This is a genomic window from Streptomyces coeruleofuscus (assembly GCF_039532725.1).
Taxonomy (GTDB): Bacteria; Actinomycetota; Actinomycetes; order Streptomycetales; family Streptomycetaceae; genus Streptomyces; species Streptomyces coeruleofuscus.
This window is the reverse complement of record NZ_BAAASE010000001.1, coordinates 458,875-513,926: the sequence shown is the minus strand read 5'-3', so window position 1 is coordinate 513,926 and position 55,052 is coordinate 458,875. Positions and strand designations below refer to the sequence as shown.

General features: G+C 72.5%; 53 protein-coding genes and 1 pseudogene (2 of these 54 only partly in view). 27 read left to right on the top strand and 27 right to left on the bottom strand.

The window, feature by feature from the left end:
- Both ABFX81_RS02195 and ABFX81_RS02190 read right to left on the bottom strand, forming a co-directional pair.
- On the bottom strand, window positions 1-391 hold the 5' portion of the coding sequence (locus ABFX81_RS02195; protein ID WP_086854576.1) for a helix-turn-helix domain-containing protein. Its footprint begins 299 nt before the window's first position; only the first 391 of its 690 coding nucleotides appear in the window; the start codon lies at window positions 389-391; the stop codon falls past the left edge of the window.
- A 95-nt stretch (window positions 392-486) separates the two neighbouring features.
- Window positions 487-1,422, bottom strand: a complete 936-nt coding sequence (locus ABFX81_RS02190) for an AraC family transcriptional regulator (protein ID WP_346137539.1) — start codon at window positions 1,420-1,422, stop codon at window positions 487-489.
- 81 nt (window positions 1,423-1,503) lie between these two features.
- Between ABFX81_RS02190 and ABFX81_RS02185 the strand changes: the two genes are divergently transcribed.
- Window positions 1,504-2,349 (top strand): NmrA family NAD(P)-binding protein, encoded by an 846-nt coding sequence (locus tag ABFX81_RS02185; RefSeq protein WP_086854415.1) that lies wholly within the window; start codon window positions 1,504-1,506, stop codon window positions 2,347-2,349.
- 227 nt (window positions 2,350-2,576) lie between these two features.
- On the opposite strand, the gene ABFX81_RS02180 is transcribed toward ABFX81_RS02185, so the two are convergent.
- Window positions 2,577-3,749 carry a YhjD/YihY/BrkB family envelope integrity protein gene (locus ABFX81_RS02180; RefSeq protein WP_086854416.1) on the bottom strand — a complete coding sequence of 391 codons (1,173 nt, stop codon included), beginning with the start codon at window positions 3,747-3,749 and terminating at the stop codon, window positions 2,577-2,579.
- Window positions 3,750-3,858: 109 nt separating this feature from the next.
- On the opposite strand from ABFX81_RS02180, the gene ABFX81_RS02175 reads away from it, so the two are divergent.
- The 15 genes from ABFX81_RS02175 to ABFX81_RS02105 all read left to right on the top strand — a co-directional run bounded on the left by ABFX81_RS02175 (window position 3,859) and on the right by ABFX81_RS02105 (window position 18,682).
- Window positions 3,859-5,493, top strand: coding sequence for an acyl-CoA dehydrogenase family protein (locus tag ABFX81_RS02175; RefSeq protein WP_346137538.1), 1,635 nt, complete (start codon window positions 3,859-3,861; stop codon window positions 5,491-5,493).
- A gap of 260 nt (window positions 5,494-5,753) precedes the next feature.
- Window positions 5,754-7,031: a GAF domain-containing protein gene (locus ABFX81_RS02170; protein WP_086851618.1), complete on the top strand. Its 1,278-nt coding sequence runs from the start codon at window positions 5,754-5,756 to the stop codon at window positions 7,029-7,031.
- Window positions 7,032-7,203: 172 nt separating this feature from the next.
- Window positions 7,204-8,532: a hypothetical protein gene (locus tag ABFX81_RS02165; protein ID WP_086851620.1), complete on the top strand. Its 1,329-nt coding sequence runs from the start codon at window positions 7,204-7,206 to the stop codon at window positions 8,530-8,532.
- Window positions 8,533-8,574: 42 nt separating this feature from the next.
- Window positions 8,575-9,147: a GNAT family N-acetyltransferase gene (locus ABFX81_RS02160; RefSeq protein ID WP_086851622.1), complete on the top strand. Its 573-nt coding sequence runs from the start codon at window positions 8,575-8,577 to the stop codon at window positions 9,145-9,147.
- A 126-nt stretch (window positions 9,148-9,273) separates the two neighbouring features.
- Window positions 9,274-9,357 (top strand): putative leader peptide, encoded by an 84-nt coding sequence (locus ABFX81_RS02155; RefSeq protein ID WP_310887545.1) that lies wholly within the window; start codon window positions 9,274-9,276, stop codon window positions 9,355-9,357.
- Window positions 9,358-9,485: 128 nt separating this feature from the next.
- Entirely contained in the window at window positions 9,486-11,183 is a 1,698-nt protein-coding gene (locus ABFX81_RS02150; protein ID WP_086851624.1) for a nitrite/sulfite reductase, read from the top strand.
- Window positions 11,180-11,359, top strand: coding sequence for a hypothetical protein (locus ABFX81_RS02145; RefSeq protein WP_086851626.1), 180 nt, complete (start codon window positions 11,180-11,182; stop codon window positions 11,357-11,359). The genes ABFX81_RS02150 and ABFX81_RS02145 overlap by 4 nt, the downstream gene beginning before the upstream one ends.
- Window positions 11,356-12,066 (top strand): phosphoadenylyl-sulfate reductase, encoded by a 711-nt coding sequence (locus ABFX81_RS02140; RefSeq protein WP_086851628.1) that lies wholly within the window; start codon window positions 11,356-11,358, stop codon window positions 12,064-12,066. The genes ABFX81_RS02145 and ABFX81_RS02140 overlap by 4 nt, the downstream gene beginning before the upstream one ends.
- A 35-nt stretch (window positions 12,067-12,101) precedes the next feature.
- The gene (gene cysC, locus ABFX81_RS02135; RefSeq protein ID WP_086851630.1) at window positions 12,102-12,638 is read left to right on the top strand and encodes an adenylyl-sulfate kinase; all 537 of its coding nucleotides are present in this window, start codon (window positions 12,102-12,104) and stop codon (window positions 12,636-12,638) included.
- Window positions 12,635-13,570 (top strand): sulfate adenylyltransferase subunit CysD, encoded by a 936-nt coding sequence (gene cysD, locus ABFX81_RS02130; RefSeq protein WP_086851632.1) that lies wholly within the window; start codon window positions 12,635-12,637, stop codon window positions 13,568-13,570. Before cysC ends, cysD begins: the two co-directional genes overlap by 4 nt.
- Before the next feature lie 2 nt (window positions 13,571-13,572).
- Window positions 13,573-14,907: a sulfate adenylyltransferase subunit 1 gene (locus ABFX81_RS02125; protein ID WP_086851634.1), complete on the top strand. Its 1,335-nt coding sequence runs from the start codon at window positions 13,573-13,575 to the stop codon at window positions 14,905-14,907.
- A 216-nt stretch (window positions 14,908-15,123) separates the two neighbouring features.
- Window positions 15,124-16,227 (top strand): aliphatic sulfonate ABC transporter substrate-binding protein, encoded by a 1,104-nt coding sequence (locus tag ABFX81_RS02120; RefSeq protein WP_086851638.1) that lies wholly within the window; start codon window positions 15,124-15,126, stop codon window positions 16,225-16,227.
- A 36-nt stretch (window positions 16,228-16,263) separates the two neighbouring features.
- Window positions 16,264-17,052: an ATP-binding cassette domain-containing protein gene (locus tag ABFX81_RS02115; RefSeq protein WP_086851641.1), complete on the top strand. Its 789-nt coding sequence runs from the start codon at window positions 16,264-16,266 to the stop codon at window positions 17,050-17,052.
- A complete protein-coding gene (locus ABFX81_RS02110; protein ID WP_086851643.1) occupies window positions 17,039-17,935 on the top strand; it encodes an ABC transporter permease subunit in 897 nt (298 codons plus the stop codon). The genes ABFX81_RS02115 and ABFX81_RS02110 overlap by 14 nt, the downstream gene beginning before the upstream one ends.
- Before the next feature lie 6 nt (window positions 17,936-17,941).
- Window positions 17,942-18,682 (top strand): CbiX/SirB N-terminal domain-containing protein, encoded by a 741-nt coding sequence (locus ABFX81_RS02105; RefSeq protein WP_086851646.1) that lies wholly within the window; start codon window positions 17,942-17,944, stop codon window positions 18,680-18,682.
- Between the two features lie 17 nt (window positions 18,683-18,699).
- Here ABFX81_RS02105 and ABFX81_RS02100 read toward each other — a convergent pair whose 3' ends face one another.
- From ABFX81_RS02100 to ABFX81_RS02070, 7 genes are all read right to left on the bottom strand, one after another.
- The gene (locus tag ABFX81_RS02100; protein ID WP_086851648.1) at window positions 18,700-19,983 is read right to left on the bottom strand and encodes an MFS transporter; all 1,284 of its coding nucleotides are present in this window, start codon (window positions 19,981-19,983) and stop codon (window positions 18,700-18,702) included.
- Window positions 19,983-20,825: a GvpL/GvpF family gas vesicle protein gene (locus ABFX81_RS02095; protein WP_086851650.1), complete on the bottom strand. Its 843-nt coding sequence runs from the start codon at window positions 20,823-20,825 to the stop codon at window positions 19,983-19,985. The genes ABFX81_RS02100 and ABFX81_RS02095 overlap by 1 nt, the downstream gene beginning before the upstream one ends.
- Window positions 20,822-21,184 (bottom strand): gas vesicle protein GvpJ, encoded by a 363-nt coding sequence (locus ABFX81_RS02090; RefSeq protein WP_086851652.1) that lies wholly within the window; start codon window positions 21,182-21,184, stop codon window positions 20,822-20,824. Before ABFX81_RS02090 ends, ABFX81_RS02095 begins: the two co-directional genes overlap by 4 nt.
- Window positions 21,181-21,432: a gas vesicle protein GvpG gene (locus ABFX81_RS02085; RefSeq protein ID WP_010034286.1), complete on the bottom strand. Its 252-nt coding sequence runs from the start codon at window positions 21,430-21,432 to the stop codon at window positions 21,181-21,183. The genes ABFX81_RS02090 and ABFX81_RS02085 overlap by 4 nt, the downstream gene beginning before the upstream one ends.
- Before the next feature lie 2 nt (window positions 21,433-21,434).
- Window positions 21,435-22,154, bottom strand: a complete 720-nt coding sequence (locus ABFX81_RS02080; protein ID WP_086851655.1) for a GvpL/GvpF family gas vesicle protein — start codon at window positions 22,152-22,154, stop codon at window positions 21,435-21,437.
- A complete protein-coding gene (gene gvpJ / locus ABFX81_RS02075) occupies window positions 22,151-22,537 on the bottom strand; it encodes a gas vesicle protein GvpJ (protein ID WP_279541651.1) in 387 nt (128 codons plus the stop codon). Before gvpJ ends, ABFX81_RS02080 begins: the two co-directional genes overlap by 4 nt.
- 122 nt (window positions 22,538-22,659) lie before the next feature.
- A complete protein-coding gene (locus ABFX81_RS02070; RefSeq protein WP_086851657.1) occupies window positions 22,660-22,956 on the bottom strand; it encodes a gas vesicle protein GvpO in 297 nt (98 codons plus the stop codon).
- A gap of 100 nt (window positions 22,957-23,056) precedes the next feature.
- On the opposite strand from ABFX81_RS02070, the gene ABFX81_RS02065 reads away from it, so the two are divergent.
- Window positions 23,057-23,896 (top strand): transglutaminase domain-containing protein, encoded by an 840-nt coding sequence (locus ABFX81_RS02065; RefSeq protein WP_086851659.1) that lies wholly within the window; start codon window positions 23,057-23,059, stop codon window positions 23,894-23,896.
- On the opposite strand, the gene ABFX81_RS02060 is transcribed toward ABFX81_RS02065, so the two are convergent.
- Together ABFX81_RS02060 and ABFX81_RS02055 are read right to left on the bottom strand one after the other, a co-directional pair.
- A complete protein-coding gene (locus ABFX81_RS02060) occupies window positions 23,893-24,456 on the bottom strand; it encodes a DUF1697 domain-containing protein (RefSeq protein WP_086851661.1) in 564 nt (187 codons plus the stop codon). The two genes, ABFX81_RS02065 and ABFX81_RS02060, sit on opposite strands and share 4 nt — an antisense overlap.
- 213 nt (window positions 24,457-24,669) lie before the next feature.
- The gene (locus ABFX81_RS02055) at window positions 24,670-24,990 is read right to left on the bottom strand and encodes a hypothetical protein (RefSeq protein ID WP_086851663.1); all 321 of its coding nucleotides are present in this window, start codon (window positions 24,988-24,990) and stop codon (window positions 24,670-24,672) included.
- Between the two features lie 198 nt (window positions 24,991-25,188).
- On the opposite strand from ABFX81_RS02055, the gene ABFX81_RS02050 reads away from it, so the two are divergent.
- Complete coding sequence (locus ABFX81_RS02050) at window positions 25,189-26,139, top strand: M43 family zinc metalloprotease (protein ID WP_086851665.1); 951 nt, start codon at window positions 25,189-25,191, stop codon at window positions 26,137-26,139.
- 27 nt (window positions 26,140-26,166) lie between these two features.
- Here ABFX81_RS02050 and ABFX81_RS02045 read toward each other — a convergent pair whose 3' ends face one another.
- The 5 genes from ABFX81_RS02045 to ABFX81_RS02025 form a co-directional block, all read right to left on the bottom strand.
- Window positions 26,167-27,369, bottom strand: a complete 1,203-nt coding sequence (locus ABFX81_RS02045; protein ID WP_086851667.1) for a macrolide-inactivating glycosyltransferase — start codon at window positions 27,367-27,369, stop codon at window positions 26,167-26,169.
- 46 nt (window positions 27,370-27,415) lie between these two features.
- Entirely contained in the window at window positions 27,416-28,195 is a 780-nt protein-coding gene (gene erm(O) / locus ABFX81_RS02040; protein WP_086851669.1) for a 23S rRNA (adenine(2058)-N(6))-methyltransferase Erm(O), read from the bottom strand.
- Between the two features lie 264 nt (window positions 28,196-28,459).
- A complete protein-coding gene (locus ABFX81_RS02035) occupies window positions 28,460-29,734 on the bottom strand; it encodes an extracellular solute-binding protein (RefSeq protein WP_086851671.1) in 1,275 nt (424 codons plus the stop codon).
- On the bottom strand, window positions 29,734-30,567 hold the full coding sequence (locus ABFX81_RS02030) for an ABC transporter permease subunit (RefSeq protein WP_086851674.1): 834 nt from the start codon (window positions 30,565-30,567) through the stop codon (window positions 29,734-29,736). The genes ABFX81_RS02035 and ABFX81_RS02030 overlap by 1 nt, the downstream gene beginning before the upstream one ends.
- Window positions 30,564-31,508 carry an ABC transporter permease subunit gene (locus tag ABFX81_RS02025; RefSeq protein WP_086851676.1) on the bottom strand — a complete coding sequence of 315 codons (945 nt, stop codon included), beginning with the start codon at window positions 31,506-31,508 and terminating at the stop codon, window positions 30,564-30,566. The genes ABFX81_RS02030 and ABFX81_RS02025 overlap by 4 nt, the downstream gene beginning before the upstream one ends.
- Window positions 31,509-31,684: 176 nt before the next feature.
- On the opposite strand from ABFX81_RS02025, the gene ABFX81_RS02020 reads away from it, so the two are divergent.
- Window positions 31,685-32,548: a phosphotransferase gene (locus tag ABFX81_RS02020; RefSeq protein WP_086851678.1), complete on the top strand. Its 864-nt coding sequence runs from the start codon at window positions 31,685-31,687 to the stop codon at window positions 32,546-32,548.
- 4 nt (window positions 32,549-32,552) lie between these two features.
- Here ABFX81_RS02020 and ABFX81_RS02015 read toward each other — a convergent pair whose 3' ends face one another.
- Window positions 32,553-33,458 (bottom strand): LysR substrate-binding domain-containing protein, encoded by a 906-nt coding sequence (locus ABFX81_RS02015; RefSeq protein ID WP_086851679.1) that lies wholly within the window; start codon window positions 33,456-33,458, stop codon window positions 32,553-32,555.
- A 91-nt stretch (window positions 33,459-33,549) separates the two neighbouring features.
- Between ABFX81_RS02015 and ABFX81_RS02010 the strand changes: the two genes are divergently transcribed.
- Together ABFX81_RS02010 and ABFX81_RS02005 are read left to right on the top strand one after the other, a co-directional pair.
- A complete protein-coding gene (locus ABFX81_RS02010) occupies window positions 33,550-34,593 on the top strand; it encodes an EamA family transporter (protein WP_086851682.1) in 1,044 nt (347 codons plus the stop codon).
- Entirely contained in the window at window positions 34,479-35,060 is a 582-nt protein-coding gene (locus ABFX81_RS02005) for a YbaK/EbsC family protein (protein ID WP_086851684.1), read from the top strand. The genes ABFX81_RS02010 and ABFX81_RS02005 overlap by 115 nt, the downstream gene beginning before the upstream one ends.
- Window positions 35,061-35,099: 39 nt before the next feature.
- Here ABFX81_RS02005 and ABFX81_RS02000 read toward each other — a convergent pair whose 3' ends face one another.
- Both ABFX81_RS02000 and ABFX81_RS01995 read right to left on the bottom strand, forming a co-directional pair.
- Window positions 35,100-35,816, bottom strand: a complete 717-nt coding sequence (locus ABFX81_RS02000) for an exonuclease domain-containing protein (RefSeq protein WP_086851686.1) — start codon at window positions 35,814-35,816, stop codon at window positions 35,100-35,102.
- Between the two features lie 139 nt (window positions 35,817-35,955).
- A complete protein-coding gene (locus ABFX81_RS01995) occupies window positions 35,956-37,227 on the bottom strand; it encodes an SAV2148 family HEPN domain-containing protein (RefSeq protein WP_346137760.1) in 1,272 nt (423 codons plus the stop codon).
- Window positions 37,228-37,678: 451 nt separating this feature from the next.
- On the opposite strand from ABFX81_RS01995, the gene glgX reads away from it, so the two are divergent.
- Both glgX and treY read left to right on the top strand, forming a co-directional pair.
- On the top strand, window positions 37,679-39,811 hold the full coding sequence (glgX, locus tag ABFX81_RS01990) for a glycogen debranching protein GlgX (RefSeq protein WP_346137536.1): 2,133 nt from the start codon (window positions 37,679-37,681) through the stop codon (window positions 39,809-39,811).
- A 139-nt stretch (window positions 39,812-39,950) separates the two neighbouring features.
- Complete coding sequence (gene treY, locus ABFX81_RS01985; protein WP_346137535.1) at window positions 39,951-42,320, top strand: malto-oligosyltrehalose synthase; 2,370 nt, start codon at window positions 39,951-39,953, stop codon at window positions 42,318-42,320.
- 26 nt (window positions 42,321-42,346) lie between these two features.
- On the opposite strand, the gene ABFX81_RS01980 is transcribed toward treY, so the two are convergent.
- A complete protein-coding gene (locus ABFX81_RS01980; RefSeq protein WP_086854032.1) occupies window positions 42,347-43,297 on the bottom strand; it encodes a LysR substrate-binding domain-containing protein in 951 nt (316 codons plus the stop codon).
- 87 nt (window positions 43,298-43,384) lie between these two features.
- Here ABFX81_RS01980 and lpdA point away from each other — a divergent pair, with 87 nt between their 5' ends.
- A complete protein-coding gene (gene lpdA, locus ABFX81_RS01975; protein WP_086854030.1) occupies window positions 43,385-44,824 on the top strand; it encodes a dihydrolipoyl dehydrogenase in 1,440 nt (479 codons plus the stop codon).
- A gap of 174 nt (window positions 44,825-44,998) precedes the next feature.
- Window positions 44,999-46,249 carry a M14 family zinc carboxypeptidase gene (locus ABFX81_RS01970; RefSeq protein WP_086854028.1) on the top strand — a complete coding sequence of 417 codons (1,251 nt, stop codon included), beginning with the start codon at window positions 44,999-45,001 and terminating at the stop codon, window positions 46,247-46,249.
- Window positions 46,250-46,319: 70 nt separating this feature from the next.
- On the opposite strand, the pseudogene ABFX81_RS01965 reads toward ABFX81_RS01970, so the two are convergent.
- Together ABFX81_RS01965 and ABFX81_RS01960 are read right to left on the bottom strand one after the other, a co-directional pair.
- A pseudogene (locus ABFX81_RS01965) lies at window positions 46,320-47,688 on the bottom strand (M14 family zinc carboxypeptidase).
- Window positions 47,689-47,849: 161 nt separating this feature from the next.
- The gene (locus tag ABFX81_RS01960; protein ID WP_086854025.1) at window positions 47,850-48,401 is read right to left on the bottom strand and encodes an FHA domain-containing protein; all 552 of its coding nucleotides are present in this window, start codon (window positions 48,399-48,401) and stop codon (window positions 47,850-47,852) included.
- A 173-nt stretch (window positions 48,402-48,574) separates the two neighbouring features.
- On the opposite strand from ABFX81_RS01960, the gene treZ reads away from it, so the two are divergent.
- Window positions 48,575-50,320 (top strand): malto-oligosyltrehalose trehalohydrolase, encoded by a 1,746-nt coding sequence (treZ, locus tag ABFX81_RS01955; protein ID WP_086854023.1) that lies wholly within the window; start codon window positions 48,575-48,577, stop codon window positions 50,318-50,320.
- A 23-nt stretch (window positions 50,321-50,343) separates the two neighbouring features.
- Here the strand turns inward: treZ and ABFX81_RS01950 are convergent, their stop codons facing one another.
- Both ABFX81_RS01950 and ABFX81_RS01945 read right to left on the bottom strand, forming a co-directional pair.
- Window positions 50,344-51,372, bottom strand: coding sequence for a phosphotransferase (locus ABFX81_RS01950; protein WP_086854036.1), 1,029 nt, complete (start codon window positions 51,370-51,372; stop codon window positions 50,344-50,346).
- Window positions 51,373-51,419: 47 nt separating this feature from the next.
- Window positions 51,420-52,547 (bottom strand): M24 family metallopeptidase, encoded by a 1,128-nt coding sequence (locus ABFX81_RS01945; RefSeq protein ID WP_086854021.1) that lies wholly within the window; start codon window positions 52,545-52,547, stop codon window positions 51,420-51,422.
- Between the two features lie 184 nt (window positions 52,548-52,731).
- On the opposite strand from ABFX81_RS01945, the gene ABFX81_RS01940 reads away from it, so the two are divergent.
- The gene (locus ABFX81_RS01940) at window positions 52,732-53,487 is read left to right on the top strand and encodes a phosphodiesterase (RefSeq protein ID WP_346137534.1); all 756 of its coding nucleotides are present in this window, start codon (window positions 52,732-52,734) and stop codon (window positions 53,485-53,487) included.
- Between the two features lie 25 nt (window positions 53,488-53,512).
- Here ABFX81_RS01940 and ABFX81_RS01935 read toward each other — a convergent pair whose 3' ends face one another.
- Entirely contained in the window at window positions 53,513-54,070 is a 558-nt protein-coding gene (locus ABFX81_RS01935) for a PDZ domain-containing protein (protein ID WP_086854017.1), read from the bottom strand.
- A 214-nt stretch (window positions 54,071-54,284) separates the two neighbouring features.
- A protein-coding gene (gene phsA, locus ABFX81_RS01930) for an O-aminophenol oxidase PhsA (RefSeq protein ID WP_086854034.1) crosses the window boundary here: on the bottom strand, window positions 54,285-55,052 show its 3' portion. It continues 1,083 nt past the right edge of the window; 768 of the gene's 1,851 nt are visible here — the last part of the coding sequence; the start codon falls outside the window, past its right edge; it ends in the stop codon at window positions 54,285-54,287.

Genomic DNA, 55,052 nt, shown 5'->3' with positions numbered 1-55,052 from the left:
GATCCGGCGGACCGGCGCCGGCGGCCTGCCGCAGGGCGAGGTCCTCCAGTCCGCTCGCCGGGTCGGGGGCCGCGTTCACCCGGGCCGCCAGTCGCCGTACCTCCGCGGCCGGCCACAGATCCGCGAGCTCGACACGACGGTCGCGCAGCTCGTGCGCCGGTACACCCAGCAGGGCCGGGGCCGTGCCCGGGTAGAAGCGGACACCGGCCCAGGCGCCGTTCTCGCCGTCCGTGACATGGGCGTGGGTATCGGGCCCGGCGACCAGCAGCCGCCCCTCGTACCACAGCAGATCCATGCACCCGTCGGGCAGCACACGCGCCGCCCGGTCCCGCTCCGGGACATTGCTCCACACGACCGCTCCGGCCAGCCGCGACGCCCGCTCCACGTACACGTGAGCCAGGCTACGCCGCGCGGCGAGGCTGCCGCGAGCCTCCCGGATCGGACTCGCCACCGCCGCTGACCAGGGCACCGCGGCGCTCCCCCGCCCTACGCCACCCGCCCCCGGTACTCCACCGGGCTCACCCCGTGCACCCGCTTGAACGCCGTCGACAAGGCGAACGCGCTGCCGTACCCCACCCGGCGGGCCACCGCGTCGAGCGTGTCCTCGGTGTCGCGCAGGCGGTCGGCGGCGAGAGCGAGGCGCCAGCCGGTGAGGTACGTCATCGGGGGCTCGCCGACCAGGGCGGTGAAGCGGCGGGCGAGCGCGGCGCGGGACACACCCACTTTGGCGGCGAGCGCGGCGACGGTCCACGGGTGGGCGGGATCGTCCTGGAGCAGGCGCAGAACACCGCCGACGACCGGGTCGGCGAGGGCCCGGTACCAGGCGGGCGCCTCCGCCTCCGGGCGGGCGAACCAGGCGCGCAGCGCGGCGATGACCAGCAGGTCCAGCAGCCGGTCCAGGACCACCTCCTGACCGGGCTCGTCCCGCACGATCTCCTCGGAGACGTACGGCGTGAGCGGGCAGTCCCACACGTCGGACGTGAGGGCGAGCAGCGGCGGCAGCGCGTCCAGCAGCCGGCCGCTGATCTCGCCCTGCATCGGGTAGGTGCCGATCAGCAGCACCGTGGCGCCGTCGAGCCGGTCGCCCCAGGTGCGCACGCCCAGGTCCATGGAGCCGTTGAGGGGGCGTCCGTCGGGGTGGCGGCACTCCTGGCCGGGCAGGATCAGCGCCTGCGGAGCCGTGCCGGGGGCGTCTGCGCAGGTGTACGGGTCAGGGCCGCGGGCGATGGCCAGGTCCCCGGCCCGCAGCCGGGCCGGCTCGCCCCGGTCGGGCAGGACCCAGGCCTCGCCGCGCGCGACGAGCATCACGGTGAGCGGCGCCCGGTCCTCCACGCGTACCGCCCAGGGCGGGTCGAAGCACGCCCTGATCATGAACGCGCCCCTGGCACGCGGGCCCTCCAGCAACCCTGAGAGTGCGTCCATGGGGTCAGCGTAGACGCGGACGTATGGGAATGAGCCGTTCAGCGATGGTTCCGTGCGGTGTACGGCAGTTGACTCGACGGCATGACGAACACGACACGGGACTCGCAGAACATGACGGTTGTGGTGACGGGCGCCTCGGGCCGTACGGGGAGCCGGGTGACGCGGGCGGCGCAGGCCGCCGGGCTCACGGTACGGGCGGTGTCGCGGGCGACCGGCTTCGACTGGTGGGACCGCTCGACCTGGGCGGACGCCCTGCGCGGCGCCGACGCGGCCTACCTCGTGTACCCCTCGGACGTCGGCGCGCCGGGGGCCGCCGAGGCGGTCGGGGAGCTCGCACGGGAGGCGGTCGGGCTCGGAGTGCGGCGGCTGGTGCTGCTGTCCGGGCGCGGCGAGGATCAGGCCCTGCCCACGGAGGAGGCGCTGCATGCGTCGGGGGCGGACTGGACGGTCCTGCGGGCCGCGTGGTTCGCGCAGAACTTCAGCGAGGGGCCGCTGGTGGCGGAGCTGCGGGAGCGCGGGGAGCTGGTGTTCCCGGCCGGCGAGGTGCGCGAGCCGTTCCTCGACCTACGGGACGTCGCGGACGTGACGGTGACCGCGCTGACGTCCGGCGACCGGTTCGTGGCCCGGACGATCACCCTCTCCGGCCCGCGCCTGCTGACGTTCGGTGAGGCGGTGGCGGAAATCGCCCGGGCGACGGGCCGCCCGCTCACCTACCGGGCCGTGTCGACACAGGACTACGGCAAGAGGCTTCTCGGCTTCGGCGTACCACCGCAGGAGGTCACAGCCCTGAGCGACATCTTCGACACCCTCCTCGACGGCCGCAACGCACACCTCTCAACCGGCGTACGGGAGGTCCTGGGCCGCGCGCCCAGGGACTTCACGGACTTCGTACGGGAGGAGACGGCGGCGGGGACGTGGAGAGGCTGACGACAGCGGTCCGCCTGCCGAGCGGGCGGTGCGCGCCGTGGGCGGACCACGGCCGGACCGGAACCGGCGGCGATGCGGCGGGCCACAGCCCGCGGGCCCGCCCGGAGGGCCCGCGGACGCGGCGGGTGCGCGGCCCCTCCGGGCACGACGGAGCGGGGCCGGCACAGAGAAGTCGGGCCGGTGCGGGCCCCGTTGCGGGGTCGGTGGGTGCCGTGATGTGTGGCCGGTTACTTGTCCGCGGGCGGTGGTGGTTCCGCGTCGGACTGGTCGCCGGGGCCCTTCGTGTGGGTGCTCTTCACGTGGGTGCTCTTCACGTGCGTGCGCAGCCGAGCCGTGACGTCCTCCGGGGGCAGGAAGCGGGACCAGCGTTCCGGGAACTCGGAGGGCATGTCGGGGTCGGACTCTCCCACGGCGGCGGCGCGGGCCACGTACTCGGCGACCTGCGCCTGCCGCAGCCGCTCGTTGGCCTCGCGGGCCGCGGCCGTCGCGGCGGCCGGCCAGACCCGGTCGATCGCGGCGTTGACCGCGGCCCCGACGAGCACGGCGAACGCGGCCACACCGATCCACAGCAGCACGGCGACCGGCGCGGCCAGCGAGCCGTAGATCGTCGGGCCCTCGACCGTGCTGGTCAGGTAGATCCGCAGCAGGAAGCTGCCGAGGACCCACATGCCGAGGGCGACGAGCGCGCCGGGCACGTCCTCGATCCACGGGGAGCGGACGGGGACGGACACGTGGTAGAGCGTGGTCAGGAAGGCGATGGACAGGAGGATGACGACCGGCCAGTACAGGACCTGCACGACCGTCGTCGACCACGGCACGATCCGCACCACCGCGTCCGGCCCGGCCACCATCAGCGGCAGCGCGACCGAGCCGATCAGCAGGGCGACGATGAACAGCGCGAAGGCCATCAGGCGGGTCTTGACGATGCCCCGGACGCCGTCGAGGCCGTACATGACGGTGATGGTGTCTATGAAGACGTTCACGGCGCGGGAGCCGGACCACAGGGCGAACAGGAAGCCGATGGAGATGACATCGGGCCGGCCGCCCTTCATCACGTCGTGCAGGATCGGCTCGGCGATCTGCCGCACGCCCCGGTCGGACAGCACCGTGCGGGCGGCCTCCAGGATGTTGGCCTGGAGGCTCTCGATGGTGTCGGCGCCGGTCCAGGCGTCGACGTAGCCGAGCAGTCCGATCATGCTCAGCAGCAGCGGCGGCACCGACAGCAGCGTGAAGAACGCTGCCTCAGCGGCGAGGCCCAGGATGCGGTACTCGATGCAGGAGTTGACGGTGTCCTTGAGCAACAGCCAGGCGGTCCTGCGCTTGGAGACGTTCCGGTAGAGAGCCCGCGCCCGGTGGAGGCGCCCGGAGGGTGTGTCGGGGGTTTCACTTGCTGGCTGCACCCCCTAACGGTATCCGTCGCGCCCGGCCGTACTCACCCACAGGTGGGGCTCCGGCGCCCGGGTCCCGCCCCTTGGTGACCAAGGGGCCGCCCCGGGGTACTTTCGCAGCATGGCTGGCAGCACGCACTCCGTGAACAACCAGGTCCCGCCGCTGGTCGGGTACGACGTCTTCTCGGCCGACCGGGCCCTCACGGCGGCGGTCGAACGGCACCTCGATCCCGGCCTGCGCGACGAGGTGCTCGGCGAACTGTCGGCGCTCGGGCGGACCTCCGGCTCGGCCCAGGTGCAGGAGTGGGGGGCGCAGGCCAACGAGAACCCGCCCCGGCTGCGCACCCACGACCGGTACGGCCACCGCGTCGACGAGGTCGAGTTCCACCCGTCCTGGCACCGGCTGCTCGGCAAGGGCGTCTCCGCGGGGCTGACCGCGGCCTGGGACCGGCCGGCCGGGCATCTGCGGCGGGCCGCCGCCTTCCTGGTGTGGACGCAGGTCGAGGCCGGCAACGGCTGCCCGCTGTCGATGACGCACGCGGCGGTGCCCGCCCTGCGCACGGACCCGGACCTGGCCGCCGAGTGGGAGCCGCGGCTGACGTCCATGGTCTACGACCGTGAGCTCAGGCCCGCGCACCTCAAGGCCGGGGCGCTGTTCGGGATGGGCATGACGGAGAAGCAGGGCGGCAGCGACGTACGGGCCAACACGACGTCGGCGCGGCCGCTCGCGGAGGACGGGACGTACGAACTGACCGGGCACAAGTGGTTCTGCTCGGCGCCGATGTCCGACGGTTTCCTGGTGCTGGCGCAGGCGCCCGGCGGACTCACCTGCTTCCTGGTGCCGCGGGTGCTGGCGGACGGCACGCGCAACGTGTTCCTGCTCCAGCGGCTCAAGGACAAGCTCGGCAACCGGTCGAACGCCTCGGCGGAGGTCGAGTTCGACGGGACCTGGGCCCGCCGGGTCGGCGAGGAGGGGCGGGGGGTGCGCACCATCATCGAGATGGTGGCGGCGACCCGGCTCGACTGTGTGCTGGGCTCGGCGGGACTGATGCGGCAGGCGGTGGCGCAGGCGGTGCACCACTGCGCGTACCGGGAGGTGTTCGGCGGGAAGCTCGTCGACAAGCCGCTGATGCGCAACGTCCTCGCGGATCTCGCCATCGAGTCGGAGGCGGCGACGACGCTGGCGCTGCGGCTCGCGGCGGCCTGCGACGACGGCGGCGAGCGGGAGCGGGCGCTGCTGCGGATCGCGGTGCCGGCGGCCAAGTACTGGGTGACCAAGCGGTGCCCGCCGGTGGCGGTGGAGGCGGCCGAGTGCCTGGGCGGCAACGGCTACGTCGAGGAGTCCGGGCTGCCCCGGCTGGTGCGCGAGTCGCCGCTCAACTCGATCTGGGAGGGCGCGGGCAACGTCCAGGCCCTCGACGTGCTGCGGGCGTTGCAGCGGGAACCGGGGGCGTTCGACGCGTATCTGCGGGAGGTCGGGCAGGCGCGCGGCGCCGATCACCGGCTCGACGCGGCCATCAAGAACCTGCTGACCGAACTCGCCGATCTGGAGGGCGTGGAGGGGCGGGCGCGGCGGCTGGCGGAGCGGCTGGCGCTGGTGCTCCAGGGGTCGCTGCTGGTCCGTTTCGCGCCACCGCAGGTCGCCGACGCGTTCTGCGCGGCGCGGCTGGGCGGCGACGGGGGCGCGGCGTTCGGGACGCTGCCGCCCAGTCTCGATCTGGCGGCGGTGGTGGAGCGGGCCCGGCCGGTGACCTGAGCCGGGTACCCGAAGCGGAGGTGGTGCTGCGCCGACACGGCACCACCCCCGCCGCACTGGCCCGTTCGAGCCACTGAACGCCGCTCGGGACGGCGCCGCTCAAGTCTCGGACACGGCCGGGCTGTCCACCAGGGTTGCAAGGGGTTGCAACTTGCTGCTGACTGTGTGCGGACTGTGCGCGTCCGCTCTGGGGCGGACGGCACCATGAGACGGACAGTATGAGACGGACAGTCAGAGAAGACTCCGGGGGTCCCACGTCTATGGACGTCACGCAGCTCGCCGCCGTGGACACCTCGCGTGCGGCCCGGGTGCTCAGCGAGGTCCGTTCCGCCCGGCTGTCCGGGCAGCCCGCGCCCGTGCCGCCGCGCCGGGTGATCGAGCAGTCCTGGGAGCGCATGCTGCGCGGTGGTGTCGATCCGGACCACGACTTCCGGGCGGATCCGCTGTCCCGTGAGGAGGTGCAGCGGCGGCGCGAGACGTCGGTGCTGCGCCATGTGCTGCCTGTGTTGCGGGAGGGGCTGCTGGGGTTCGCGGACGTCGCCCACCACATCATGGTGGTCGCCGACGAGGAGGGCCGGGTGCTGTGGCGGGAGGGCAGCGCGCCGGTGCTGCGCAAGGCCGACGGGCTCGGCCTCGAACTCGGCGCGGACTGGCGTGAGGACGTCGTCGGCACGAACGGTCTGGGCACCCCGGCGGTGGTGCGCCGGCCCGTGCAGGTCTTCGCCTCCGAGCATTTCGTGCGCTCCCAGGCCGTCTGGACCTGTGCCGGCGCTCCGCTGACGGATCCGCGGGACGGCCGGCTGCTCGGCGTGGTGGACGTGAGCGGTCCGCTGGAGACGATGCATCCGGCCACGCTCGCCTGGGTCGACTCGGTGGCCAAACTCGCCGAGGCCCGGCTGCGGGAGCGGCACCTGGAGTCGCTGGAGCGGCTGCGCGCGGTGGCGGCGCCGGTGCTGGCCCGGCTCGGCGGGCGTGCCCTGGTCGTCGACCGGGACGGCTGGACCGCCGCGGTCAGCGGGATGCCGTACACGCGGCGCGTGGCCCTGCCCAAGTCCCTGTCGCCGGGTTCGAAGTGGGTGCCGGCGCTCGGGCTGTGCTCGGTGGAGCCGCTGGCCGGGGGCTGGCTGCTGCGGGCGGCCGCCGACGAGCCGGTGCCGCGCGGAGCGGCCGGCATCGTGCTGGACCTGAGACAGGCCCGCGGCTGGACGGTGACGGTCTCCGGCGGCGCGGGCTCCTGGACGCGCGAACTGAGCCCCCGGCATGCCGAGTTGCTGTACCTCCTCGCCGTCCACCGCACCGGCCGCAGCGCCTCGGACCTGGCCGGCGACGTCTTCGGTGACCCGGCCCGCACGGTGACGGTACGCGCCGAGATGTCGCGGGTACGGCGTTACCTCGGCGCGTTCCTGGAACACCGGCCGTACCGCTTCGCCGAGGACGCCGAGGTCGAGGTGCTCCTCCCGGACGACCCGCACGACGTGCTGCCGCACTCGACGGCACCGGCGGTGGGGCGGCTGCGCGCCCGCGCACCGGCCCCCTGAGGTTCACGGGACGTGCCGTCCGGCCGTTCCCAAGGGTGCATCTTGCGCATATTTGCAAGGTCTTCGTCCCTGACCCGCCCACCTGCCGTAGCATCCTCTACGGGCCACCCCACCTGCTCCTCCGTCAACGTACGGACCACAAGGCGCAGTTGGCCCGCCTCGGGAGGACGTTATGAAGCAACGCGGCAGACACCGGCGGCGCAGGCGGGGCAGGGCACTGCGTGGGGCCCTGGCCGGGACGGCTCTCGCACTCACCGCCGCCGCCACCCTGATCAGCGCCTCGCAGGCCACGGTCGCCGACGCGCCCGGGGCCCTGAAGCCCCTCTCCGTGTCCGCCGGGGCCGGTCGGCTGCCGCTGGCCGAGCACCGGGTGCCCGGGCGGTGGCTCGACCGGCTCGCCTCGAAGATGGGCCGGCCGGTCGGTGTGGGCACGGTGCTGGACAGCGCCGACCGCACGCTGCGGAACGCGGGCGACTGCCCGGCCGCCGAGAAGCACGCCCTGCCGGTGGAACCGGCGGCCACGCGCGCGTACTGCTTCGGCGGCGCCGACACCCGGGGCTGGCGGCCCGGCGCGGTCACCACGTCGGGCGACGCGGACGACGACGGCCGCTGGGGCGGCAACCGCGTGATCCTCTCGGGCTGGACCCGCGGCGGCACCGAGGGCGGCTCCATGGACGGCCCGGCACCCGAGCAGGGCCTGGCCAAGGTCGCCTTCGTCGACGCGGACGACCCGGACCGGCTCCGCTACACCTGGGCGCTGCTGGCCGTCCCGGTGGACGGCGGACGGGACTACCGGGGGCTGGTCTCCCCGCTGTCCGGCATGGTCTGGTACCAGGACAAGCTGCTGGTGACGACCCGGGAGGGCGACCGGGACGCGCTGTACGTGTACGACATGGACCGCATCCAGCGCGCCACCATCGACTCCGGCGCGGTCGGCCGGGTGCGGGGCGGCTGGGCGGCGTACGGCCACCGGTACGTGCTGCCCGCGGTCGCCTCGTACACCCTGCCCGGCGGGGACGACGTGCCGCACCCGGCCGCCGTCTCCCTCGACCGCAGCACCTCCCCCGACAGTCTGGTGGCGAGCGAGTGGGTGCCGGCGGACGGCGACCGGCGCACCCGGCTGTGGCGCTACGCGCTGAGCCGGGACCCGGCCCGGTCCGGCCTGTTCGCCACGGACTCCTCGGGGCACGCGGACCCGGTCGAGGCGTACGAGTCGAAGACGACCGACGTGCGGGGCGTGCTGTCGTACCGCACGCACTGGTACCTCGACCGCGCGGCGGGCGCGCCCGGCGGGCACGGGACGCTGTGGCGCCAGGACACCGACGGCGCCCGGGCGACGGAGTGCGCGACGGACGAGACACGGCACTGCTGGAGCGGCCGGTCGGGTTCCCTGTCCTACTGGGAGGAGACCGGCGAGCTCTGGTCCCAGTCGGGGCGGATGCTGTTCGCGCTGCCGCTGGCGTCGGTGGACAGGGCGCTGGGCCGGTCGGCAGAGCAGTAGACCGATCGACAGACCAGTAGGTCAGATGATTTTCTGGCCCGCATGACCACCATCGCCGTGACCACCTGGTCCCTGGAGCAGACCGCCCCGACCGACCTGCTGCCGGCCGCCCCGCCGGACGGGGACGTCCGGGTCGTCCGTTCCGAGGTGCCCTCGCCCGAGTTCAGCCGGTTCCTGTACGCCTCGGTCGGCGGCGACATCCTGTGGACGGACCGGCTGAGCTGGTCGTACGCGCGGTGGCGGGAGCACCTGGAGCGGCCCGGCGTGGAGACGTGGGTGGCGTACGACCGGGGCACGCCCGCGGGGTACGTGGAGCTGGAGGCCCAGGACGACGCGGTGGTGGAGATCGTCTACTTCGGCCTGCTCCCCGCTTTCCGCGGCCGGCGCATCGGCGGGCACCTGCTGTCGTACGGCGTGGCCCGTGCCTGGGACCTCGCGGACCGCTGGGCGGGACTGACGCCGACGAAGCGGGTCTGGCTGCACACCTGCAGCAAGGACGGCGAGCACGCGATGGACAACTACCAGCGCCGCGGCTTCAAGCTGTTCGACACCAAGGTCGAGGAGGAACCGGAGGTCACCGCTCCGGGACCGTGGCCAGGGGCGTTCCCTGCCTGACCTGGCCGGACACCTCGGGACGGCCCGATGTGACCAAGGACACGCATGTCTTGCATTTCGAGACAGGAGTGTCCGAATCTTGGACGAAGCTGGACTCTGTCCAGATCGCCGTGACACGCTTCCGTCATGCCTGGAACTGGGATTGCCTTGGTGAGTCGACGCCACGTCGACCTCGGCCGCATGTCCAGCGCCATCTGTCCGGCGCGCTGAGAGCACTCACGCAGCCCGACATCCCCCTTTCTCGTCTCATCCCCGCGCAATGACGCGCACGTATGCCCATGCGCCCGCACGCGCAGGTCAGAGCCGCTTTCACGCCTGTCCCGAAGGACGTATCAACCATGGCCGCCACCCCGCAGAAGCCTGCCGCCGCGACTCCCCGCCGCAAGGTGAGCCGTCACCGCGGTGAGGGTCAGTGGGCCGCGGGGCACCACACCCCGCTCAACGGCAACGAGCAGTTCAAGAAGGACGACGACGGTCTCAATGTGCGGACACGCATTGAGACGATCTACTCCAAGCGGGGCTTCGACTCGATCGACCCGAACGACCTGCGCGGCCGGATGCGCTGGTGGGGCCTGTACACCCAGCGCCGTCCCGGGATCGACGGCGGCAAGACGGCGGTCCTGGAGCCGGAGGAGCTGGACGACGAGTACTTCATGCTGCGCGTCCGCATCGACGGCGGGGCGCTGACCACCCGGCAGCTGAGGGTCATCGGCGAGATCTCGCAGGAGTTCGCCCGCGGCACCGCCGACATCACCGACCGGCAGAACGTGCAGTACCACTGGATCCGGATCGAGGACGTGCCCGAGATCTGGAACCGGCTGGAGGGCGTCGGGCTGTCCACGGTCACCGCCTGCGGCGACACCCCGCGCGTGATGATCGGCTCGCCCGTCGCCGGCATCGCCGAGGACGAGATCATCGACGGCACCCCGGCGCTGGAGGAGATGAAGCGCCGGGTGCTGAACAACAAGGCGTACTCGAACCTCCCGCGGAAGTTCAAGACGGCCATCTCCGGCTCGCCGGTACTGGACGTCGTGCACGAGATCAACGACGTCGCGTTCGTCGGCGTCGTGCACCCCGAGCACGGCCCGGGCTTCGACGTGTGGGTCGGCGGCGGACTGTCCACCAACCCCAAGCTGGGCGTGCGGCTGGGCGCCTGGGTGCCCGGCGACGAGGTCCCGGACGTCTACGAGGGCGTCATCTCGATCTTCCGTGACTACGGTTACCGGCGGCTGCGCACCCGGGCCCGCCTGAAGTTCCTCGTCGCCGACTGGGGCGCGGAGAAGTTCCGGCAGGTCCTGGAGGACGAGTACCTGGGGCGCAAGCTGGTCGACGGCCCCGCTCCCGAGCAGCCGGTCCAGCAGTGGCGCGACCACATCGGCGTGCACCGGCAGAAGGACGGCCGCTTCTACGTCGGCTTCGCCCCGCGCGTGGGACGCGTCGACGGCGCGACGCTCACGAAGATCGCCGACCTCGCGGAGGCCCACGGCTCGGGCCGGGTGCGCACCACCGTCGAGCAGAAGATGATCGTCCTCGATGTCGAGGAGGACAAGGTCGAGTCGCTCGTCGAGGGCCTGGAGGCGCTCGACCTGACCGCCCGGCCGTCCTCGTTCCGGCGCGGCACCATGGCCTGCACCGGCATCGAGTTCTGCAAGCTGGCCATCGTCGAGACCAAGCAGCGCGGCTCGCAGCTCATCGACGAGCTGGAGCGCCGTCTGCCGGACTTCGAAGAGCCGATCACCATCAACCTCAACGGCTGCCCGAACGCCTGCGCCCGTATCCAGGTGGCGGACATCGGTCTCAAGGGCCAGCTGGTCGTCAACGACAAGGGCGAGCAGGTCGAGGGCTACCAGGTGCACCTGGGCGGCGCGCTCGGCCTGGAGGCGGGCTTCGGCCGCAAGGTGCGCGGCCTGAAGGTCACCTCCGAAGAGCTGCCCGACTACGTCGAGCGCGTCCTGAAGCGGTTCCAGGCGGAGCGCGAGGACGGCGAGCGGTTCGCCACGTGGGCGGCCCGGGCCAGCGAGGAGGCCCTGTCGTGAGCGAACGCGCGGCCCCCTTCTACTGCCCCTACTGCGGTGACGAGGACCTGCGTCCGCACGAGGAGGGCCACGGCGCGTGGGAATGCGCGGCGTGCAACCGAGCCTTTCAGCTGAAGTTCCTCGGGCTCCTGGCCCAGGGACTGAAGCGATCCGACACCGGAGGGGCGAAGACATGACCACGGTTCAGGAACAGCGCACGGCAGAGGAGCTCAAGGCCCTCGCCGAGCAGGCGGGCCGCGACCTGGAGGACGCCTCCGCGCTGGAGATCCTCCAGTGGGCGGCCGAGACGTTCGGCAAGCGCTTCTGCGTGACGTCCTCCATGGAGGACGCGGTCGTCGCCCACCTGGCCTCCCGCGCGATGCCCGGCGTCGACGTCGTCTTCCTCGACACCGGCTACCACTTCGAGGAGACCATCGGCACCCGCGACGCGGTCGACGCCGTGATGGACGTCAACGTCATCACGCTCACGCCGCGCCAGACGGTCGCCGAGCAGGACGCGGAGTTCGGCCCGAAGCTGCACGACCGCAACCCCGACCTGTGCTGCGCCATGCGCAAGGTGGAGCCCTTGGAGCGAGGCCTGAAGGACTACCAGGCCTGGGCGACCGGTCTGCGCCGCGACGAGTCCCCGACCCGGGCGAACACCCCGGTGGTCGGCTGGGACGACAAGCGCCAGAAGGTCAAGATCTCCCCGATCGCCCGCTGGACCCAGGACGACGTGGACGCCTACGTCACCGAACACGGCGTCCTGACGAACCCGCTGCTGATGGACGGCTACGCCTCCGTCGGCTGCGCCCCCTGCACCCGCCGCGTCCTGGAGGGCGAGGACGCGCGCGCCGGCCGCTGGGCCGGCCGCAGCAAGACCGAGTGCGGACTGCACGGATGACGACGCCTCAGACTCAGACGATTCAGGAGACCGACGTGACGACCGGAGCCACCGTCTGGCTCACGGGTCTGCCGAGTGCCGGCAAGACCACCATCGCCCACGAGCTGGCCGGCCGGCTCCGCGCCGAGGGCCACCGCGTCGAGGTGCTCGACGGCGACGAGATCCGCGAGTTCCTCTCCGCGGGCCTCGGCTTCAGCCGCGAGGACCGGCACACCAACGTGCAGCGCATCGGCTTCGTCGCCGAACTGCTCGCCCGCAACGGCGTGCTCGCCCTCGTCCCGGTGATCGCGCCGTACCAGGACAGCCGCGAGGCGGTGCGCAAGCGGCACCAGGCGAACGGCACCGCGTACGTGGAGATCCACGTGGCGACCCCGGTCGAGGTGTGCAGCGAGCGGGACGTGAAGGGCCTGTACGCCAAGCAGGCCGCGGGCGAGCTCACGGGGCTCACCGGGGTCGACGACCCGTACGAGGCACCCGAGTCGCCCGATCTGCGCATCGAGTCGCAGAACCAGACCGTGCAGGAGTCCGCGGCGTCCGTGTACGCCCTGCTGAGCGAAAGGGGACTGGCATGACGACCGCCGCGACGGTTTCCGAGGAGACCGACAGCCCGTACGCGCTCTCCCACCTCGACGCTCTCGAGTCCGAGGCGGTGCACATCTTCCGTGAGGTGGCGGGTGAGTTCGAGCGGCCGGTGATTCTCTTCTCCGGCGGCAAGGACTCGATCGTCATGCTGCATCTGGCGCTGAAGGCCTTCCGGCCGGCGTCGGTGCCGTTCTCACTGCTGCATGTGGACACCGGGCACAACTTCCCCGAGGTCATCGACTACCGGGACCGCACGGTGGCCCGGCACGGACTGCGGCTGCACGTCGCCTCGGTGCAGGACTACATCGACCGGGGTGTGCTCAAGGAGCGCCCGGACGGCACCCGCAACCCGCTCCAGACGGTGCCGCTGACGGAGAAGATCCAGCAGGAGCGTTTCGACGCCGTCTTCGGCGGCGGCCGCCGGGACGAGGAGAAGGCCCGGGCCAAGGAGCGGGTGTTCTCCCTGCGGGACGAGTTCTCGCAGTGGGACCCGCGCCGGCAGCGCCCGGAGCTGTGGAACCTCTACAACGGCCGGCACGCCCCGGGCGAGCACGTCCGCGTCTTCCCGCTGTCCAACTGGACCGAGCTGGACGTGTGGCAGTACATCGCCCGCGAGGGCATCGAGCTGCCGGAGATCTACTACGCGCACGAGCGTGAGGTGTTCCAGCGCGCCGGCATGTGGCTGACGGCCGGTGACTGGGGCGGGCCGAAGGACGGCGAGACCGTGGAGAAGCGCCTGGTGCGCTACCGCACGGTCGGTGACATGTCGTGCACCGGCGCCGTCGACTCCGACGCCGACACGATCGAGAAGGTGATCGTGGAGATCGCCGCTTCCCGGCTGACCGAGCGCGGCGCCACCCGCGCCGACGACAAGATGTCCGAGGCCGCGATGGAAGACCGCAAGCGCGAGGGGTACTTCTAGAGATGAGCACGATCACGACCGAGGAGCTCTCGGCCACCACGCTGCTGCGGTTCGCCACCGCCGGTTCCGTCGACGACGGCAAGTCCACCCTCGTCGGGCGGCTGCTGCACGACTCCAAGTCGGTCCTCACCGACCAGCTGGAAGCCGTGGAGCGCGTCTCCGCCAGCCGGGGCCAGGAGGCGCCGGACCTCGCGCTGCTGACGGACGGTCTGCGGGCCGAGCGGGAGCAGGGCATCACCATCGACGTGGCGTACCGTTACTTCGCCACGCCCCGGCGCCGGTTCATCCTCGCCGACACCCCCGGCCACGTGCAGTACACCCGCAACATGGTCACCGGCGCCTCGACGGCCGAGCTGACGGTCATCCTCGTCGACGCCCGCAACGGGGTGGTCGAGCAGACCCGCCGGCACGCCGCGATCGCCGCCCTGCTGCGTGTCCCGCACGCGGTCCTGGCGGTGAACAAGATGGACCTCGTCGGCTACGACGAGAAGGTGTTCGCTGCGATCGCCGAGGAGTTCACGGCGTACGCGACCGAGCTGGGCGTCCCCGAGGTCACCGCGATCCCGATCTCCGCGCTCGTCGGCGACAACGTCGTGGAGCCTTCCGCGAACATGGACTGGTACGGCGGCCCGACCGTGCTGGAGCACCTGGAGACGGTCCCGGTCGCGCACGACCTGAGCCACTGCCACGCCCGGCTGCCCGTGCAGTACGTGATCCGGCCGCAGAGCGCCGACCACCCCGACTACCGGGGTTACGCCGGGCAGATCGCGGCCGGTTCCTTCCACGTCGGCGAGGCCGTCACCGTGCTGCCGTCGGGCCGCAGCTCGAAGATCTCCGGCATCGACCTGCTGGGCGAGCCGGTCGACGTGGCCTGGACGACGCAGTCGGTGACCCTCCTGCTGGAGGACGACATCGACATCTCGCGCGGCGACCTGATCGTGCCGTCCAAGGACGCGCCCCCGACCACGCAGGACATCGAGGCCACCGTCTGCCACGTCGCCGACGCCCCGCTGACCCTCGGCCACCGGGTCCTGCTGAAGCACGGCACCCGCACGGTCAAGGCGATCGTGAAGGACATCCCGTCCCGTCTCACGCTCGACGACCTGTCCCTGCACCCGCACCCGGGACAGCTCGTCGCCAACGACATCGGCCGGGTGAAGATCCGTACCGCCGAGCCGCTTCCGGTCGACTCCTACGCGGACTCGCGGCGCACCGGCTCGTTCATCCTGATCGACCCCAACGACGGCACGACGCTGACCGCGGGCATGGTCGGCGAGTCCTTCGCCGCCCCCGATCCGGTGAAGGACGAGTCCGAGGACGACGGGTGGGACTTCTGACATGAACTCCCCCGACTTCTACTCCATGTTCGCGAAGGAGGGCGGCCGCGTCGGCAGCGGTGATCTCGGCAGCGGGCAGGGCGGAGTCGCGCGATGTGTGCGCTGACGTACGCGCACCGCTCGCGCGCCCTCACCCCCCACCGCCGTAGACCTGCCGACCTCCCGGCCACGACCTGAGAGACCGTGACCGCCGGGCCTCCGAGAGGAAACCCTCCCGTGCCTGCATCATCCGCTCTGCGCCGATCCTTCGCGGTGCTGGCCGCGCTGCCCCTGCTCACGCTGGCCGCCTGCGGCTACGGCTCCCAGGCCAAGGACGACGGGGCCGCCAAGGTCGCCGCCGGGGCGAAGAAGATCGAGGGTCTCGACACCGTCAAGATCGGTTACTTCGGCAATCTGACCCACGGCACCGCGCTCGTGGGCATGCAGAAGGGCTTCTTCCAGAAGGCGCTCGGCGCCACCAAGGTCGAGCCCGCCGTCTTCAACGCCGGTCCGTCCGAGATCGAGGCGCTGAACTCCCAGTCCATCGACATCGGCTGGATCGGCCCCTCCCCCGCCATCAACGGCTACACCAAGGCGGACGGCAAGAACCTGCGGATCATCGGCGGCTCGGCGTCCGGCGGCGTGAAGCTCGTCGTCAACCCGGACAAGATCAAGTCGCTCAAGGACGTCAAGGGCAAGCGGATCGCGACGCCGCAGCTCGGAAACACGCAGGACGTGGCGTTCCTGAACTGGGCCGCGGAGCAGGGCTGGAAGGTCGACCCGCAGAGCGGCAAGGGCGACGTCACGGTCGTCCGCAGTGACAACAAGGTCACCCCGGACGCCTACAAGGCCGGGTCCGTGGACGGCGCCTGGGTGCCGGAGCCGACCGCCTCGAAGCTGGTCTCCGAGGGCGGCAAGGTCCTCCTCGACGAGGCGTCGCTGTGGCCGGACAAGAAGTTCGTGATCACGAACATCATCGTGCGGCAGGAGTTCCTCGAGGAACACCCGAAGGTCGTCGAGGCCGTGCTGAAGGGCTCGGTCGAGACCAACAAGTGGATCAACGCCAACCCGGACGCGGCGAAGGAAGCGGCGAACCAGCTGCTGGAGCAGGAAACCGGCAAGGCGCTGCCCGCCGAAGTGCTCGACCCGGCCTGGAAGTCGATCCGGTTCACCGACGACCCGCTGGCCTCCACCCTCAACACCGAGGCCGAGCACGCCGTGAAGGCCGGGCTGCTGGAGAAGCCGAACCTGACAGGCATCTACGACCTCGCGCCGCTGAACAAGGTCCTCAAGGCCGAGGGCGAGCCCACGGTCGACGACGCCGGTCTCGGCGTCAAGTAAGCCCGCATCCCGCCCCGTTCCCAGGAGGTGACGACCATGGCCACGACCCTCGCCAAGGCCGCCGACGGCACCGAGACGGCCACCCACGCCGCCCGGATCGCCCATGTCTCGAAGTCGTTCCCGGGCCCCGCCGGACAGCAGCTCGTCCTGGACGACATCACCCTCGATGTCGCCCCCGGCGAGTTCGTCACCCTCCTGGGGGCCTCGGGCTGCGGCAAGTCCACCCTGCTCAACCTGGTCGCCGGACTGGACCGGCCCTCGGCCGGCGACATCACCACCGACGGCCGCCCCGCGCTGATGTTCCAGGAACACGCGCTGTTCCCCTGGCTGACCGCGGGCAAGAACATCGAACTCGCCCTGAAGCTCAGGGGCGTGCCGAAGGCGGAGCGCCGGGACCGGGCCGAGGAACTGCTCGAACTCGTCCGGCTCAAGGGCGCCCACCGCAAGCGGGTGCACGAACTGTCCGGCGGTATGCGCCAGCGCGTCGCGCTGGCCCGCGCGCTCGCCCAGGAGAGCAGGCTCCTGCTGATGGACGAGCCGTTCGCCGCGCTGGACGCCATCACCCGCGATGTGCTGCACGACGAGCTGACCCGCATCTGGCGCGAGACGCAGGTGTCCGTCCTGTTCGTCACGCACAACGTGCGCGAGGCCGTCCGGCTCGCCCAGCGCGTGGTGCTGCTGTCCTCCCGCCCGGGCCGCATCGCCCGCGAGTGGACCGTCGACATCGAGCACCCGCGCCGCATCGAGGACACCGCCGTGGCGGAGCTGTCCGTCGAGATCACCGAACAACTGCGTGGGGAGATCCGCCGTCATGGCCAGCACTGATTCGACGACCGTCGCCAAGGACGGCAGCGACCTCGCCGGACTTGAAGCCGGCCTGGACGCGCTGGAGACGGTGCAGACCAGCCGCAAGCCGTTCCGGCAGACCTTCGTGGAGAAGATCCTGCCGCCCGTCATCGCCGTCGCCCTCGTCCTGGCGGTCTGGCAGGCCCTGGTGTCGTTCAAGGTCGTCGACGACCCCACCAAGCTGCCCGCGCCGTCAGCGGTGTGGGACGTCGTCCACACCGCATGGCTCCAGGGCGAACTGCTCGGCTACATCTGGACCAGCGTCTCGCGCGGCCTGCTCGGCTTCTGCTTCGCCCTGATCATCGGTACCCCCCTGGGCCTGCTCGTGGCCCGCGTGAAGTTCATCCGCGCGGCCCTCGGCCCGATCCTGTCCGGCCTCCAGTCCCTGCCCTCGGTCGCCTGGGTCCCCCCGGCGGTCATCTGGCTGGGACTGAACAACTCGATGATGTACGCGGTGATCCTGCTCGGCGCGGTCCCCTCGATCGCCAACGGCCTCGTCTCGGGCGTCGACCAGGTGTCGCCGCTGTTCCTGCGCGCGGGCCGCACCCTGGGCGCGACCGGCCTGAAGCACACCTGGCACATCGTCCTCCCGGCCGCCCTGCCCGGTTACGTCGCCGGTCTGAAGCAGGGCTGGGCCTTCTCCTGGCGCTCCCTGATGGCCGCCGAGATCATCGCCTCCTTCCCCGACCTCGGCGTCGGCCTCGGCCAGCTCCTGGAGAACGGCCGCAACGCCAGCGACATGGCCATGGTCTTCGAAGCGATCCTCCTCATCCTCGTCGTGGGCATCGCCATCGACCTGCTCATCTTCAGCCCGCTGGAGCGATGGGTACTGCGCAACCGCGGCCTGCTGGTGAAGAGCTGAAGCCCCATGACCCATACGCCTGTTCTCCTCGTCATCGCCCACGGCAGCCGCGACCCGCGGCACGCCGCGACGGTGCACGCCCTGGTACGCCGGATCCGCTCCCTGCGTCCCGACGTACGCGTCGAGACAGGCTTCCTGGACTTCAACGTGCCCTCGGTGCAGGGGGTACTGGAGTCCCTGGCGGTCCAGGGCGTCCGTGACGTCGTGGCCCTGCCCCTCCTGCTGACCCGGGCGTTCCACGCGAAGGCGGACATCCCGGCGGTCCTCGCGGACGCTCCCCCGCAGCTCCGAATCCGCCAGGCGGAGGTCCTGGGGCCGTCGCCCCTGTTGCTGTCCGCCCTGGAGCGACGTCTGTACGAGGCGGGTCTGTCCCCCGCCGACAAGCCCTCGACCGGGGTCGTACTGGCCTCGGCGGGGTCCACCGACCCGGAGGCGATCGCAGTGATCGCAGAAATCGCGCGGGAGTGGCGGCACACCGGTTGGTGCGCCGTGCGACCTGCGTTCGCCTCCGCATCTCTGCCCCGCACGGTGGACGCCGTCCGGGAACTCCGCGCCCTCGGCTGCTCCCGGGTGGCCGTCGCCCCCTACGTCCTCGCCCCCGGCTTCCTCCCGGACCGCATCGCCCGGGGCGCGGCGGAGGCGGACGTCCTGGCGGATGTGCTGGGGCCGGCGCCGGAGGTGGCCCGGGTGGTGCTGGAGCGGTACGAGGCGGCCCGGATGCCGCAGTTGGCGGCTGTCAGCGCCTGAACGGCACGGGCTCCCGGTCACCTCGGCTGCTCGGGCCCCTCGGCGTGCACTTGTTCCGGTTCGTGAGTCCGCGGAAGGTCGCGTTCGCGGCGCATCGGGCTCATGACGAGGACGAGCCAGGAGAGCGCGACGACACCCGTCATGATCCCCATGGCCGTCCGGTACCCGACCGCGTCGCCGAGCACACCGCCGAGCAGGGAACCGAGCGGGATGGTGCTGTGGTTGATCACCATGGCCGTCGCGACGACCCGGCCGAGCATCCGCGGCGGGCAGTAGGTCTGCCGGAAGCTGCCGACCACGATGTTGGCCACGGAGACGCCGATGCCGACGAGGAAGGCGCCCGTGGCGAACAGCAGCAGCCCCGGCCCCGCCGTGGTCATGGGCAGCAGCAGCGCGAACGGCGCGGTGGCCACCTGGAGGAGCAGCAGCCCGCGCGCGGTGCCGAACCGCCGGCTGACCCTGCCGGCCACCAGGGCACCGACGATGCCGCCCGTGCTGCCGCTGGTCAGCAGCAGTCCGACCATGGCCGGGTTCAGTCCGACGGTGCGCACGAGGAACACGACCTGGACCGCCTGGTAGCCCATCAACGCCATGTTGATCAGGGCGCCCCAGGTGACCATCGGCCGCAGGTACCGGTCCCGGCCCACGAAGCGGAGTCCTTCGGTGATCTGCCGTCGGTGGGGGACGGGTGCCTCGTCGGGAGCACGGTCCGGCTCGACCGCCCTGATCCGCTTCAGGCAGACGGCGGAGACGAGGAACGTCGCCGCGTCGGCCACGAGCGCGGTGACCGCGCCGAACGCCTGGGCGAGCAGCCCCGCCGCCCCCGGCCCGGCGACCTGGGTGGCGGCCTCGCTGCCCTGGAGCTTGGCGTTGCCCTCCAGGAGGTCGCGTCCGTCGAGCACGATCGGGATGTACGAGTGGTAGGCGGTGTTGAAGCACACCGCCGCGGTCCCGCAGATCGAGGCGGCGACGACCATGTGCGGGAAGGTGAGCACGTCGAGCGAGGCCGCCAGCGGAATGCTCAGCAGCGTCGCGGCGGAGACCAGATCGCAGGTGATCATCAGCGGGCGTTTGCGCATCCGGTCCGCCCAGGCGCCCACCGGCAGGCCCACCAGCAGCCAGGGCAGCCACACCGCTGCGGCGATCAGGCCGACGGCGGTGGAGCCGGCGTCCAGCACCACGACCGCGATCAGTGGCAGCGCCACCGCGGTGATGCTGTTGCCCAACCCGCTCACGGTCTCGCCTGTCCAGAGCAGGCGGAAGTCCCGGCGGGCGGAGGGGACTTGCCCGGGTGGAGTCATCAGAGCAGGCTACTGGAGGGGCCCGGCACCGGTTCCGGCTGGAGTGCGAAGGAGTAAGGGGCCCAGGGCCCGGTGACTTCGACGCGGAGGCCGGGGATGCCCTCGGCGGCCGCCAGTACGCCGCTGCGGAAGGCGTCGACGCGGTCGGCGGGGACGAGGTACGCGTCGTTGCCGAGGTTGGTGCCGGGGGCCGGGCCCGCGAGGCTCCCGCGTTGCGGGGTGTGTGCGACGCGGTCGACGGCCAGAGTGCCGGCCGTCCGGGTGACGTGTGCGGCGGCCTGGGCGACCGTGCGCCAGGCTTCCTCGTTCCTGCGCTCTCTGCGGCGGCGGATCGCCAGGTAGGCGCGGCCCACGCCGACTCCGAGGCCGGTGGGCGTCGCCTGCCCGGTGCCGGTGTCCGGCTCGGGTGGGGTGATGTCGGGTGCGGCGTAGACCTTGACGCCGAGTTCGACGTGGCCCGTGAGGCGGTCCAGGAGGGACAGGAAGTAGGCGCGGCGGGTGTCGAGGGCCTGCCGGGCGTGGTCCTCGTCGGGGTAGACGGTGGCCAGACGGAGGGGCAGGACGGCGGTGCCGCAGGCGACGAGCGCGCCGACCACGGCGTGGTGGGACCGGACCGTGGACTCCAGCCAGTCCAGGTCGTCGAGGTGGGCCTTGAGGGGTGCCTCGTCGTAGTCGGCGGCCGGGACGGGGCCGACGGCGAAGGCCAGTGGTGAGGCGGGGTCCGTGGGCTCCAGCAGGTGGACCGGGTCGCCGGCGACACCGCGCAGGTCCGCCACCGCCACGGCGGCCTCGGGCGTGCGGCGCAGGACCGCGTAGGCGTAGACGAGGTTCGGGTCGGTCATGGCTCCGGTCTCCTGTCGGCCGCCTTGAGGGCGGCGATCTCGGCGCGCAGGCGCTCGTTCTCGTCGGCCAGGGACCGCTCGGGGCGGGCGGCCCGGGAGGAGAGGGAGGGGTCGTGTTCCCACCAGTCGATGCCCATCTCCTTCGCCTTGTCGACGGAGGCGACGAGCAGGCGCAGTTTGATGGTGAGCAGTTCGATGTCGAGCAGGTTGATCCGGATGTCGCCGGCGATGACCACGCCCTTGTCGAGGACGCGTTCGAGGATGTCGGCGAGGTTGGCGCTCTGGGCGCCGGGCCCGTGGTCGTAGGGGGAGGGAGGACGGGGCGGTCCGGTGAGTCCGCCTGCTGCCGGATGGGTCATGGTCGGGGGGCTCGTCTCCGGGCGTCGATCTCGTCGAGTCGGTCCAGCAGTTCGTCTTCGCGGCGGTCGTACTCGTCCTCGTCGACGCGCCCTTCCAGCAGGGCCCGCTCCAGGTCGACGAGGGCCTGCCGGACGGGAGCCGGGTCGTAGTACTGCGCCTCGGCGGCCGCCTGTAGCTGCTCGGCGGCCCAGAGGGTGGTGCGCAGGGGCGCGAGTGGGAGGGTGAGGATGCCGGTGAGCAGGCCCATGGTCAGGCGGCGAAGCTGTAGGGGGGCAGTGGGCCGCGCAGCCGGAAGTCGTAGGCGTCGCCGTAGTCGTGGGCCAGGCGCCGGCCGGCGGTGGTGAACTCGTCGGCGCGGGCGTGTTCGACGAGGAACGACACATTGAGGAAGTCGTCCTTGGACGGGTCCGCCACGACGCTGGACCTGGCCAGTGCGGACAGCCGCCCGACGATCTCGTCGGCCTGCCGCCGCTGCCGGGCGTCGACCTGCCGGGCGACCAGTTCACCGAGGGCGAGGCGGTCCTCGTAGCTGCCGGTGCCGTCGCGGGTGGACCGGTTGAGCCGGCGGGCCTCCTCGGACGTGTCGAGCACCTCGCGCAGCAGGTCGTCCTGGTCGCGGGCGGCCTTGAGGTTGTACTCGGCGGTGCCGTGCAGTTCGCCGAGCCTGCGGGCGTAGTCCTGGCCCCGCTCCTGGAGGGCCGTTCTGACGGCGGTGTCGTCGGGGGCGAGCAGGCCGAACCTCATGGGCAGGACCGATCCGTCGGCCATCAGCCGTTCCTGGAGTTCCTGGTGGGCGGCTAGGTCGCGCCGTTTTGGACGCAGGTCGGGGGGTGCGGGGCTGACCACGGCGGCGAGCGGGCCGTGGACGACGACGCGCGGCGGGTCGTCGGTCCCGCCGACGGTACGCAGGCCGTCGAGCCGCAGGGGGTGGTCGGAGCGGGTGACGGCGTAGACGTAGACGCCGCTCACCGCTCTTCCTCCCTGGCGTCCTTGTCGTCGCGGTCGAAGATGTCGCCGATCGCGTCGATGGCGCCGCCGATCGCGCCGCCGGTCTTGCCCCGGGCGCCGCTCTCGACGAGGTTGCCGACGATGTCGGTGAGCTTGTCGGGGGCCTTGCGGCCGGCCTCCAGATCGAGGCGGTTGCAGGCCTCCGCGAAGCGGAGGTAGGTGTCGACGCTGGCGATGACGATCCGTATGTCGATCTTCAGGATCTCGATGCCGACCAGGGAGACACGGACGAACACGTCGATCACGAGCCCGCGGTCCAGGATCAGTTCGAGGATGTCGAAGAGGCCGCCGGTCCCCGACCCGCTGGAAGTGGCGGCGGGTTGCATCCCGCCGGTCTGCGTCATGACGGTCACGGTGCGATTCCTCTCGCGAGACTCGTTCTCGTGCCGCCCGTAGGTACGGGGGCGGCGGCGGGCGTGTTCACGCAAACACCGAAACGGGTCCCAGCGGGGTGAGGAACCGGGTGCTACCGCCCTCGGTCGAGCTGGCCGCGGGCGTACCGGCGTACCCGTTCGTAGCCTAGGAGCCGGCCCTCCGGGTCGAGGGTGACCCGGTAGGTCGCCATGATGGTCATGGTGTCGGGGACCCGCTCCAGCTCCACGACCTCCACGTCGGCCGTCCAGCCGTCGGGCGTCGGGCGGACGGCGGTGACGGAGTCGGGGGCCGTGCCGAGCAGTTCGGCGAGTTGCGCCGCCGCGCCGCGCATGGCCTGTACGGCCGTCGTACGACCGGAGGGGGTGGCCTGGTCATCGGTGCTCGTCATGGTCCTACCGTGCCAAGGCCCCGGTTCGCGTGGGGGTGATTCGGCCAAACCGTCCGCTGCCGTTGACCTTGCCCCTGGGGCAGGGGTGAGAGTCCGGGGCATGGACACCTATCTGGGACAGACGCCCTACAGCGACCCCGGTGACCTGGACACGAGCGGCCTGCCGCGTGACCCGGGGGAACTCGCCGGGCTGGTACGGAACGTGATCATCCATCGGGGTGAGGGACAGCGGTTCGGATACTCCGTTCCCGAGGCGCGGCTGCACCACGACGCCGAGTCGCGCTACGTCACGGAGATCCTGAGGATCCTGCGGGAGCGCGGTGACGCGCCGCTCACCGAAGAGCGGGCGCCGCGGGAGCGGTTCGTGGGCACGTGCCGGGACTTCTCGCTGCTGCTGTGCACGCTGCTGCGGGCGACGGGGACGCCCGCGCGGCTGCGCTGCGGCTTCGCGGCGTACTTCGTCGACGGTTTCCACGAGGACCACTGGGTGACCGAGTACCGCACGCCGCGGGGGCGGTGGCGCCTGGCCGACGCGCAGGTCCACCAGGGGTACGACGTGCCGTTCGACCCCATGGACGTGCCGAGGGACCGGTTCCTCGTGGCCGGGAAGGCCTGGCGGGCCTGCCGCGAGGGGCGGGCGGATCCGATGGACTTCGGGCTCAGCGGCGTCGACCGGCTGCGGGGGCTGTGGTTCGTGTGGGGCAACGTGGTGCGCGACCTGGCCGCCGTCAACGGCGTCGAACTGCTCCCCTGGGACGGCTGGGGTCCGCAGTTCCTCGGCCGGGCGCCGCTGAGCGAGCAGGAACTGGCGGCGGCCGACGCGGTCGGCTCCCAGGACCTGGCCCGGCCCTACCAGGATCCGCGACTGGCCGTCCCGGCCGAGATCACGTCGTACACGCCCTACCTCGGCGACCGGACGGTCACTCTTGCCGGTCGCTAGCCGGCGTGGTGTTCAGGCCCCGTCAGCTCCACCAGCTTGACGACGGTGTTCCAGTTGCGGGTCGTGGCGATGACGCCCTTGTTGATGCGCGGCTTCGCGAGGTGTTCGGCCAGCTTGGAGCGGCCCAGGCCGTTCGGCGCGTACAGGTACAGGGCGCGATCGCCGAGGCGGAACTCCTCGGGGAGATAGGCGGAATGGTCGATCTCCGCGAAGCGATCGGGGGTCACGGGGGCGGAGAAGTAGGTGACGTGGAGTTGCTTGGGCTCCAGGTCGGCGGCCGGGAAGGGGCAGGCGTCGGCGATCGCCTTCAGATAGGCGTGGTCGCGCACGATCACGTCGACGCCGAACCCGAAGTGCTTCTCGATGGTGTGCGTGATCTCGGCGGCGAGCGACTCCTCGTCGCCGTGTCCGGAGGCGAACACGGCCTGGCCGCTCTGGAGGTACGTCCGTACGTCCTCGTAGCCGAGGCCCGCCAGGAGGGTGCGCAGGTCCGCCATCGGGACCTTTCTGCTGCCGCCCACGTTGATTCCGCGCAACAGCGCCGCGTACGTCGTCGTCATCCGCTCACCATAAGGCGGTCACACGCCACAAGGCGGCCGTCGTGCCCCGTGGGGGTGGGCACGACGGCCGGTGGGCGGCTGCCCGAGCCCCGTAAATTACTCACCGGTCACCGCGGGGCACAACCTTCTGCCCAGGATCCACACACCCGAGGAGACCGATGGTCGTACGGGACCGAGGTCCTTCCGGTGGGGCGGCAGAATCGGCGAACCCTGTCAGCCGGTGAGCCGCCGCAGGTGCAGCACGTCCTGGTCGCAGCGGAGGATCTCCAGCTCCCGGTCCGGGCGAGCACCCCCGAACGTGAGCACGAGGTGACGGTCCGAGACGAGCCGCCAGCGGCCGGGCACGGCGTCAGGAGCGTCACCGCGCCCCAGCGGGTGGTCGACGAAGGTGCCGTCGGGCGCGAACTCCATGCCGCGCCGCCCGCGCGCCGGCGGGAACGGATGGTCGTCCGGCCGGTACACCCGCACGTCCTCGTGGTCCTCCTCGTAGGAATGGACCCACGAGCGGAACAGGCCCGACGGGGGCTCACTCATGATCGGGCCACCTCACTCACTCACAGCCGTCCAAATTGCCGGTCTTATACCTGAGTGGCTAGGATTATCAGTGTATGGGTTCGGAGGGAACGGGCAACCGACCGCTCCCGCCGGCGTCGCCCGGCCCTCGCAGCGCATGTCACACGCGCCCTTCCGCAGCCGCGTCCGCGGCACACCCCCAGCCCCCGAGGGACAGTCATGTCCGATGCGCAGTCCTACCATCGCGTCACTTCCGCCGACTACAGCCGCTGGTGCGGCGCCATGGAGGTGCACCGCAGACTCCTCACCCTGAACCCCGAGTACGCCGAGAACCGCGCCCAGATCGAGAACGCCGCGTTCGCCTACGAGCACTTGGAGACGGCCACCGCCCGGCAGAGCCTCGTGGACATCCCCGTGGTCGTGCACGTCGTGCACAACACCCCCGAGCAGAACGTCAGCGACGCCCAGATCCACAGTCAGATCGAGGTGCTCAACCAGGACTTCCGCGCGAGCAACCCGGACGTCGACAAGGTCCCCGGGGCCTGGCAGGACCTCGTGGCCGACGCGCGCATCCAGTTCCACCTCGCCCGGACCGACCCGCTGGGCCGCCCCACCAACGGCATCACGAGGACGCCGACCTCGACTCCGGACTGGGACACGGACGACCTGGTCAAGTTCAGCCTGAGCGGCGGCCACGACGCCTGGCCCGCGGACGTCTACCTCAACCTCTGGGTCTGCCGGCTGCGTCGCGGGCTGCTGGGCTACGCCCAGTTCCCCGGCGGGGCCGCCTCCACGGACGGAGTGGTCGTCACGCACACCGGTTTCGGGACCACCGGCACCGCCACCGCGCCCTTCGACGGCGGCCGCACCGCCGTGCACGAGATCGGGCACTGGCTGAACCTGCGGCACATCTGGGGCGACGACGACGAGGGGTGCAGCGGCAGCGACTTCGTGGCGGACACCCCCAACCAGGGCGGCCCGAACACGGGTTCACCCGGCTTCCCCCATGTGTCGTGCGGCAACGGGCCGAACGGCGACATGTTCATGAACTACATGGACTACACGGACGACGCCGCGATGTTCATGTTCACCAAGGGCCAGTCGGCGCGCATGGACGCCGCTCTCGACCACGCCCGCATGACCCTCACCCGCCAGGCCGTCACGGTGTGACGGACGGGCGGGTGACGGCCGCCTCAACTAACCCCGGTCGGCGGTCAGTTCGGCCTCGATGAGGTCGGCCGCGCGCCGGGTGCCGCCCTCCCGGGCCGTCTCCGCCTGGATCTCCTTCAGGCGGCGGGCGACCTCCGGGTCGTCGACGAGGGCGAGGGCCGCCTCGCGGAGCGTCTCGCCGGTCGCCTCCTCCGTGGGGAGGCACCGGGCGACACCGAGGCTCTGGAGCATCTCCGCGTTGCCGAACTGGTCCACGGCCTGCGGTACGGCGATCATCGGCGTGGCCGTGGCCAAGCCCTCCTGGCTGCCGCCCGCGCCGGCGTGCGTCACGAACAGGTCGGCCTGCTTCAGGATCGCCAACTGCGGCACCCAGGAGCGCACCTCGACGTTCGCGGGGACCTCCCCGAGCTCGGCCGGGTCGATGTGCTTGCCGACCGAGAGCACCAGGTGCCAGCCGGGCAGGTCGCCGAACGCCTTGACGCACTCCCGGTAGAAGCCGGGCTGCTTGGTGAAGGCGGACCCGAGCGAGACGAGCGCGACCTTCTCGGCACCGGCCGGCCGCTGCCAGTCGCCCTCGGCACCCCGGTCGCCCTGGCAGGCGCCGACGAAGGAGTACACGCTCTCGTCGACCCGGTCCGCGTTCGGCTGGAGGGCCTTGGGGATCAGGACGATCGAGCGGTCGGGCCGGCCCCCGAACGCATCGGGGTGCAGGGTGATCCCGTTCTCCTCCAGCCAGGCGTGGAAGCGGGCGTAGTAGGCCCGGCCGCGCTCGGTCTTCTTCGGCTCCTCCCACATGGGCTCGGCGACCTCCTTCTCGTACCCCTCCCAGGCGACCATGGCCGGTGACAGGGAGACGGCCGGCACGCCCCAGCGGTGGGCCAGGACGCGGGCCGGGTAGGAGGCGATGTCGTGCAGGACGAGGTCCGGCTCGTCACCCTCGTACGCCTCGATCAGCTGCGGGAGGGCCTGGATCGCGTCGTCGAGGAACGGCTCCACGTTGTCCAGCAGTGTGCTCCCCCAGGCCTCCGGGTCGTCGTCGGGCGAGGGCAGCGTCGAGGTCCAGGGCTTCACCTCGGCGCCCGTCTCCGCGACCTTCTCCGCGAAGACCGGCGGGATCGCGTACGTCACGCGGTGGCCGCGCGCCACGAGCTCGCGGATCACCTCCAGACTCGGGTTCACGTGGCCGTGGGCGGCGATGGAGAACATGGCGATGTGTGCGCGACTGGTCATGCGCCGACGGTACGCGAGACGAGACGTCTCGTGCAACCATTTTGGTTCAGCAGGTCAGCTCCTCGTGCAGCCGCAGCCACCGCTCCGGCGCCACCTCGCCCACCAGCACGCCCTGGTCCAGCCGCGCCGCCCGGAACGCGGCGTCCACCCGCCGCCTCGGGTGGGCCCGCCGCAGCGACGCGTGCAGGGAGCCGCCGACCCCCGAGAAGCCCAGCTCGACCAGATGGCACCAGCTCCGGTACCCGGCGGCGTCGAGCAAAGGGGTGTCGCGCCGTTCCATGCGCAGCACCCCGGCGTCCACGCGCGGCACGGGGCGGAAGCTGCGCCTGCCGACGCGGCCCAGCAGCCGCCACTCGTAGCGGGGCCAGGTCCGGACCGTCAGCAGCGTCCAGCTGCCGTAGCCGCCGGTGCGTTTGCGGGCGTACTCGAGCTGGGCGAGCAGCGTGGCGTCGGTCAGGGCGGGAGCGCGCAGGCACCAGTCGACGACGGCCGCGGTACGGGAGAACGGCACGTTCCCGGCGACCGAGAACGGCGTGCGCGGCGGGCGCGCGGCCAGGAAGTCCGCGCCGACGACACGCACCTGCGGCGTGCCGGAGAAGCGGCTGCGCAGGACGGGCACGAGCCGTGGGTCGATCTCGTACGCGCGCAGCTCCCGGCAGCGTCGCGCCAGCGGGGCGGTCAACGCGCCTTTGCCCGCACCGACTTCGAGCAGCAGGGGGACCGGCCGGGTCTGCGGGGTGGCGAGCCGGGCGAAGCGTTCGGCCGTCGCGCGGTCGGCGAGGAAGTTCTGTGAGAGCGCGCGGGAGGTAGCGGTGGGGCGGGCCATGGCCTGCGGTCCTTGTCTTCCGTGAGGGATTGGGGGCAGCCGAAGGCCCCGACCGGAAGACAGCGGAGAGAAAGGACGTGAGACGCCGCGCTCAGAGGCTCAGCGGGCGTGGCTCCCCGGGCCGGTCAGGGCTCCGGGGCCGCGGCGCATCCGTCCGGCGTGCGCGCAGCCCCGGCCGTGACCGGAGATGTAGATCGCGTTGATTCCCACGGGCAGCACGCTAGGCGCTGCCGGTGACGACGCTCAACGGGATTTCGCCGGGGTTCAGCGCTGGTAGCGCGCCAGCACCAGGTTGCCGTCCTCCTCCAGGCGTTGTCGCAGCTCACGGATGCCGATCGCCCCGCTGTAGTACTCCTGGAGGGCCGGGGTCGCCACCTTGTCCTTCCACTCGGGGTAGCCCCGTACGGTCTGTGCGGGCGCCGGGCGCAGGTGGGCGGCGAGCGCGGTGCCCGTCGCCCAGCCGTGCTCGGGCGTGCGCAGGGCCGGGTCGTTCAGCGCCCGGGTGCCGGTCGGCAGCATCCAGTCGCCGAGGGCGAGGCGGACCATGTTCTCGGGCCTCAGCAGGAAGTCGATGAAGGCGGCCGCCTTCTTCTTGTGCGGGCAGTCCTCGGCGACGGACAGGGTCTGCGGGCTGACGCCCTGAGTGAGTCCCCCGGCGCCGGCCGGGGCGGGCAGCACCTGCCAGTCGAAGCCCTTCGGGGCCTGCTGCACGATCTGCTGGCGGTAGGAGAAGCCGAGCGGGACCATCGCGTATCTGCCGCCGAAGAAGCCGGGCAGGGTGTCGGAGCCGCCGCTGCCCAGGGTCGTGGGCGAGGCGCTGCGGTCGGTGCCGGCCTGGGCGTGGATGGTGCGCGGCACCACCTGGTCGGCCGCCTCGAACCGGATCGTCACCTTGCCGTCGGCCCCGCGGTGGAAGAGCTGTCCGCCCGTCGACAGGGAGAGGTTGAGGGTGGCGGAGACCGGTTCCTTCAGGGGCCAGGCGATGCCGTACTTCCCCCGGCCGCTGAGCTGTTCGGTGATCCGGCGGAACTCGGCCCAGCTCCACGGCTTCTCCGGGGTCGGGATCCGTACTCCGGACCGCTTGAGCCACTTCGCGTTGGCGATCAGGACGCGCGGTTCCTGGAGGAAGGGCACGCCGTAGATGCCGTCCCCGAAGGTGGTCGTCTCCCAACTGCGCTGCGGGATGTCCGACTTCAGCCGGGAGGGCAGCAGATCGGTGAGGTCGGCCAGGTAGCCGCCGTAGGCGAAGTCGGCGAGGTCGTCCGAGGCGTCGTGGATGATGTCGGGTGCCTCGCCGCCCTCGAAGGCGGTGAGGAGCTGGTCGTGGACGCTGTCCCAGGTCCCCTGGACGTACTCGACCCGGACGTCCGGGTGGGTGGCGTTCCACTCCCTGACCAGTTCCTTGTTGGCTTCGACCGACTCTTCCTGCCAGGCCAGGGACTGGAAGCGCAGGGTGATCCGGCCGTCGTCGCGGGTGCCGCCGGAGGAGCAGCCGGCGAGCAGCAGCAGGAGGACGAGGGCCAGCAGGCGGGCGCGCATCAGCTCTTCACCGCCCCGGTGAGCATGCCGCCCGTGATCCGCCGCTGGATGATCGCGAAGACGACCAGCGAGGGCAGCGTCGCTAGGAACGCGGCCGCCGCGAGCGGGCCGAGGTCGGCGACGCCCTCGGCGCCGATGAAGTGGGTGAGCACCACCGGAAGGGTCTGTTTCTCCGGCGTCTTGAGCAGCACGAGCGCGAAGAAGAACTCGTTCCACGCGGTGATGAACGCGAACAGCCCGGTCGCCACGATGCCCGGCGCGAGCAGCGGCGCCGTCACCGACACCAGCGTCCGCACCCGGCCCGCGCCGTCGACCGCGGCGGCCTCCTCCAACTCGGGTGGTACGGCCCGCACATACCCGGCGAGCATCCACAGCGCGAACGGCAGCGCCCACACCACGTACACCAGCACCAGCCCCGGCACGGAGTTGATCAGGCGGAGGTTCTTCAGGACGAGGAACAGCGGGATGATCAGCAGCACGAACGGGAACGCCTGGCTGACCACCACCCAGCCCGTCACCGCCTTCGCGAGCCGGGTGCGGCGCCGGGCCACGACGTAGGCCATCGGTGTGGCGATCAGCACGGCGATCACGGCCGCCGCGAGCGCGGCCAGCAGGGAGTTGAGGGCGGCGTGCAGCAGCGGCTGTTCGTCGAAGGCCTGCCGGAAGTTGGCGAGGGTCGGGTCGTTCGGAATCCAGGTCGGGTGGAGGCTGCCCAGCTCGCGCGGGGGCTTGAACGCGGTGGAGACCAGCCAGAGGAACGGGAAGGCGAGGAAGACGAGATACGCGAGCAGCGCGGTGTACTGGCCGACGCGGGCCGGGCGGCTGGTCCTCACGCGTCGTCACCTCCCCTGAGCCGGCCGGCGAGGAAGACGGCCAGGGCGATCGAGATCACGGCCACCATCACGCAGCCCATCGCCGCCGCGTAACCGAACTGCCCGTAGCGGAAGGCCTCTTCGTAGGCGAAGAGCATGGGCAGGCGGGACCGGCCGCCCGGGCCGCCGCTGGTGAGGACGTAGACCAGGGCGAAGGAGTTGAAGTTCCAGATGAGGTTGAGTGCGGTGATGGCCAGGGCGACGGGCCTGAGGGCCGGCCAGGTGACCGTGCGGAAGCGGCGCCAGGCGCTGGCGCCGTCGACCGCCGCCGCCTCGTGCAGTTCGCGCGGGGTGTTCTGGAGCCCTGCGAGCAGCGCGACCGTCGTCTGGGGCATGCCCGCCCAGACGCCCACGACGATCACGGCGGGCAGCGCGGTGGCCAGCCCGCTCAGCCAGTCGCGGCCGTCGCCCAGGCCGATGTCGCGCAGGGTCTCGTTGAGGATGCCCGCGTCCGGGTTGTAGACGAGCCGCCACATGATGCCCACGACGACCTCCGGCATGGCCCAGGGGATGATCGCCAGGGCGCGGGCCAGCCAGCGCAGCCGCAGGTCCTGGTTGAGCAGCAGGGCGAGGCCCAGCGCGAGCAGGAACTGCGGCACGGTCACGCCGACCGCCCAGACCAGCCCGATCCGGAACGACTCCCAGAACAGCGTGTCGTGCAGCAGGTCCCGGAAGTTGAGACCGCCGATCCACTGGGTGGGCTCGGTGCGGCCCGACTGGGCGTCGGTGAAGGCCAGCAGGATCCCGTACAGCAGCGGCCCGACGCTGAGGACCAGGATCGGGAGCAGCGCGGGCAGCACCAGGAACCAGGCGCCGTGGTCGACGACCCGCCGGGGCCGGGCCCCGCCGGGCGTGCGGCCGGCCGGTCTCCTCGGCGGCGAAGCCTCGGTCACCGATGTCACGGAATCAGCCCCTTTGCACGGCTCGGCTGGCCACGTCATGGTCGTGAAGGCGGTCTGCCTCGTCAAGGCACCGCGCATGCCGCCCCACCTGTGCCGATGCGACACTGACCGGCGGATGGCCGGAACCCGACGGCGGAAGACGTGGACGACGGCGGAGACCTGACGACGGAGGCGGAATGGACGAGGCACGGGCCCGGGACGTACTGGCCGCGGCGGGAGTGCTGCCCGGCGGGGCACGGGAGGCACGGCTGCTCGCGCTGGGCGAGAACGCGGTGTTCGCCGCCGGTGACCTGGTCGTCAAGGTGGGCCGAGACGCCGAACTCCTCGACCGGGCGCGACGCGAACTCGACATCGCGCTGTGGCTCGCGGAGGCGGGTGTGCCGGCGGTACGGGCGGCCGGGCCCGAGGCCCTGCTGGTCGACGGGCACCCGGTGACGGTGTGGCACCGGCTGCCCGACGCCGTACGGCCCGCCGAGCCGCGGGATTTGGCCGAACTGCTACGGCTCGTGCACGCCCTGCCCGCGCCCGCCCTCGATCTGCCGCCCCGCGATCTGCTGGGCGGTGTGGAACGCTGGCTGCGGCTCGCCGGGGACGCGATCGATCCCGCGGACGCGGCGTATCTGCGGGAGCGGCGGGACGGGTTCGCGGCGCAGGCGGAGGCGCTGACGCCGCATCTGCCGCCGGGGCCGATCCACGGGGACGCGCTGCCGCGCAATGTGCACGTCGGGCCGGACGGGCCGGTGCTGGTCGACCTGGAGACGGTCTCGGCCGATCTGCGCGAGCACGACCTGGTGGTGATGGCGCTCTCCCACGACCGGTACGGGCTGCCGGACGAGGCGTACGAGTCCTTCACGGAGACGTACGGCTGGGACGTACGCGCGTGGGAGGGGTGCGGTGTACTGCGCGGGGCCCGGGAGACGGCCAGTTGCGCGTGGGTCGCTCAGCACGCGCCGGGCAATCCGAAGGCGCTGGCGGAGTTCCGGCGGCGGGTGGCCTCGCTGCGGGAGGGGGACGAGACGGTGCGGTGGTATCCGTTCTGAGCGCCTACGGCTCTCCGCCCTGGATGCTTCGGGCGGCCCGGCGCAGCTCCGTGAGGACCGTGCGGACCGCGGTGCGGGCCGTGCGCTCGGGGCGGTACAGGGCGTCGATGTGGCGTCGCGCTCGCACTCCGCTGAGCGGCCGGAGCACGAGCGCCGGATGCGGGCGCATGGTCCAGCGCGGCATCAGGGCGATACCGCCCCCGGCGGCCACGGCCTCGGCGACCACCGAGAACTCGTTGATGCGATGGGCGAGATGGAGCCCGCGGCCCGCCGCGGCGGCGATGGCCTCGATGGTCGCCAGGACCGGGAACCCTTCGTGCACGGTGATCCACGGCTCGTCGGCCACGTCGCGCGGGGTGACGCGGCGCTTGGCGGCCAGGGGGTGGCCGGCGGGCATGGCCACGTCCAGCGGCTCGCGCAGCAGCGTCGTCGTGGCCACCGTGTCCGGCCATGGCGGGGCGTGGTCCAGACGGTGGGCCAGGACGACGTCGTACTCCCGGGTGAGCCGGGGGAAGTCCTCCTGCGGTACGTCCTCGTCGGCCAGCCTCGGCACCGGCTTGCCCGGACCGGCCAGCGCGCGCAGCAGCGGCGGGAAGAACGCGGCGCCCGCGCTGTGGAACGCCGCCACCGACACCTCGCCGTCAGGCCGTCCGACGAACTCCTCGACCGTGTGCCGTGCGCGTGCCAGCGCCGACTCCACCTCCACGGCCGCGCCCGCCAGCGCCTGCCCGGCGTCGGTGAGCACCAGCCGTCGCCCCTGGCGCTCGGTGAGCGGCACGGGGATCGCGCGCTGAAGCAGCCGCAACTGCTGGGAGATCGCCGACGGCGTCACCAGCAGCGCCTCGGCGACCGCCGTGACGCTGCCCAGTTCGCCGAGTTCCCGCAGGATCCGGAGCTGACGTTCGTCCATCGCCTCAGTGTAGGGACGATGTAGGCCTGCTAAATGATCGTTTTAGAGACTGGTACTGGGCTTCATGATGGCTCCGGTGCACCGTAGGCGGGTGTCCGACGTCCGTCGTACCGATGCGGTACTCCTCCTTGTCGCGCTCGTCTGGGGTTCCAGTTACCTGTCCGCCCAGACGGCCACTGCCGCGCTCCCCGTGCTGCTGGTGCTGTTCGCCCGCTACGCCCTCTCCGCGCTCGCCTGCCTCGGCGTCGTCGCCACCCGGGATCGCGGGTCGCGCCGGTGGACGCGGGACGAACTGCGGGCCGGGGTGCCCCTGGGGCTGACCCAGGCCGCGGTCCTGCTCGTGGAGACGTACGGCGTCGCGCACACCAGCGCCGCCAACGCCGGGCTCATCATCAGTCTGACGATCGTCCTCACCCCGTTCCTCGACCGCGGCGGCCACCGAGGCGCGCTGCCGGTCTCCTTCTTCGCCGCGACCGGCGTGTGCGTCCTGGCCGTCGGTCTGCTGATGTCCGGCAACGGCTTCCACGCGCCACGCCTCGGCGACCTGCTGATGCTCGGCGCCGCGCTGATCCGGGCCGCGCATGTCGCGCTGGTGGGCCGCTTCACGACCGGGCGGGCCGTTCGGCCCCTGCATCTGACGACGGTGCAGACACTCGTCGGCACGGCCCTGTTCCTGCCGGTCGCCGCCCACGACCTGCCGACGCTGGTCCGCACGGACCCGGCGACCTGGGCCCAGCTCGTCTATCTCGCCCTGTTCTGCAGTGTGTTCGCCTTCCTGGCCCAGACCTGGGCCGTGCAGCGCACGTCCGCCAGCCGGGCCAGCCTGCTGCTGGGCACCGAGCCGGTATGGGCCGTCGCGGTGGGCACAGCCCTGGGCGGCGAACACCTCACGCCCCTCACCGGCCTCGGAGCGGCCCTGATGGTGGCCGGTACGTACTGGGGGCAGGCGGTGGAACGGGCACACCGAAGCGCACCCGGCCCTCTGCCTCCCTCGTCCCACTCCCCCGACAAGGACTCCGCATGCCCGACGGCACCCACCGCGACCCCGGCCCGCACGACACCGACCGGCACGGCACCGGTCGGCACGACACCGGTCGGCACGACACCGGTCGGCACGACACCTACGGCCACCTGATCTCCCTGCTCTACTCGGCCGGCGTCGATTACCGGCTCATCGACCACGATCCCGAAGGCGCCACCGAAGCCGTCTGCGCGTTGCGCGGGCATCCGGCCGGCGAGGCCGCGAAGTGCATCGTGCTGCGGGTCAAGGTGGACCGTCGCACCACACGCCACGTCCTCGCGGTCGTCCCCGGGGACCGGCAGGTGGACCTGGACGCCGTCAGGGCGCTGTTCGCGGCCCGCTACGTGGGCTTCAGCGACCCCGGGACCGCCGAACGGCTGGCCCGCGCCGTGCCCGGTACGGTCCTGCCGTTCAGCTTCGATCCCGACCTGGAACTGGTCGCCGACCCGGACGTCGTGGCCCTGCCGAAGCTGTACTTCAACGCGGCCCGGCTCGACCGCTCGCTCCTCATCTCGGGCTCCGACTACGAGCGACTGGCCAAGCCCCGCATCGAACGCATCGCGACGCCCGCGCCGGTGTGACGGAGGGGAGCCACGGGTTTCCCAACCGGTGGGCGGGGCTTATGCGTCCGCCAGCTCCCGCAAGGGCCATGCCCCGTCCACCAGGGCCGTCGTGTCGCCCTTGCCGCGCAGGAAGTTCTGGAAGTCCGCCGCCCACTCCGCGTACCACTCGATCTGGCGGCGGTGGAGGTCGGCCGGGCCGAGGGAGGCGATCTTGGGGTGGCGGGCGGCTATCGCGCCGGCCAGGCGGGCCGCCGCGAGGGCGTCGGCCATGGCGTCGTGGGCGGAGTCGAGGACGACGCCGTACTCGGCGCAGACCGCTTCGAGGTTGCGCTTGCCGCGGCGGTAGCGGTCGACCCAGCGGTCGATGGTGTACGGGTCGATGACCGGGGCGGGGTCCACGCCGCCCAGGCGCTCGCGCAGGGACGGCAGTCCGTAGCGGCGCAGCTCGGCGGAGAGCAGGGTCAGGTCGAAGGCGGCGTTGTAGGCGACGACCGGCACGCCCGTCTTCCAGTAGGAGGTGAGGACGTCGGCGAGGGCGTCCGCCACCTGGTCGGCCGGTCTGCCCTCGGCCGCCGCCCGCTCGTTGCTGATGCCGTGCACCGCCACCGCGTCCTCGGGGATCGGCACCCCCGGGTCGGCCAGCCACTCCCGGCGCCCCATCGGCTCCCCGCCCCGGACCTCGATCACGGCTGCCGTGACGATGCGCGCCTCGCGCGGATCCGTGCCCGTCGTCTCCAGGTCGAAGCCGATCAGCAGCTCCCGGTGCCAGCCCATGGGCGGCCCCCCTTCTATGGTGCGTTCCCCCAGTGGTCTCCACCCTCCCATGCACCACTGACAATCAGAGGACCGCGTTCCGCTCAGCCCCCGCCGCGGCCGGGCGAACCACCACAACCACCGCACAGCGGGGCACGGTTCACGACACGGGCCGCGAATCCGCCCACATCACCTCGAACTCCTCGCGGTAGGTGGGGAAGAGGCCGCTTTCGTCGATCTCGCCCGACTTGACCACCTTGCCGCTGTTGCGCAGCACGAACACCGGTGCCTCCATGCCCCGGGTCCGGCGCAGGTAGTTCTGCACGACGGCGATGCCGTCCGCGCCGTCGCCGTCGACCAGGTACGCCGTGAAGCGCGGCGTCTCGTCGAAGACCTGGATCTCGAAGGCCCCGGGGTCGCGCAGCCGGGCCCGTACCCGGCGCATGTGCAGGATGTTCATCTCGACGGCCCGGCTGAGCTCGCCGCGCTTGATGCCCAGTTCGCGCTCGCGCCGCTTGACCGCGCTGGAGGCCGGGTTCAGGAACAGCAGCCGCACCCGGCAGCCGGACTCGGCCAGCCGGACCAGGCGGCGGCCGGAGAAGTTCTGCACGAGCAGGTTGAGTCCGATGCCGATGGCGTCGAGGCGGCGGGCACCGCCGAAGATGTCCTCGGCCGGGAACTGGCGCATCAGCCGCACCCGGTCCGGGTGGACGGCGACCACGTCGGCGTACCGGTCGCCGACCAGGTCCTCGACCGCGTCGATGGGCAGCCGGCGCGCGGAGGGCACGTCACCGCCCGCGCCGAGCATCTCCAGCAGCCGGGCGGAGGCGCGCTCGGCCTGGGCCAGGACGGCCTCGGACAGGGCCCGGTTGCGGGAGACGACGTTCCGGGTGACCTCCAGCTCGTCCAGGGCGAGCTCGACGTCCCGGCGGTCGTCGAAGTAGGGCTCGAAGCAGGGCCAGTGCTGCACCATCAGCTCGCGGAGCTGCGGCAGTGTGAGGAAGGACAGGACGTTGTCGTCGGCCGGGTCGAGGAGGTAGCCCTTGCGGCGGCTGACCTCGCGTACGGCGACGGCGCGCTGCACCCACTCCTGCCCGGCTGGTCCGGCGGCGGCCACCACCCAGTCGTCGCCGTGGACGGGTTCGTAGATGGGTCGCAGGACGGCGGCGACGACCGCGCGCAGCCGCTGCTCGACGAGGTTCAGCCAGATGTAGGCCCGGCCGGCCCGCTGCGCGCGGGTGCGCACCTCGCGCCAGGCGTCGGCGTCCCAGTCCAGTTCCGGACCGATCGAGCCCGTCGCGTCCATCGGCCGTGCCAGGGACACGGCACCGGTCGGGACGTCTGTGGAGTTCCCCTCGTGACCTTCGTCACCAGGGGGCAGCTCCCGCCCTCCCGAGCCCACCCGCGCACCGCCTTCCGCTCCCCCGAGCACTCCCGAGGGGCCTGGTCCCACCCAACGATCAAGGAAGGGTACTCCGGGAGCGGTCGGCGGTGCAGCCGGATGGGCAGGGTCGTTCTCAACCGTGCGGACGCCGGTGCCCGTTCCTCCGGCGCGAGCCCGGCCGGAGTGAGCGGATTCATGGCGGCCGGTCTCCTCGGCACGCTCCGTCTCGTGGTCGGCCGCTCGGTCGGCGGATCACGGCCGGGGCGGTCCGCCCCGGCTCCCCGCCGGACGGACCGCCCCGAGCCGGTCCCCGTGTCACATCTTTCCCCTACTCCCTCAAACGCCCCGGGAGTATCACTTGCCCCACTGGTTCGGCATAACGCGTATGCACTGGTCACCCGGTAAGAGGGACATAAGTCATAGGAGGTTCCCTCACTTTCGAGGAGACTCGAGGCCAAGGCGTCCCCACCGGCGCCGCTCACCTGAAAGAGTCGTATCCATGCAGGTCTGGCCTGGAGAGGCATATCCACTCGGTGCCACGTACGACGGCGCCGGCACGAACTTCGCGGTCTTCACGGAGGCCGCGGACCGAGTAGAGCTGTGTCTGCTGCACGACGACGGCTCGGAGACGGCGATCGAGCTCCGGGAGAGCGACGCGTTCGTACGGCACGCGTACCTGCCGGGCATCATGCCGGGGCAGCGGTACGGGTTCCGGGTACACGGCCCGTACGCCCCGGAGCGCGGGGTGCGCTGCAACTCCGCGAAACTGCTGCTCGACCCGTACGCGCGCGCGATCAGCGGTTCGATCAGCTGGGGCGAGGAGGTCTACGGCTACCACTTCGACGATCCCGACCGGCGCAACGATCTCGACTCGGCGCCGCACACGATGACGTCGGTCGTGGTCAACCCGTACTTCGACTGGGGCGACGACCGCCTGCCGCGCACCGAGTACCACCACACGGTGATCTACGAGGCCCACGTCAAGGGCCTCACCATGCGGCACCCGGGCCTGCCGGAGGAGCTGCGCGGCACCTACGCGGCCCTCGCCCACCCGGCGATCATCGAGCACCTCACCGAGCTCGGCGTCACGGCCCTGGAGCTGATGCCCGTACACCAGTTCGTGAACGATCACCGTCTGGTCGACATGGGCCTGAACAACTACTGGGGCTACAACACGATCGGTTTCTTCGCCCCGCACAACGCCTACGCCTCCTGGGGCGACCGCGGCCAGCAGGTGCTGGAGTTCAAGTCGGCGGTGAAGGCGCTGCACGAGGCCGGGATCGAGGTGATCCTCGACGTGGTCTACAACCACACCGCCGAGGGCAACCACCTCGGCCCGACCCTGTCCTTCAAGGGCCTGGACAATTCGCGCTACTACCGGCTGACGGACGACCCCCGCTACTACATGGACACGACAGGCACCGGAAACTCCCTGCTCATGCGGTCCCCGCACGTGCTCCAGCTGATCATGGACTCGCTGCGGTACTGGGTCACGGAGATGCACGTCGACGGGTTCCGCTTCGACCTGGCGGCGACGCTCGCCCGGCAGTTCCACGAGGTGGACCGGCTGTCGTCGTTCTTCGACCTGGTGCAGCAGGACCCGGTGGTCTCGCAGGTCAAGCTGATCGCCGAGCCGTGGGACGTGGGCGAGGGCGGCTACCAGGTGGGCAATTTCCCGCCGCTGTGGACCGAGTGGAACGGCAAGTACCGGGACACCGTGCGGGACCTGTGGCGGGGCGAGCAGCGCACACTCGCGGAGTTCGCCTCGCGGCTGACCGGCTCGTCCGACCTGTACCAGGACGACGGGCGGCGCCCGCTGGCCTCCATCAACTTCGTGACCTGCCACGACGGCTTCACGCTGCACGATCTGGTGTCGTACAACGACAAGCGCAACGACGCCAACGGCGAGGACAACCGGGACGGCGAGAGCCACAACCGGTCCTGGAACTGCGGCGCCGAGGGCGAGACGGACGACCCGGACGTGCTGCGGCTGCGGGCGCGGCAGATGCGCAACTTCATCGCGACGCTGATGCTGTCCCAGGGCGTGCCCATGATCAGCCACGGCGACGAGTTCGCCCGCACCCAGCACGGCAACAACAACGCCTACTGCCAGGACAACGAACTGGCCTGGGTCGAGTGGCCCGACGAGACAGAGGGCGCCGAGGGTGGTCTGAGCAAGGAGCTGCTGGCCTTCACGCGCGCGATGGTGTGGCTGCGCCGGGACCACCCGGTCCTCCGCCGCCGGCGCTTCTTCCACGGCCGGCCCGTGGAGGGCACGCACGACGACCTGTCCGACATCGCCTGGTTCACCCCCGAGGGCCGGGAGATGACCCAGCGGGACTGGGACTCGGCACGGGCCTCGGCGCTGACGGTGTTCCTCAACGGCAACGCGATCTCGGAGCCGGGACCGCGCGGGGAGCGCATCACCGACGACTCGTTCCTGCTGATGTTCAACGCCTCGCCCAAGCCGCTGGAGTTCCTGGTTCCGGTCAACCACGGGCGGCAGTGGCAGGTGGTGGTCGACACGGCCAGGGCGGACGGTGTGCCGCCGGGGACGGGCCCGAAGGTGCAGGCCGGGGACCGGCTGACGCTGGCCGACCGGAGCATGACGGTGCTCCAGCGGCCCGTGTAGCCGCCCGGGCGGCCCGTACGGCCGCCCGTGTCCGCACCGTCGCCGCATCGCCCGGAGAGAGCCACTCGTCCGGGCGACGCGGGACGCACCTGGCGCGGACGATGACACGAACGGCGGCGGGGCGGGTACGTAGGTCTGCATGACACCTGAGCGACCTGACCCGGTGGTGCCCACGGCCACGTACCGGCTGCAACTGCAGCCCGAGTTCCCGTTCGGGGCCGCGGCGGCCATCGTGCCGTACCTGGCCTCGCTCGGCGTCTCGCACCTGCACCTGTCCCCCGTCCTGGAGGCCGTGCCGGGCTCGATGCACGGCTACGACGTCGTCGATCACGCGCGCGTGCGCGAGGAACTGGGCGGCGAGGCGGGACTGCGGGCGCTGGCGCGCACGGCGCGCGAGCACGGGCTCGGCCTGGTGGTGGACATCGTCCCGAACCACATGGCCATGGCCCCGCGCCACAACCGCGCCCTGTGGGAGGTGCTCCGCGAGGGCCCGAAGTCGCCGTACGCGCGCTGGTTCGACATCGACTGGGAGGCCCAGGACGGCCAGGTGCTGCTGCCGGTGCTCGGCGGGCCGCTGGGCGAGGTGCTCGGGGAGCTGCGCGTCGACGGTGACGTGCTGCGCTACTACGACCATGTCTTCCCGCTGCGCGAGGGCACCGAGGACCTGCCGCTGCCGCACCTGCTGGACGCGCAGTGGTACCGCCCGGTGTGGTGGCGGCTGGCCCGGACGGAGCTCAATTACCGGCGGTTCTTCAGCATCTCGGAGCTCATCGGGGTGCGGGTGGAGGACCCCGAGGTGTTCGAGGCCACCCACGGCAAGATCATCGAGCTGCTCGACGAGGGCGTGATCGACGGGCTGCGCGTCGACCATCCCGACGGGCTCGCCGACCCCGACGACTACTTCCGGCGGCTGCACGAGGCGACCGGGGGCCGCTGGACGGTCGTGGAGAAGATCCTCGCCGACGGTGAGCACCTGCCGGCCGCCTGGCCCGTCGCGGGCACCACCGGCTACGACGCCCTGCGGCACGTGGACGGGCTCTTCACGGACCCGGCCGGGTTCGGGGACCTCCTGGGCCGGTACCGGCGGTTCGCGGCGCCTCAGACGGACCGGGGCGGGCAGTGGGAGGCGACGGTGCGGCGGGCGGCGTACAAGGTCCTCACGCACGAGCTCGCCACCGAGACCGACCGGCTGGTGCGGGTGGCGGCCCGGCTGTGCGCCACCTCGCCGGAGCCGGCGCTGCGCGACCGCGCGCCCTGGGCGCTGCGCACCGCGCTCCAGGAGCTGCTCGTCCGGATGGAGGTCTACCGGCCGTACGAGTCCGTCGACGCGGCGTCCGTGGTCACCGAGGAGGCCGCCGCCGAGGCCCGGCTCGCCTTCACCGTGCCGGAGGAGGCCGGTGCGGTGGACGTCGTGCGGGACCTCGTGCTGGGGCGGTACGGCGACGGGGCCGCGCAGCTGGAGTTCCGGACGCGGTTCGCGCAGACCTCGTCGGCGCTGCGGGCGAAGTCCGTGGAGGACACGGCGTTCTACCGGTACGTGCCGCTGCTGTCGGCGACCGAGGTGGGCGGGAATCCGGGCCGGCCCGCGCTGTCGCCGGAGGAGTTCCACGCGTACTGCGCGCGCGTGCAGCGCGACTGGCCGGTGACCGGGACGGTCGCCTCGACGCACGACACCAAGCGCAGTGCCGACGTCCGGGCGGCGCTGCACGTGCTCACCGAGTGCCCGGACCGCTGGGCGGACGTCCTCGCCGAGGTGACCCGCACCGGCGAGGGCGTGCCGGACGCGCAACTGGCCTGGGCGGCCTGGCAGACGGTGTTCGGGCTGGGCCCGGGACCGGGGGTCCTGGAGCGGGTGCAGGGGGCGCTGCTGAAGCACGTGCGCGAGGCGGGTCTGTACACCAGCTGGACCGAGCAGGAGCCGCCGTACGAGGAGGCGGTGGCGCGGTTCGTGGCGGCCGGGCCGTGCGGGGCGCCGAGTGAGCGGATCGCCGCGTTCCGGGACTCTCTCGAGCCGCACATCCGGGCGAACGTGCTGGGCACGACCCTGGTCCAGCTCACGATGCCGGGCGTGCCGGACGTCTACCAGGGCACGGAGGCCGAGTACCGGGCGCTGGTCGACCCCGACAACCGGCGGGCGGTGAGCTTCCCGCCCGAGGAGTCCGGCGTGACGTCCGGGGAGAAGGCGGCGGTGACGCGGGCGGCGCTGGGGCTGCGGGCACGACGGCCCGACGCCTTCGGCGACACGGCGACGTACCTGCCGCTGCCGGCCGAGGGACCCGCGGCACAGCACTGCCTGGCGTTCGTCCGCTCCGGCGAGTCACTGACGGCCGTCACCCGCCTGTCCCTCCGGCTCGCGAAGGCGGGCGGCTGGCAGGACACCCGGCTGACCCTGCCGCCGGGGCGCTGGGCGGACGTACTGGAACCGGGGCGGGAGTTCACGGGGCACACGCGCGTGGAGGAGCTGTTCGCACGGCGGCCGGTGGCGTTGCTGGAGCGGGTGGGCGACTGAGGCCGGGCCGTACCCGCGTGCCCTGCTCAGGCGACCGCAGGTCCGTCCTCAGGGCAGTCCTCGTACGCTCGCGGCGGCGAGGTGGGAGCGACGCGCGGGTGGGGCCACACCGTCCGCAGCAGATCCACGAAGGCCTCGGCCGCCCCGGTCGGCGGCAGACGGGAGAAGACCGTCAGCGTGCGTTTCCACGGCGGGTCGGGGTTGAGGACGACGCAGCCGTCGCCGACCGCGTCGCGCACGAGGTGCGAGGGCACGGCGCAGACGCCGACCCCGGCGGCTGCCATCCGTACCGCCGTGGAGCTGTGCTCGGTGAACACGGCGGTGAGCGGGGTGAATCCGGCCCGGCCGCAGGCCCAGTCGAGGAAACGTTCGCCCTGGACGACGGGTTCCATGGCGCAGCGCACCCAGGGGCGGTCGGCGAGTTCGGGCAGCGTCACCGTCGTACGGCCGGCGAAACGGTCGTCGAAGGGCACCACGAGGACGATGTCCTCCTCGCCGACCGGCACGACGGTCCCCGGCCGGTCGGCGGGTGCGGGGCCGACGGCGAGGTCGGCCGCGCCCCGCTCGACCTGTTCCTCCAGAGCCTGCGAGGAGGCGTACTCGTGGAGGTGCAGCAGCACGCGGGGATGGGCGGCGTGCCAGCGGGCGAACACGTCGGGGAGGACACCGACCGCGACGGAGTGGACGGCGGCGATGTGCAGTTCGCCGCCCTCGGCACCGGCGGCGGCGCGGGCCGCGCGGCGGGCCTGCGCGGCGCTGCGCACGGCGAGTTCGGCGTGCGGCCGGAAGGCGCGTCCCATCGGGGTCAGGCGCACCCCGCGCGGCATGCGCTCCAGCAGGGCGCCGCCGACCGACCGTTCCAGGGCCTTGATCTGGTGGGAGAGCGCGGGCTGCGAGACGTGCAGGAGCTCGGCCGCGCGGGTGAAGGACGCCTCCTCGACGACCGTCAGGAAGTACTCCATCTGCCGCAGGCTCATGGACGGCCCCTCCCATAAACACCCTGCATCGATTCCACAAGAACATTGCCTTGGACTCATGGCAAGGGCCGGGCGGAGGCTGAGGACATGAACTCACCGGACGTCATCGTCATCGGCGGCGGCACGGGCGGTTACAGCACCGCCCTGCGCGCCGCGGCCCTCGGTCTGGACGTCGTGCTCGTCGAGCGGGACAAGGTCGGCGGGACGTGTCTGCACCGCGGCTGCATCCCGAGCAAGGCGATGCTGCACGCGGCCGAACTCGTCGACGGCATCGCCGAGGCACGCGAGCGCTGGGGCGTGAAGGCGACGCTGGACACCGTCGACTGGCCGGCCCTGGTGGCCACGCGCGACGACATCGTGGCCCGCAACCACAGGGGCGTGGAGGCGCATCTCGCACACGCGGGCGTGCGGGTGGTGAGGGGCAGCGCGCGGCTGACGGGGCCGCGCTCCGTGCGGGTGGAGGGTTTGGCCGGCGAACCCGGTGTGGACGGCGCATCCGGCGTCTACGACCTCTCCGCGCGCCGTGGACTCGTGCTCGCGACCGGCTCACGGCCGCGCACGCTCCCGGGGCTCGCACCGGACGGGCGGCGCGTGGTGACGAGCGACGACGCCCTGTTCGCGCCCGGGCTCCCGGCGTCCGTGCTGGTACTCGGAGGCGGTGCGATCGGCGTGGAGTACGCGTCGTTCCACCGCTCCCTGGGCGCCGACGTCACCCTGGTGGAGGCCGCCGACCGGATCGTGCCGCTGGAGGACGCCGATGTGAGCCGGCATCTGACCCGCGGCCTGAAGAAGCGCGGCATCGACGTGCGGGCCGGCTCCCGGCTCCTGGACGCCGAGGTCCTCGACGACGGGGTGCGCGCACGCGTGCGTACGGCCCGGGGCGAGACCCTCACGGTCGAGGCCGAACGGCTGCTCGTGGCGGTCGGGCGGGCCCCGGTCACCGACGGCCTGGACGTGGCCGCCGCGGGCCTCACCACGGACGGGCGCGGGTTCGTCGTACCGGCCGACTGGGACCGGCTGGAGACGGCCGTGCCCGGCGTCCACGTCGTGGGCGACCTGCTCCCGCCGCCGTCGCTCGGACTGGCCCACGCGTCGTTCGCGGAGGGGCTGTTGGTGGCCGAGACGCTGGCGGGCGTGCAGTCCGCGCCCGTGGACTACGCGGCCGTGCCGCGGGTCACGTACTCGTCGCCGCAGACGGCGGCCGTCGGTCTGAGCGAGGCCGAGGCACGCGCGCGTGGGGTGGAGGTGGAGACCAACAGCATGCCGCTGACCGCCGTCGCGAAGGGCATGGTGCACGGGCAGGGCGGCATGGTGAAGGTCGTCACCGAGGCCGGCGGCGGGCGCGTACTGGGCGTGCACCTGGTGGGCCCGCACGTGTCGGAGATGATCGCCGAGAGCCAGCTGATCGTCGGCTGGGACGCGGAGCCGTCCGACGTCGCCCGGCACGTCCACCCGCACCCGACCCTCTCGGAGGCGGTCGGCGAGGTGTTCCTGACCCTGGCCGGACGCGGGCTGCACCAGCAGTGACACCGCGCCGGTGACGCCACGCCGGCGGCGGTGTCGGCACACCGCCAGGACGTCTCGCCCCGCACCGGCCGGCAATGCTTCCGGGCGCCCCCTGGAGCCTCCCCGGTCGGGCCCTTGACACCGCACCATGGCCGTGGGGTACTGCGATTGCGAACTCGGGCGGATGTGACGGGGGTGAGTGTCCTGCCGGAGCTGCGCTACCCGACGGTGGCCGAACAGGTCTCTGCTGCCCGGGCGTTGGCCGCTCACCGACCCGGGGTGTGCACCCTGCGGCAGGTGGGTCTCTCGCGCGCGGGAAGACCTTTGCACCTGCTGTCGGTCGGCCGCGCCCGCCATGCCGTGCTGGTGGTGGCCGGCGCCCACGCCAACGAGCCGACCGGCTCCTGCACACTGCTCGCGCTCGCCCGACGGGTGCTGGAGGAGCGGGAGTTGCGCGACGGCATCTCCTGGCACTTCCTGCTGTGCGCGGATCCCGACGGGGCGAGCCTGCATGTGACGCCGGCCCCGCGCAGCCTGTTCGACTACCACCTCGGCTTCTTCCGCCCGGCGGGCCCGGAGCAGCCGGAGTGGGCGCCGTCCGTGCTGCCGCCCGACCGGCTGCCGCCCGAGACCCGGGCCCTGACCGGCGTCATCGACGAGCTGCGCCCCTACCTCCAGGTGACCCTGCACGGCACGGACCTGGGTGGCAGCTGGGTGCAGTTGACGAAGGACGTGCCCGGGCTGGCCGAGCCGTTCGCCAAGTCCGCGGCCGAGCTGCACATCCCGGTGGAGACCGGCGCCTCGGACGCCGCTGGCTGGCCCGCGTCCGGGCCGGGGGTGCACGTCATGCCCGCGCCGGAGGCAGGACCCGCGTATCCGAGCCTGCCGGACGACGCGCGGCACAGCACCTGGTACCACGCCCACCGGTACGGCGGTCTGACCGCCGTGGTCGAGGTGCCGATGTGGGCGAGCGACCTGGTGGACGACCCTGCCCCGCATCCGGCCCCGGCGGCGGCCCTCGGACGGCTCGCGCGCCGGCTGCAACGGGACGCGCTGGAGGTGACGCGGGTGCTCGACGCCGCGCTGCCCCGGCTGGCGGACCTGGACGGGCCGTTGCTGCGGGCCGCGCGGTGGGGGCTGGAGCTGGTGCCGGGGCTGGCCGACGACCTGGTGAGCAGCCCGCCCGCAGACCGCACCAGGGCGTACGTCGGGAGTGTGGACGCGTTCGCGCGCCGCGTGCCGCTGCGGGCGGCGGCCATGCTGCGGCGAGTGCTGCGCGGGACCGACGACCGGGCGGCCCAGCAGCTGGAGGAGCTCGTGGCGACCTGGAGCGACGCTTTCGCGGAACGTTTCCGCGCCCGCTGGGTGCCGTTGGAGCACCAGGTCGAGCATCAGTCCCGCACGGTGGTCGCCGCGGCGCTGCACGCGCGCGAAGGGGCGTCGTAGGCGCCTGCGCGTCAGGTCCCTGGTGGCCGAGCCCGCGGCCGGTGGCGAACACCTCCGTCCTGGCCGCGCGTCATTCCCGCTGCACCGGCACCGCCGCCCCGGACTCCCACCCCGGCTTGCCCGGAGCGGGAGTCCGCGCGCGTGGGCCGCGCGGCCAGTTCGAAGGCGGCCAGCACGACGCGCGCCTGGTACTCCGCCTGGCGTGCCACCGGGATCCAGCGCGCCCCGCAGCCGTCCCGGTAGTCGGCGCACCACTCGTCGATCAGCCGGTCCAGCTCCGGCAGCGCCCCGGCCGGGTCGTGCCCGGCGGCCCGCACGAGCTGGTGCAGGAGACCGGCGGTGCGCAGGGCCAGCCGCCGCCCGGAGATGCGCAGGGCGGCGAGGTGGGCGGTGCTCAGCGGCGGCAGGGGATGGGCCGCGCCGTCGCCGGTGTCGGGGTCCCAGGCGTCGGCGAGGCCGGGGCAGACCAGTAAATAGTCGTCGACCGGGGCGAGCAGGCGCGCCGTGTCGGGCACGGCGGCGAGGTGCGGCCGGATGCGGGCCAGGAGGTGCCGCAGGAGCCCCGTGTCGTGGCGCAGGGTGCGGCTCACGGCCCGCAGCACCGCGTCCCGGTCGGCGGGCGGGGAGCCGTCCGAGACGGCCGCCACGCCCCACATGGGCGCCTCGACGACCGCGGTGAGCGTGCCGTGCCGGTGCGGATGGAACCACGTCGACTCGACGGCGGCCTCCGTTATGGCCGCGGCCAGGTCGGCCCGGCGCGGCGGCGGTATCCGGTAGACGGCGGGCCCGAGGCCGGGCCAGTACAGGGCGTCGTAGGCGCCCAGCTCGCGGGGGATGCCGAGCCGGGCCGCGGTGTGCGCGACACGCTGGGCGAGCCCGGGCAGGTCGTCGGTTAGCTCGACGAAACCGCCGCCGACGTCGACGCCGTGCAGGGAGCACTGGAGGAACGGCCGCAGTTCGTCCTGGACGCCGAGCAGGGCGCGGGTCTCCGGCAGGGCCGCGCCGGCCGCGCCGTCGGGCAGCCATTCGGGCTGTTCCAGGAAGCCGGGACGGAAGAAGCTCCGGAAGTACCGGCCGAGGGTGTAAGGGCCGGTCAGCCAGCCCTCGTTGCGGCGCAGCCCGTCCGGGTCGAGACACAGCAGCAGGTTCCAGGTGGCGTCGGCGCCCTCGGTGAGCCGCGGGTCGGCCAGCGCCCGCTCGGCCAGGCGCAGCACCGTGGCTCCGCCCACGGGTTCGTTGGCGTGGGGGCCGGCGACGACGAGGGCCTGGCGGCTGCCGTGCCCGACGGAGAGCAGCCACATGGGCGTGCCCGCGCGGGACGTGCCGATCCTGCGCAGCCGGGCCTCATGCGGGTGGCGGGCGACGAGGGCGGCGGCCCGGGCGCCCAGTTCGTCGACGGTCGGGTAGCGCGGGAGGGGCGGCAGGGCACACCTCCCCAATGCGGTACCGTCGCTTCACCAGCTGTACATGGCGTACACACAGTCAGTCACGACTTCGGGGGTACGTCAACACCGCCGAGAGCAACGGGTTTTGAGCCACTCCCCGCGGATCGACAGCCGGTAAATCCAAGGCCAGAGCTAAGGCACGGCTCTGTTTCCGGTCAGTCGGCCGACAGCCGGAACGACATCCGCCCGAAGCCCACCTGGTCGCCCTCGCGGACGACGGCCGCGCCGACCACGCGCCGTCCGTTCACCGTCGTGCCGTTGGTGGAGCCGAGGTCCCGCAGCACCCACATGCCACCCTGGTGACGGAGTTCGGCGTGGACGCGGGAGACGGTCTCGTGGTTCAGGCGCAGTCCGCTGGCGGGATCGCGGCCTATGCGCAGCGGATGGCCGTGCGCCGGGTGGGGCAGCAGCAGCTTGGGGAGTTTCTCGGCCTGCCAGGCTCTGCGCAGCCGTACGGTGAAGCCGGAGACCGCCTCGACGGTGCCGAACACCAGGCGGGAGAACCGGCTCTCCGTGGGCAGGTCGGCGGTGAGCACGGCGAGCTCGTCCGCGCGGCGGGCGGAGAGCGCCAGTTCCATGCGGCGGATGAACGTGTCATGGGAGAGGCGGCCCATGGCGACGCCGTCGCGGAGCACCTTCAGCGCCCTGTCGCGCTCCACGTCGGAGAGCCGCGCGGGGTACGTGTTGAACTCGAAGGACGACGTCACGATCGTGATTGTCGGGCAGTGCGGCCGGGCTGTCCAGAAAACGGGAAAACGGCCGCCACGCGCCCGCATCCGCCGAGACCCGCCGCAAATGGGTGGATGCACCAGCGGATTGATCGCGTTTGACGCACCATGGACGGGCTACATCACGGTGAGCAGACGAAGGGGAACCGTCCGTGCAGTTCGAGGTGTGGGCACCGCAGGCAGGCCGTGTGACGCTCCAGTGCGACGGCGTCACGCGCGCGTTGGAGCGCGATCCGGAACGGGCGGGATGGTGGCGGGGCGAGGCGGACGCGCGCGACGGGTCCCGGTACGGCTTCGCGCTGGACGACGGTCCCGTACGGCCCGATCCGTGCTCGCGCCGGCAGCCGGACGGCCCGGACGGGCTGAGCGCGGTCGTCGACCACGAGCGGTACGAGTGGCGCGCCCGGTGGCGGGGGCGGCCGCTGCCCGGCGCGGTGCTGTACGAGATGCACGTCGGGACGTACACCCGCGAGGGCACCCTGGACGCGGCCGCCGAGCGGCTCGGCCATCTCGCCGAACTGGGCGTCACGCACGTGCAGCTGATGCCGCTGTGCCCCTTCCCCGGCACGCACGGCTGGGGGTACGAGGGCGTCTCGCTGTGGGCCGTGCACGAGCCGTACGGCGGGCCCGAGGCGCTGAAACGCTTCGTCGACCGGGCCCACGAACTCGGCCTGGGCGTGGTGCTCGACGTGGTGCACAACCACTTCGGTCCGTCCGGGAACTACCTGCCCGTCTTCGGGCCGTATCTCACGGAACGGCATCACACGCCCTGGGGCGCCGCGGTCAACCTGGACGCGCCCGGCTCGGACGAGGTGCGCGCGTTCCTCGTCGGCAGCGCGCTGGCGTGGCTGCGCGACTACCGGATCGACGGGCTGCGCCTGGACGCGGTGCACGCGCTGGTGGACACGCGCGCGCTCCACTTCCTGGAGGAGCTGTCGACGGCCGTGGACGCCTTGGCCGCCGAGGTGGACCGCCCGCTGTTCCTGGTCGCCGAGTCGGATCTGAACGACCCGCGGCTCATCACCTCCCGGGACGAGGGCGGCCTCGGGCTGCACGCGCAGTGGAACGACGACTTCCACCACGCCCTGCACACCACGCTGACCGGCGAGTCGCAGGGCTACTACGCCGACTTCGCGCGCGCTCCCCTCGCCGGGCTCGCCAAGACCCTCACCGGCGGCTACTTCCACGACGGGACGTACTCCAGCTTCCGGGAGCGGCACCACGGCCGCCCCCTGGACCGCACGCGGGTGGCCGGGCACCGGCTGCTCGGCTACAGCCAGACCCACGACCAGGTGGGCAACCGCGCCCAGGGGGACCGCCTTTCGTCCCTGGTCTCCCCCGGGCTGCTGGCCTGCGCGGCCACGCTGACCCTGACGGCCCCCTTCACACCGATGCTCTTCATGGGCGAGGAGTGGGCGGCCGGCACGCCCTGGCAGTTCTTCACCGACCACACCGACCCGGAGCTGGCGGACGCGGTACGGCGGGGCAGGCGGCGGGAGTTCGCGGCGCACGGCTGGAAGGAGGAGGACGTGCCCGACCCGCAGGACCCGGCGACCCGGGACCGCTCCTGCCTCGACTGGTCCGAGCCGGACCGCGAGCCCCACGCGCGCGTGCTGGCCTGGTACCGGCAGCTCCTCGCCCTGCGCCACGAGCAGCCCGACCTGACCGATCCCGACCTCGCCGACACCAAGGTCGCCTACGACGAGGAGCGCCGCTGGATCGCCTTCCGGCGCGGGGACGTCCTCGTGGCGGTGAACCTGGCGCCGGAACCGGCCGCGCTGTCGCTCGGCGTCGCGCACGCGCGCGTCCTGGCCGCGTGGGAGCCGGTGGAGACGCCCGGGGCGGACGGGGTGGTGCACGTGCCCGGCGAGTCGGGTGTGGTGCTGTTGCAGGAGTGACGTCCCTCGGAGGGCGTCACCTGTCAGAGGGCGTCGTCCGTGTCCCGCAGGTCCGTCACCCGTTCCAGCAGGATCGGCTCCCAGGCCCGGCGCACCTGCGTGCGCAGCAGGGTGAGCCGGCCCGCGTCCCGGCCCGTGAGGGCCCCGGCGAGGTGGACGACCGTGTCGCAGCGGGCCAGCCACAGGCCGCGCAGGCAGGGGCGGGCGCCGTAGCCGGCGAGGGTGGCGGCGCGTACGGCGGCGGGTGAGCCGACGGCGAGCGCGAGGCCCGCGATGTCCTCGGCCGGGTCGCCGACGACCGCGTCGGCCCAGCCGAGGACGCCGCGCACCCGTCCGTCGGCGCTGACCACGAGATGGCCGCCCGTGAGGGCGCGGTGGGTGAGGACCGCCGAGCCCGACTGGGCGGCGAGCTGCGCCGCGGCGGGCGCGGTGAGCTGGTTCAGGCGGGCGGCGTCGAACTCGTCGGCGTCGGCGAGGCGTTCGGCGGCCCGCACTGCGGCCCGGCGCAGCCCCTCCAGGGAGCGCGGCGCGGTACGCGGCACGCCGAGCGTCTCGGCCTGCCGTACCGGCACCTCGCGCAGCCCCGTGAGCACTCCGGCGAGGTCGGCCTCGCCGACGGCGGACACGTCGTGGGCCTCTCCCGAGCCGCCGGGCACCTTGGTGTCCAGCGTGTAGGTCAGCCCGGGCGCCCACTCGCCGTGCGCCACGCTGACCGGCACCGCCACCGGGACGTGCGGGCGGACGAGGTCGCGCAGGCGCAGTTCGCGGCGCTGGCGCACGGTGGCCTCGCGGTCGGGGGCGAGGCGCAGCACATGGCGGTTGCCGACCCACCAGGTGGCCGGGTCGGCGCCCTCGGTGGCGGGCCGGACGTCGGGGCCGGCGGTGGAGCCCCTTCCCTGCCGGGCCTCCCTGCCGACCTTGCCGTCCTTGCCCTGCTTGATGTCCTTGCCGTTCTGGCCGTCCTTGCCGTCCTTGCCGTCCTTGCCGTCCTTGAGCAGGGAACGGACCAGTCGGCGGACGGTGTCCGCGGTGGGTGTGGGTGCCTGGGTCATGGTCGCGCCGTTGCCGTTCGGGAGGCGTGCGGGGGACATCGGTGGCGTCACTCCACTATGACCAGCTCGCGGGAGGTGGTGTTCAGACGCCGTCCGCCGTCCTCGGTGACGGTCACGATGTCCTCGATGCGCACGCCGAACCGGCCGGGCAGGTAGATGCCGGGTTCCACGGAGAAGCACATGCCGGGCACGAGGGGCCGCTCCTCGCCCTCGATCATGTACGGCGGCTCGTGGGTGGTGACGCCGATGCCGTGTCCGGTGCGGTGGATGAAGTACTCGCCGTAGCCGGCGTCGGCGATGACCGCGCGGGCGGCCCGGTCGACGTCCTGACAGGCGGCGCCCGGCCGCACGGCGCGGAACCCCGCTTCCTGGGCCTCGCGCACGATGTCGTGCACGCGGCGCTCCTCGTCGGTGGGTTCACCGACGTGGACCGTGCGGGAGGTGTCGGAGCCGTAGCCGTCCTTCAGGCCGCCGAAATCCAGGACGACCATGTCACCGCGTTCGATGACGCGCCCGCCGGCCTCGTGGTGCGGGTTGGCGCCGTTCGGGCCCGAGGCGACGATGGTGAAGTCGACCTGCTCGTGTCCGTACCGGCGCAGCAGCCGGTCGAGGTCCGCGGCCACCTCCGCTTCCTGGCGGCCGGCGAAGGGGACGTTCCGGATCTCCTCGAACGTCGCGTCGGCGGCGGCTCCCGCGGCCGTCATCAGCTCCAGTTCCGCCGCGTCCTTGACGGCACGCAGCATCGGCAGGGCCTCGGTGAGCGAGGCGTAGGAACTGCCGGGCACGGCCTGCTGCAACGCCAGCAGGTGCAGCGCCCAGGCGTTGTCGCTGATGCCGAACCGGCCCGAGGCGTCGAGCAGGGCGGCGGTGGCGGCGTGGGGATCCTTGCCGTCGGTCCAGTCGCGCAGGGTCAGGGCGGGGGCGCCGGCCGCCTTCTGCGCGTCCGGGGCCTCCAGGGCGGGGACGACGAGGACGGGGTCCTGTCCGGCGGCGAGGACCAGCAGGGTGAGCCGTTCGGTGACCGCCGGGGGCGTGTAGCCGGTGAGCCACACCAGGTCCGGCCCCGGGGCCACCAGCAGGCCCGCGAGGCCGGCCTCGGCGGCCGTCCGCGCGGCGCGCTCCATACGGGCCCTGTAGTCGTCGGCGGTGAAGGACGCCGCCGTGCTTCCGGTCATCCGGGCCTCCCAGGGACGGACGAAGGGGCTACGGGCAGCATCCTGCCCGGCCGGAGGGGGCGGCGCGAGCCATCCGTGGACTTCGCCCGAAGATCGCTGCTAATGGCAGAGGATTGCTCAGGCGTTAGAGATAATGTTTAGATGCTCATCAACCATTAGGTGTTCAATCGAGGGGCGTCCGACCGTGCTCGTACTCGCACACATCAGCGATCTGCATCTGGACGGGAGCGCACGGGCGACGGAACGCGCCGAGCGGGTGCGCGACCGGCTGTGGGAGCTGCCCGGCCAGGTGGACGCGCTGCTGGTCACCGGGGACATCGCGGACCACGGCACCGAGCCGGAGTACGAGGAGGCCGCCCGCATCCTGGGGCTGCGCGACGGCGACGTCCCGTTCCCCGTGCTGACCTGCCCGGGCAACCACGACCGCCGCGCGCCCTACCGCAAGGCGCTGCTGGGCCTGCCGGCGGCGGAGGGGCCCGTCAACAGCGTGCAGGTCTTCGACGACGGTGTCGTGCTGATGTGCGACTCCAGCGTCCCCGGCCGCGACGACGGGGAGCTGGACGAGGAGACGTACGACTGGATCGAGGCGACCCTCGACGAACTCGACGGCGGCCTTCCGGCCCTGCTCGCCTTCCACCACCCGCCGGTGGCGCTGCACCACCCGCTGCCCGACTCGTACCCGTTGCGGGAGTCCGGCCGGCTGGCCGGGCTGCTGGCCCGCCGGCCCGAGATCGCGGGTCTGCTCACCGGCCACGCGCACACCCCCGCCGCGACGTCGTTCGCGGGGCGGCCGCTGGTGGTCGGCCCCGGCGTGACGTGGACGCTGCGGCTGCCCTGGGAGGGCGAGCAGGTCGCCGACCGGGACGCGCCGCCCGGGATCGCCTTCCACGTCCTGGACGACTCGGGGCGGCTCACGAGCCACTTCCGGGTGGTCATGTGACGACTGGTTCAGGTGACGGTGCGGCTCACGTGACGACGGCCGGTACGACCGTCAGCTGCTGGTAGCCGCCGCTGCGGTGCCGCACCGTCAGTTTCACCTTCGCGCCGGGCCGGGCGCGGGCGACGGCCCGGGCCAGGTCGGCGGCCGTGTCGATGCGGGTCGTGCCGAAGGCGAGGAGCAGGTCGCCGCGCACCAGGCCCGCCTCCTGAGCCGGCCCGGGGACGTGGAGCCCGACGACCAGGGCCCCCGGCTTCCCGGCGTCCATCACCTGCACGCCGAGGGTCACGGCGGCGGGCGCGGACGCTGCGGCGGACGGCGAGGGGCTGGGCGGGGACGGCGCATGCCGCCCCCGCGGATCGATGACCCCGCCCTTGCCGATCACCGTGGCGCCCATCGCCCCGAGGCCGATTCCGGACAGGACCAGGACCGCTCCGGCGAACGCGGCGAACAGCACGTTGAGCAGCCGCCTCCCGCGGCGCCGGGCGGCGCGCGGGCGGGGCCGTGCGGGGCCGGGCCCCGTCGACGCCGCCCTGTCGGGCTCCTGACCCGGCATCGGCTTGGGTCGCAGCGCGGTCTGTTCCATGGCTCGCCTCCGGATGGTGCGGATCGCCCCCGTCGGATGCGGAACGATCACGGCTGGTGCTCTACCCGGCGCTCCGGCGTGCGATGAGCCACGAACGAGTGAGACTGATCCGGCGTCGGTGGGGGCCGTGCGTGCCGGACAGGCGGGAACGACGGCACGGCTCGCACCGCACCCGGCGTACCGGGCGCGGCGCGAGCCGTGGTCGCGGGGCGGGTCAGCCCGTGTGGCCCTCCCCGTGGCCGCCGTGAGCACCGCCGTGGTCGAACTTCAGCACCTGCTCGGGCATCACGACGAAGGGCCGCATCATGCCCATGTCCTCGTGCTCCAGCAGATGGCAGTGGTACATGAAGCGGCCGTGCGCGCCGTCGAACTTCCCCATGACGCGCAGCACCTGGTTCCCGGGCACCCGGAAGACGTCCTTCCAGCCGCGCTCGTTGGGCGCGAGCGGGATGGCGGTGCCGGCGTCGTAGCGGATCGGGGTGCGGGTGCCGCCCACCGCCGGGTCGAAGCCCGACACGTCGTAGGCGTCACGGCCCAGGAGCTGGAAGTCGGCCAGGTGGATGTGCATGGGGTGGACGATGGGCGCGAGGTTGAGGAAGCTCCACTGCTCGTGGCTGCCCTCCGCGATGGTGTAGCCGAGGGCGTCGTTGAACGTCCGTGCCGTGCGCCGGTAGGTCCTGGTCCTGCCGTCCGGGCCGGTGATCTGGATGACGCCGTCGGTGGGGACCTGGATGTCGCCCGGGTGCTCGACCTCCACCATCTCCCACATCTCGGGGTGGCCGCCGGCGCCCTTCGTGGCGGGCGGGGTGAGGACGACCAGGCGGTGACCGTGCCCGATGTCGTGGGTGAGGCGGCGGAAGGAGCCGGAGAGCACGGTGGGCAGCTCGAAGGTGTCCGGCTCGCAGGTCTCTCCGATCCGGAACTCCATGACGGCCGGATACGGCACGTCACCCGCCGGGTCCGGCACGCCCGGCTGCTGGTT

What these genes read in the sequence shown, in the direction of transcription:
- ABFX81_RS02125 (WP_086851634.1), top strand. Translation starts at nt 13,573, where the DNA reads ATGAGCACGATCACGACCGAGGAGCTCTCGGCCACCACGCTGCTGCGG.
- ABFX81_RS02140 (WP_086851628.1), top strand. Translation starts at nt 11,356, where the DNA reads ATGACCACGGTTCAGGAACAGCGCACGGCAGAGGAGCTCAAGGCCCTC.
- ABFX81_RS02155 (WP_310887545.1), top strand. Translation starts at nt 9,274, where the DNA reads ATGCCTGGAACTGGGATTGCCTTGGTGAGTCGACGCCACGTCGACCTC.
- ABFX81_RS02150 (WP_086851624.1), top strand. Translation starts at nt 9,486, where the DNA reads ATGGCCGCCACCCCGCAGAAGCCTGCCGCCGCGACTCCCCGCCGCAAG.
- ABFX81_RS02100 (WP_086851648.1), bottom strand. Translation starts at nt 19,983, where the DNA reads ATGACTCCACCCGGGCAAGTCCCCTCCGCCCGCCGGGACTTCCGCCTG.
- ABFX81_RS02115 (WP_086851641.1), top strand. Translation starts at nt 16,264, where the DNA reads ATGGCCACGACCCTCGCCAAGGCCGCCGACGGCACCGAGACGGCCACC.
- ABFX81_RS02085 (WP_010034286.1), bottom strand. Translation starts at nt 21,432, where the DNA reads ATGGGCCTGCTCACCGGCATCCTCACCCTCCCACTCGCGCCCCTGCGC.
- ABFX81_RS02105 (WP_086851646.1), top strand. Translation starts at nt 17,942, where the DNA reads ATGACCCATACGCCTGTTCTCCTCGTCATCGCCCACGGCAGCCGCGAC.
- lpdA (WP_086854030.1), top strand. Translation starts at nt 43,385, where the DNA reads ATGAACTCACCGGACGTCATCGTCATCGGCGGCGGCACGGGCGGTTAC.
- ABFX81_RS02170 (WP_086851618.1), top strand. Translation starts at nt 5,754, where the DNA reads ATGGACGTCACGCAGCTCGCCGCCGTGGACACCTCGCGTGCGGCCCGG.
- ABFX81_RS01935 (WP_086854017.1), bottom strand. Translation starts at nt 54,070, where the DNA reads ATGGAACAGACCGCGCTGCGACCCAAGCCGATGCCGGGTCAGGAGCCC.
- ABFX81_RS01980 (WP_086854032.1), bottom strand. Translation starts at nt 43,297, where the DNA reads ATGAGCCTGCGGCAGATGGAGTACTTCCTGACGGTCGTCGAGGAGGCG.
- ABFX81_RS02160 (WP_086851622.1), top strand. Translation starts at nt 8,575, where the DNA reads ATGACCACCATCGCCGTGACCACCTGGTCCCTGGAGCAGACCGCCCCG.
- ABFX81_RS01945 (WP_086854021.1), bottom strand. Translation starts at nt 52,547, where the DNA reads ATGACCGGAAGCACGGCGGCGTCCTTCACCGCCGACGACTACAGGGCC.
- ABFX81_RS02190 (WP_346137539.1), bottom strand. Translation starts at nt 1,422, where the DNA reads ATGGACGCACTCTCAGGGTTGCTGGAGGGCCCGCGTGCCAGGGGCGCG.
- ABFX81_RS02020 (WP_086851678.1), top strand. Translation starts at nt 31,685, where the DNA reads ATGGACGAGGCACGGGCCCGGGACGTACTGGCCGCGGCGGGAGTGCTG.
- ABFX81_RS01950 (WP_086854036.1), bottom strand. Translation starts at nt 51,372, where the DNA reads ATGACCCAGGCACCCACACCCACCGCGGACACCGTCCGCCGACTGGTC.
- ABFX81_RS02070 (WP_086851657.1), bottom strand. Translation starts at nt 22,956, where the DNA reads ATGACGAGCACCGATGACCAGGCCACCCCCTCCGGTCGTACGACGGCC.
- ABFX81_RS02110 (WP_086851643.1), top strand. Translation starts at nt 17,039, where the DNA reads ATGGCCAGCACTGATTCGACGACCGTCGCCAAGGACGGCAGCGACCTC.
- ABFX81_RS02175 (WP_346137538.1), top strand. Translation starts at nt 3,859, where the DNA reads ATGGCTGGCAGCACGCACTCCGTGAACAACCAGGTCCCGCCGCTGGTC.
- ABFX81_RS02055 (WP_086851663.1), bottom strand. Translation starts at nt 24,990, where the DNA reads ATGAGTGAGCCCCCGTCGGGCCTGTTCCGCTCGTGGGTCCATTCCTAC.
- treY (WP_346137535.1), top strand. Translation starts at nt 39,951, where the DNA reads ATGACACCTGAGCGACCTGACCCGGTGGTGCCCACGGCCACGTACCGG.
- glgX (WP_346137536.1), top strand. Translation starts at nt 37,679, where the DNA reads ATGCAGGTCTGGCCTGGAGAGGCATATCCACTCGGTGCCACGTACGAC.
- ABFX81_RS02185 (WP_086854415.1), top strand. Translation starts at nt 1,504, where the DNA reads ATGACGAACACGACACGGGACTCGCAGAACATGACGGTTGTGGTGACG.
- ABFX81_RS02060 (WP_086851661.1), bottom strand. Translation starts at nt 24,456, where the DNA reads ATGACGACGACGTACGCGGCGCTGTTGCGCGGAATCAACGTGGGCGGC.
- ABFX81_RS02015 (WP_086851679.1), bottom strand. Translation starts at nt 33,458, where the DNA reads ATGGACGAACGTCAGCTCCGGATCCTGCGGGAACTCGGCGAACTGGGC.
- ABFX81_RS02065 (WP_086851659.1), top strand. Translation starts at nt 23,057, where the DNA reads ATGGACACCTATCTGGGACAGACGCCCTACAGCGACCCCGGTGACCTG.
- ABFX81_RS02045 (WP_086851667.1), bottom strand. Translation starts at nt 27,369, where the DNA reads ATGACCAGTCGCGCACACATCGCCATGTTCTCCATCGCCGCCCACGGC.
- ABFX81_RS02000 (WP_086851686.1), bottom strand. Translation starts at nt 35,816, where the DNA reads ATGGGCTGGCACCGGGAGCTGCTGATCGGCTTCGACCTGGAGACGACG.
- gvpJ (WP_279541651.1), bottom strand. Translation starts at nt 22,537, where the DNA reads ATGACGCAGACCGGCGGGATGCAACCCGCCGCCACTTCCAGCGGGTCG.
- ABFX81_RS02090 (WP_086851652.1), bottom strand. Translation starts at nt 21,184, where the DNA reads ATGACCCATCCGGCAGCAGGCGGACTCACCGGACCGCCCCGTCCTCCC.
- ABFX81_RS02165 (WP_086851620.1), top strand. Translation starts at nt 7,204, where the DNA reads ATGAAGCAACGCGGCAGACACCGGCGGCGCAGGCGGGGCAGGGCACTG.
- ABFX81_RS02050 (WP_086851665.1), top strand. Translation starts at nt 25,189, where the DNA reads ATGTCCGATGCGCAGTCCTACCATCGCGTCACTTCCGCCGACTACAGC.
- ABFX81_RS02095 (WP_086851650.1), bottom strand. Translation starts at nt 20,825, where the DNA reads ATGACCGACCCGAACCTCGTCTACGCCTACGCGGTCCTGCGCCGCACG.
- ABFX81_RS02035 (WP_086851671.1), bottom strand. Translation starts at nt 29,734, where the DNA reads ATGCGCGCCCGCCTGCTGGCCCTCGTCCTCCTGCTGCTGCTCGCCGGC.
- ABFX81_RS02005 (WP_086851684.1), top strand. Translation starts at nt 34,479, where the DNA reads ATGCCCGACGGCACCCACCGCGACCCCGGCCCGCACGACACCGACCGG.
- cysD (WP_086851632.1), top strand. Translation starts at nt 12,635, where the DNA reads ATGACGACCGCCGCGACGGTTTCCGAGGAGACCGACAGCCCGTACGCG.